Below are 57,671 nucleotides of genomic sequence, written 5' to 3' on the forward strand. Positions count from 1 at the left end.
CGGAGCCACGGCACCTCAGTAGAGGGCCGGCATCCGTAACCCTTCACAATCGCGGAAGTTCAAACAGTACGCGTGGCGTTCGCTCGACAGCCATGGCTCGTGCCACGCTTTTGTGCAGCCAGGCGATGCTCTGAAATGAGCGGTGGCAAATGATGATTGACTCGGAAAAACCGGAGCGCTGAACCGACCACATTGCCGTTGTGCGCATGACCGCTATGTATGAGAGGAAATGAGAACGAGCGGATTCTTCGCTGCAGCGCTGTTCTACTGGCTCTCGTCGAGCGGGTGCTGGGCTCTTGAAGATGTGCCGATCGAAACCCTGGCGGTCGAAGCCGAATTCCCGCTCCTGGCCAGTTACACCGACACCACGGAGTTTGGCTTCGGCTCATTTTGGGCGACCCACGGCGGCAATCTGCTTCGAGTCGACGCAGCTAACAATTCGATCACGGAAATCAGCCTCGATGGCGGGACGGCGAGACAGCGCGGCATTGCCGTGGGCGAAGGTGCCGTTTGGGTTCCAGACGTCGGCAAGGGCGTGATCTTCAAGGCTGATCCTGCGACTAACACCGTAGTCGCGGCATTCTCGGCGCAAATGCTCTCGTCACAGGGCACTATCGGTGTAGGCGAGGGTGCGGTCTGGGTTGTCACGGCGGAGAATCTGGAAAAGACGCTGACGCGACTAAATGCAGGAAATGGTGCCGTCGCAGCGAGAATATCGCTCCCGTCATCTTCGGCTGGTGTGACCGTAGCCTACGGCAGCGTCTGGGTGACGGGCACGGCTAATGGCGAACTCTACCAGATCGATCCTAAGACCAATGCGATCGTCTCGACGACGAAGCTCAACCAGTCTCCAAAAATGTTGACGTCCGGCGCCAATTCGATCTGGGTCGTCAATCTTGGCGACGGCACTGTCCAGCGGATCGATGCACACAATCCCAGGGTTCAGGCGACGATTGACACAGGAGCCGCCAGCAACACCGGCGAAATTGCCTTCGGGGGTGGTTATGTCTGGCTATCCATTCCTCGCAGCATCGCGGCATTGCAGATCGATCCGGCGACCAACGCCATCACACGCCGGTACAAGAGCAAGGCCTCGTACGGCCTTATCCGTTACGGATCAGGGTCGCTATGGGTGTGGACCAAAGCGATCCAGAGGCTGGCGCTAGCGAATTAGTCAATGGCACGAAGAAGACGGTCTCTGACAATGCGGTTCAGAAGCGGCGCCGACGCTCGCTTGTATCTATTCCGACGACGTTCTGCCGACCCATCGAAGCGCAGCGCCAGAACCGGACGATCCAAGTGCCCGGCCAGCGGTTCAGCGTTTGATGGGATCCCTGACCCGCTCTAAGTATTTGTTCTTACGCAAATTCCGGACGGACGGGAACGGGTCGAACTCTGTCGCTCCGAACGATTGAAGTGTTGACCTAGCCCGGCGCGCCAGCAACCGACCCCCTCACCACCAGATCGACCGGCCAGACCTCGCCGCGGGCGCCTTCTTCCAACCCCGATATTCGCGCCGCCAGGCGCTCGGCGATGCGCGCGCCGGCGAGCCGGATCGAGGAACGCGTCGTCGACAGCGGCACCGGGAAATTTTCCGGCCGCAGCCAGGGGAAGACGTCGTCATGGGCGACCAGCGACAGGTCGCTAGGAATGGTCAGGCCGAGGTCGCGTAGGGCGCGAACCACACCCAGCGCCATGATCAGACTGGAGCAGACGATCGCGGTCGGCGGCTCGCTCTCTTCCAGCAGGCGGCGGGCGGCGCGGTAGCCGTTCTCCTCGGTCATGGTCAACGAACAGATGTGGCGCTCGCCAGGCGTCAGGCCGCTCGCGGCAAGCGCCCGGCGCACGCCGCGCTCGCGGTGAATGGCGAAGGTCTCGCGGTCGTCGCCATTGATTAGCGCCAGCCGCTTGTGGCCGAGCTGGACGAGAAGCCTCGCCGCTTCGTGGAAGGCGCCTTCATTGTCGATGTCGAGATAGGGATAATCGAAATCGAAACCCTCGCTGCGGCCATGGACGATGAAAGGGATGCCCAGCGTGTTGACCAGCGCCAGCCGCCGGTCGGCGGGGCGCGGCGAGGAGATGTAGACGGCGTCGACCTGCCGGTTGGCGACGATGCGCCGATAGGTGGTCTCCTGGTCGTCGGCATCGGCCGGCGAGAGCACGAGGTCGAGCTCGTGCGAGCGGGCATAGTCGCCGAGTCCGGACAGGAACTCGACGAAATGCGGGTCGATGTCGACGGCATTGCCGGTCGGCAGCACATAGCCGATCATGCCCGACTTGCCGGTGGCGAGGCGCCGCGCGCTGGGGTTCGGCCGATAGCCATGGCGCTTGGCGGCATCCATCACGCGGCGCCGCGTCTCCTCGCTGACCTCCGGGTAGCCGTTCAGCGCCCGGCTCACCGTGGTTTGCGACAGCGACAGCATATGCGAGAGTTGCTTGAGGTTCATCGGAGGCCTCCAGCCTCAAAGCGCTTTCAATTTGAATCGATCCGACAATTGGGTCAGCCTTGACGACTTTAATGTTGGCGCGGCTGAGTTTGAAGCAAAACAGCTGCGGCAGCGCCAAAAAACTATGCTGCAGCGCACATTTCTGACGCCCATTGCCTGAATTTAAATCGATTAGTACCGCAACCCTCTTGACTTCTGGTAATTTCAATGGCGAGATCAAATCAGCCAAAGCGCTTTGGAAGACTCTCCGAAAGGTTGCGGTTGCCTTCTCGCTGAGTCACTGTTCCGCGGGCGTCGGCGGACGAGATGGAGGTTTCGTCCGAACTGTTTTGACCACTGGGAGGAATTGCGATGAAGAAAATGCTTCTCTTGGGCGCCGCATTCGCCGCGCTCGCTTTCAGCCTGCCGGCACAAGCCGAACTGAAATTCAAGCCGGGCGAGGACCCGCGCTTCCACTGGGCGAACTACGACGAGCTCAAGAAAGTCGACCTCAAGGGCGAGACGCTGACCATCTTCGGGCCGTGGCGCGGCGAGGACGAGGGCCTGGTGCGCACCGTGCTCGAATACTTCCAGGAAGCCACAGGCGCCGAGATCAAATACTCCTCGTCCGAGAACTACGAACAGCAGATCGTCATCGACACCCAGGCCGGCAGCCCGCCCAACATCGCCGTGCTGCCGCAGCCCGGCCTCATCCAGGACCTGGCCTCCAAGGGCCTGCTCACCCCGCTCGGCGACGACACCGCCAAATGGGTGAAGGACAATTACGGCGCCGGCCAGTCGTGGGTCGACCTCGGCACCTTCAAGGACAAGGACGGCAAGCCCGGCTTCTTCGCCTTCCCCTACAAGGCCGACGTGAAATCGCTGGTATGGTACTCGCCGGACAATTTCGAGGAAGCCGGCTACAAGGTGCCGAAGACGCAGGAAGAGCTCGCTGACCTCGAAAAGAAGATCATCGCCGATGGCGGCAAGCCCTGGTGCATCGGGCTGGGCTCCGGCGGCGCCACCGGCTGGCCGGCGACCGACTGGGTCGAGGACATCATGCTGCGCACCCAGACCCCCGACGTCTACGACAAGTGGGTGAAGAACGAGATCCCGTTCAACGACCCGGCGGTGGTCAACGCCATCGACATCTTCGGCAAGATCGCCACCGACGACAAGATGGTCGACGGCGGCGCCAAGGCGGTCGCGGCGACCGACTTCCGCGACAGCCCGAAGGGCCTCTTCTCGGTGCCGCCGAAGTGCTACATGCACAAGCAGGCATCCTTCATCCCGACCTTCTTTCCCGAGGGCAAGAAGCTCGGCCAGGACGCCGACTTCTTCTACTATCCGCCCTATGCCTCCAAACCCGATCTTGGCACGCCGGTGCTCGGCGCCGGCACGCTGGCCATGATCACCAAAGACTCCAAGGCCGCGCGCGCCTTCATCGAATTCCTGAAGATGCCGCTGGCGCATGAGATCTGGATGGCCCAGGGCGGTTTCGTGACGCCGTTCAAGGCGGTCAACAAGGAAGCCTATGCCAGCGAGGCGCTGAAGAAGCAGGGCGACATCCTGGCCAACGCCTCTACCTTCCGCTTCGACGGCTCGGACCTGATGCCCGGCAAGATCGGCGCGGGTTCCTTCTGGACCGGCATGATCGACCTGGTCGGCGGCAAGCCCGCGCAGGACGTCGCCGCCGATATCCAGAAGAGCTGGGATGCAATCAAGTAGGCCGCCTGTGGCGGCTCAAGTCAGACCTTCCTGATCCTCCTACTGGATCCGGGCTAAGGCCCGGATCCGACCGGCGGCGCAGCCGGAAGCTTTCGCGTTCGATTGTTCCGAATAACTGAAAGTCGGCGCATCCGATCGCCAGGCACGCCTGGCCGGTCATGCGCAGGGAGAGGGACCCATGGCGGCTCAGATTTTCTCGGCCATATTCGTCATCATCATCGGCGTCGGCGGCTGTGTCGCCTATTTCTGGGGCGCCAACAAACTGCTTGACGTCATCTTCCCCTCGCGTGGTGTCTCCGGCACGGCTGCCGTCGACAATCTGCGCCGGCAGGGGCTGGTGCGGCCATGGCTGTTCGTCGGCCCGGCGATGATCATCCTGACCATCTACCTGATCTATCCGGTGATCGAGACGCTGAGGCTGTCCTTCCTCGACCGCGGCGGCGTCAACTTTGTCGGCCTTGCCAACTACGAGTGGGCGTTCGGCGACCACGATTTCCGCAACTCGATCCTGAACAATATTCTCTGGCTGGCGGTGGTGCCGGCGGCCTGCACCTTCCTCGGGCTGATCATCGCCGTGCTCACCGACAAGATCTGGTGGGGCACGATCGCCAAGAGCCTGATCTTCCTGCCGCTGGCGATCTCCTTCGTCGGCGCCAGCGTGATCTGGAAGTTCATCTACGAGTATCGCGGCGAAGGCCAGGTCCAGATCGGCCTGCTCAACGCCATCATCCAGTATTTCGGCGGCCAGCCGCAGGTGTGGATCTCGCTGCCGTTCTGGAACAACTTCTTCCTGATGATCATCCTGATCTGGATCCAGACCGGCTTTGCCATGGTGATCCTGTCTTCGGCGCTGCGCGGCATTCCGGAAGAGACGCTGGAAGCCGCGGTCATCGACGGCGCCAACCCGTTCCAGATCTTCTGGAAGATCATGGTGCCGCAGATCTGGGGCACCATCGCGGTCGTCTGGACCACTATCACCATCCTGGTGCTGAAGGTGTTCGACATCGTGCTGACGATGACCAACGGCCAGTGGAACAGCCAGGTGCTCGCCAATCTGATGTTCGACTGGATGTTCCGCGGCGGCGGCGACTTCGGCCGCGGCGCGACGATTGCCATCATCATCATGATCGCGGTCATTCCCATCATGGTCTGGAACATCCGCCAGGCCAACAAAGAGACGGGAGGGCACTGAGATGACCGCCAAGACCGGAAAGTCCTTTGCCAGCCGTTTCGGCGTCCACATCGCGGTGCTCGTTTTCGTGGCGATCTGGACCATCCCCACGCTTGGCATCCTCGTCTCGTCGCTGCGCGACAAGGACCAGATCATCGCCTCGGGCTGGTGGAACTCCTTCGCCAGCTCCAGCCAGACAGAAGCCGGTCGGCTGCCGGCGGCTGCCGCGCAGACGCAGAAGGACGGCAAATACGTCATCGAGGGCAACATCTTCGGCGACGGGGCCAGGCGCGAGATCAGCGCCTTCGGCGTCAAGGCGGCGGCGCCGACGCAATACAAGGCCGGCACGGCGGCCGATCTCGGCGATGGCGTGACCCTGCAGATGAACGCCGACGGCAGCTTCGTGCTTGCCTCGCCGAAGGCTTTCGAGGGCGAGCGCGGCCAACGCGTCTACTACGCCTCCTCGGCGCCGCCGAAATTCACCACCGAGAACTACGATGCCGTGCTGTTCTCCGAAGGCATCGGCCGCTCGTTCATGAACTCGCTGACGGTCACCATCCCCTCGACGGTGATCCCGATCCTGATCGCGGCCTTCGCCGCCTATGCGCTTGCCTGGATGCGCTTTCCAGGTCGGGCGCTGCTGATCGCGGTGATCATCGGCCTGCTGGTGGTGCCGCTGCAGATGTCGCTGATCCCGCTGCTCAAGCTCTACAATGGCGTCGGCACCTTCTTCGGCGTGCCGTCGAAGACCTATCTCGGCATCTGGCTGGCGCATACAGGCTTCGGCCTGCCTTTCGCCATCTACCTGCTCAGGAGCTACATTGCCGGCCTGCCGCGCGAGATCATGGAGTCGGCCCGCATCGACGGCGCCAGCGACTTCGAGATCTTCGTCAAGATCGTGCTGCCGCTGTCCTTCCCGGTGCTTGCCTCCTTCGCCATCTTCCAATTCCTGTGGGTATGGAACGATCTCTTGGTGGCGATGGTTTTCCTGGGCACAGCACCTGACCAGATCGTGCTGACGGCCAAGCTCAACGCGCTGCTCGGCTCGCGCGGCGGCAATTGGGAGATCCTGACGACATCGGCCTTCGTGACCATCGTCGTGCCGCTGATCGTGTTCTTCTCGCTGCAACGCTATTTCGTGCGCGGGCTGCTTGCCGGCTCGGTGAAAGGAGGTTGAGACAATGCAATCGGCTTTGAAGGCGACTTCGAGACCAGACCCCGCCGTCGACCGCGACTGGTGGCGGGGCGCAGTGATCTACCAGATCTATCCGCGCTCCTATCAGGACTCGAACGGCGACGGCATCGGCGACCTGAAAGGCATTGTGCGGCGCCTGCCCTACATCGCCTCGCTCGGCGTCGACGCGATCTGGATCTCGCCTTTCTTCAAATCGCCGATGAAGGATTTCGGCTACGACGTGTCGGACTATTGCGACGTCGATCCGATGTTCGGCACGCTGGCCGATTTCGACGCGCTGGTGGCGGAAGCCCATCGGCTCGGCCTCAAGGTGATGATCGACGAGGTGCTGTCGCATACCGCCGACATCCATCCCTGGTTCAAGGAAAGCCGCTCCAGCCGAACCAACCCAAAAGCGGACTGGTATGTGTGGGCGGACGCCAGGCCCGACGGCACGCCGCCCAACAACTGGCTGTCGATCTTCGGCGGCTCGGCCTGGCAGTGGGATACCAGCCGCCAGCAATATTACATGCACAATTTCCTGGCCGAGCAGCCCGACCTCAACTTCCACAATAGCGAAGTCCAGGACGCGCTGCTCGATATCACCCGCTTCTGGCTGGAGCGCGGCGTCGATGGTTTTCGGCTCGACACCATCAACTTCTACTTCCACAGCCAGGGGCTGGAGGACAATCCGCCGCTGCCGCCGGAAGAGCGCAACGACCAGACGGCGCCGGCAGTCAATCCTTACAACTACCAGGACCATATCTTCGACAAGAGCCGGCCGGAGAATCTCGGCTTCCTCGAGCGCTTCCGCGCGCTCCTCGACGAATATCCGGCGCAGGCCGCCGTCGGCGAGGTCGGCGACTCGCAGCGCGGGCTCGAAGTGGTGGCCGCCTATACCGCCGACGGCAAGCGCGTCCACATGTGCTATTCCTTCGATTTCCTGGCGCCGGAGAAGATCAGCGCCGCCAAGGTGCGCTCGGTGCTGGAAGCCTTCAGCCGGGTCGCCAGCGACGGCTGGTCCTGCTGGGCCTTCTCCAATCATGATGTGATGCGCGTGGCCTCGCGCTGGGCCGCCAACGAGGCCGATCCGGCCGCCTATCTCAAGGTGATCTCGGCGCTGTTGATGTCGCTGCGCGGCTCGGTCTGCATCTATCAGGGCGAGGAGCTGGGCCTCGGCGAGGCCGAACTCAAGTTCGAGGACCTGCAGGACCCCTATGGCATCCGCTTCTGGCCGGAATTCAAGGGCCGCGACGGCTGCCGCACGCCGATGGTGTGGGAAGCGGCGGCCAACAATGGCGGCTTCTCGACCGCCAAGCCCTGGCTGCCAGTGCCGGGCAAGCATCTTTCGCAAGCGGTGAACGTGCAGCAGGGCGATGCGAGTTCGCTGCTCGAACACTACCGGCGCTTCCTCGCCTTCCGGCGTCAGCATCCGGCGCTGGGCAAGGGCGACATCGATTTCATCGAAAGCGGCGGCGACACCGTCGCCTTCACGCGACGCGAAGGCAACGAGCGCATCGCCTGCGTCTTCAACCTCGGCAGCAAGCCTGCCGAGGTCGATCTCGGCAAAGGCTCGCTGCAACCCTTGCCGGGACATGGCTTTTCGGGACAAGGTGGCACCGGGCCCATCCGCCTCGGCGGGTATGGCGCCTGGTTCGGGCGTATCGACTGAGTTTGCAACGGACAATCACTGGGAGGAGGAATTTATGGCCAATGTCACGCTGGACCAGGTGAAGAAATCATACGGCAACCTCAACATTCTCCACGGCATCGACCTCGACATCAAATCGGGCGAGTTCATCGTCTTTGTCGGGCCATCGGGCTGCGGCAAGTCGACTTTGCTGAGGTCGATCGCCGGCCTGGAGGAGATCACGTCCGGCGTGCTCAAGATCGACGGCGAGGTGGTGAACGACGTGCCGCCGTCGAAGCGGGGCATCGCGATGGTGTTCCAGTCCTATGCGCTCTATCCGCATATGACGGTCTACGACAACATGGCCTTCTCGATGAAGATCGGCAAAGAAAGCAAGGCCGAGATCGACAAGCGCGTGCGGCAGGCTGCCGAAATCCTGCAGCTCACCAAATATCTCGACCGGCTGCCCAAGGCGATGTCGGGCGGCCAGCGCCAACGCGTCGCCATCGGCCGAGCCATCGTGCGCAATCCGAAAGTGTTCCTGTTCGACGAGCCGCTGTCGAACCTCGACGCGGCTCTGCGCGTCGCCACCCGCATCGAGATCGCCAAGCTGAAGGAGCAGATGCCGAACACGACGATGATCTACGTCACCCACGATCAGGTCGAGGCGATGACGCTGGCGGACCGCATCGTGGTGCTGAAGGAAGGCGTTGTCGAGCAGGTCGGCACGCCGATGGAGCTCTACAAGCGGCCGGGCAACCTGTTCGTCGCCCAGTTCATCGGCTCGCCCGCCATGAACATTTTGCCGGCGAAGATCGAGAAGGCCGGCAACCCGACCGCGGTGAGCCATGTCGGCGACCGCAAGGCGACGGTGCCGATCGCAACGCCCGCCTCGGCGAACGGCGCGGCGGTGAGCTTCGGCGTGCGGCCGGAGGATCTCGCGATCGCGACCGGCGCGGATTATCTGTTCGAGGGCAAGGTGGATTATATCGAGCAGCTCGGCGAGGTTCAGCTCATCTATGTCGACATCGGTCGCGCCGACCTGCCACTGGTGGCCAAGCTACCCGGAAATGTCGAGGTCAAGCGCGGCGAGACCTTGCGGCTGAACGCCAGCGCCGGCGACCTGCACATCTTCGACGCGGACGGCCATTCCTTCACCCTGCATCGCGAGGCGGCGAAGGCCGCCTGACGCCGGCGTCCTTCTCGCCTCAGCAAATAAAAAGGGCGGCGAGCCAGGCTCGCCGCCCTTTTTTCACTACCTGCGGCGTTAGTGGCCGAACAGGTTGCGGTCGCTGCCCCGCGGAGCCGACTTCTGAACGTCATTCGATGAGTTCAGCAGCTTGTAGACCGGCGAGTCGGTGCCGACCGACGAGGTGCGGGTCGTATCGACGGCAGGGGCCGGCTGATTGACGCCGCTGTTGCCATAGTTGTCACTGCCTGCAAAAGCTGCGCCGGAGAGGGCCAGAACGGCCGCGGCGGCAAGAACGATCTTCTTCATTTCAATTACTCCTGAATTCTTAATCTGATGCATGTCGTTTCCCAAAACCGCTGCACACTTTTGGGCGACATGCATTGGGAGGCGGCGGCTGAAACCGCCGTCCGTCTCCTGTCGGCCACGCCCTCATCTCTGGATCATGGCCGGGCTCGGCTGTTAGTTATTGCCGAAGAGGTTGCGGTCGGCGCCCTGGGTGACGGGCTTCTGAGCGGCCGCTTCCGACTTCTGGGTCGAAGCCGTGTAGGACGTGTCGACCGCGGCAGCCGGCTGATTGGCGCCGGTGGAGCCGTAGTTTTCGCTACCAGCGAAGGCGCTGCCGGAAATGGCCAAAAGGGCGGCGGCAGTAAGAACAATCTTTTTCATTTTTGGTACTCCAGTATCTTTTTTTCCGTCCGTCTAGCGGCGTGTCTTGGGAATGAAATCGCGTCGTTCGGACAGCCCCGATGTGGGTAAGCCGGCTGCCGGATGCCAATCACGAAGTTGTTCCGGCTGGACCATGAATCCACATCTTGAAATTATAATAAGCATGCCTAGCAACTATTTTTTTCGTTGTTAACTCAATATGTTGTCTGATCGTCGCGCTTGGCTCACCAAGTGTATCGGAAGGCCAATGTTCACCCGTCCTGCACGCACCGTCAACAGAAACGAACCGTTCGGTTCGATTTTAGAATCTCCTAATAGTCACTTTTCTATACCGTTAACCATTTTGAGGCCGATCAGGACCCGATTCGGAGGCATTGCCGGCCGAGGCGCACCGCGGACCGACCCGCGTTGAATTCGGGTTGAACCGCTTTCGCGGAATTGCTTCAAACCCCGTAACGCTCGGTACGAATGAGCCCTGCCGGAACGCCCGCTTCGATCAGGGCTTCAGCGGCGGCCGAGACGAACGCGTTCGAGCCGCAGACGAAGGCGAGCCGGGGCGCCTTCGACAGCCGCTCCATCGCTTGCATCATCATCCGGGCATCGACGCGCCGGGAATAATCGGAGGGGCGGCGGGCCTGCTCGCGCGTCAGCGTCAGCACCAGATCGAAGCCGTCGCGGCGGTCGTCGAGGCCGATCAACTCATCGCGGAAGATGACCTCGTCCCAGACCCGTGCCGAAAACACCAGCGCGATCGGGGCGGCCGACTTTTGCAAGGTGCGGTGGCGCACCATCGCCATCAGCGGCACGACGCCGGAGCCGCCGCCAACCAGGAGGATCGGCCCGCCGTCGCTCGCCTCCCAGATGAAATGGCCGCCGAGCGGTCCGCGCAATTCGATCTCGTCGCCAACCTCCGCCACATCGTGGAAGAAAGGCGAAACCTCACCGTCGTCGAGCCGCTCGATCACGAGCTCAATGCCGGCGCCTGCCTCCGGCGCCGAGGCGATGGAATAGGAACGGCGCGCCTGATAGCCGTCCGGCGCCGTCAGCCTGACGTCGACATGCTGCCCGGCCAGATGGGTAAACGGGCGCGACGGCTGGAACCAGAAGCTGGTGACGCGCGGCGTACGCTTTTCGATGCGGGTGATCGTGGCCGCCTGCCAGGGCGACTGCAGCTGCGGTTCGGCGCTCATGGATCGCCCGAATAGCGCTGCTCGCGCCACGGGTCGCCATAGATGTGATAACCGCGCAGTTCCCAGAACCCCGGCTCGTCGCGCTCGGTGAACTGCAGACCGTTCACCCATTTGGCCGACTTCCAGAAATAGAGATGCGGCACCAGAAGCCGCGCCGGTCCGCCGTGGTCGGGGGAGATCGGCTTGCCCTCGTAAAGCAGGGCCACCATCGCCTTGCCGGTGACAAGGTCCTTGGTCGGCACATTGGTCGAATAGCCGTCGAAGGAATGCGCCAGCGTGAAGGCGCTCGGCGGCTCGATGCCAGCGTCCGCCAGGATGTCGTCGATCAGCACGCCCTGCCAGGGCGTGTTGAACTTGGTCCAAGCCGTCACGCAATGGATGTCGCGGGTCATCTTGCTCTGCGGCAGGGCGTTGAACTCGGCCCAGTTCCATTTCTTGATCGGCCGCGGTCCGTGCTTGAGCGTGAAGGACCAGTCCTCGGTGCGCACGCGCGGCGTAGGCCCTGCCGAGAGAACCGGAAAACCCTGTTCCAGATACTGTCCCGGCGGGATGCGTGCGTCTGTATCGGAAGGAGGACGCCGTCCGGAAAAGAAGCCGCGGGTGACCATCGAGACGCCTCCTGTGACCAGGCCACTTGCCGGTTTCGCGGCAGTGTTCTCGAAGATACCCTTGCGGGCAACCGAAATGTTGCGGGCAGAGCCTGCCGGAGGAGATGCCGGCAGGCTCCATGGAAGTTTTTCAGCCGGCAGCGAAAGGCACGGCGACAAATATCTGCGCGTCGCCGCGATCGACCAGCAAAAGCACCGATTTCCTGCCGGACTTGCCGGCCTCGGCGATCGCCTGGTTCGCCTGCCTTGCGCTCTTCACCGGCGTGCGGTCGACGGCGACGATGACATCGCCGGGCTCGATGCCGGAAGCGGAGGCCGCCTTGTCCGGGTTCACACGTTCGACCACGGCGCCGCGCTGGTTATCGGCCAGGTTGAGCTGCTCGCGGATGTCGGGTGTGAGGTCCGTCAAGCCAAGGCCGAGCGACGGCACGCGCAGGCCCTGTTCGGCCGATGGCTTGCCGCCTTCGTCATTCGACGCGGTCTTCTGGTCGTCGGTGTTGCGGCCGACATCGGCCGAAATTTGCATCGCCTTGCCGTTGCGCCAGACATTCAGCGTTTCCTTGTTGCCGGGCGAGACGTCGGCGACGGCGCGCGACAGGTCCTTGGGATCCTTGATCTCCTGGCCAGCGAAACCGGTGATGACATCGCCTGTCTCGATGCCCGCCTTGGCCGCCGGCGACCCATCGGTGACTTGGGCGACCAGCGCGCCGCCCGGATGATCGAGGCCGATGGCGCTCGCGACATCCTGCGTGACAGGCTGGATCTGCACGCCGAGATAGCCGTATTCGATATCGCCGCCCTTCATCAGCTTGGCGACGACCTTTTGGGCCTGGTTCGACGGGATGGCGAAGCCGACACCGACGCTGCCGCCATTGGGCGAAAAGATCGCGGTGTCGATACCGACGACATTGCCCTTCACATCGACCAGAGGCCCGCCGGAATTGCCGTGGTTGATCGGCGCGTCGATCTGGATGAAGTCGTCGAACGGCCCGCTGTGCAAATCACGGCCGCGCGCCGAGACGATGCCGGCGGTGACCGTGGTGCCGATGCCGAAGGGATTGCCGATCGCCAGCACCTGATCGCCGGTCATCAGCTTGTCGGAATCGCCCCATTTGACGGTGGGCAGCGGCTTGCTCGCCTTGACCTTGAGCACCGCCAGATCGTTCTTGGCGTCGTGGCCGACGAGCTTGGCGGGAAGTTCGGTGCCGTCGTCCAGCGTCACCTTGATCGAGGTCGCGCCGTCGACGACGTGATTGTTGGTAACGATGGTGCCATCCGCACCGACGATAAAGCCGGAGCCCAAAGCCTCCTGCCGCGGCGATTGCTGCTGCGGCGGCGTCTTGGGCATCGGCATGCCCTGGTCGCCGAAGAACTGCTGGAAATACTGGTCAAAGGGCGAATTGCCGTCGAAGGGTGAGCCATCGCCCATCGGGCCAGGCTGTGCCTTCATCACGGTCGTCACGGTCACGACAGCCGGCTTGGCGGTGGCGACAACAGGCGCGAACGAGCCGTTCGGGGCGGTAATGCCGGCGACCGGCGTTTGCGTCGTCGCGACGATGTTGCTCAGGCCGGCATTGCCGGTGTTTTGCGCAAAGGAAACCACGACGGGAGAGATGATCAGCGCAGCGCCCAACAGGGCCGCGACGCGATGTCTGCGAAGAATGCTTAATGGTGACATGGTCGTTTCTGTCCGGGCGAGAGTTGATCCGGCGCCGCAGGCTCTCAAAGGGCGCGCCCGTCGGCGTGTCGACGACCGGGATTGCCTGTCTCGCCGTGCATGGCAGCCGGCCGGATCGACAGCCAAGCATCTAGTGCGCCGAATGGCCCGAATTAGGGTTTTTGGACGACCTTACGAAGATTTAATTCAGAGAGCGCTCACGAACCGCTCTCGGCGGCGCAGGTAGGAAGACGCGATTTCGCACATCCTCGCGCGGCCGAAACTCGGGCCATGGCCGCCATGGCCGATGCGTATCGGCAGGTTAAGCAGGCGCTGCATGGTGCGGCAATAGGCAGCACGGTCCGAATCCGGCAGGTCGTCGATCAGCATGCCGTCATAGATGGCGTCGCCGGCGAAGAACAGGCCGTCGGCCTCGTCGAAAAGCGCGATCGAATCCGGCGAATGTCCGGGCAGATGCAGCACGCGGAATTTCCGGTCGCCGAGATCGACGACATCGCCTTCGTCGAGCATTCGCGTCAGCGGCGCCGACGGGATCCGATAGTCGGCCGCGTTCCAGCCGGGCGCCGGCAGCTTTGATACCGCGCCGTCGAGATTGTGGAACATGTAGGCGTAGGTGACGGCATCATCCATGCCGTCGAACTGCGCCGCACTGACCTTCGGCCCCATCCTGAGCGGAAATTCATGCAGCGAGCCGACATGATCGAGATGGATATGGGTGGCGACGACGATGAGCGGCTTGCCGGCCGGCGTGTCGATCTCGGGCGCCAGCGGGCAGATGCCCATGCCGGTGTCGACCAGCAGGTCGGCGTCGCGGCCCTTCAGATGCCAGATGTTGGCGCGCACGAAATCATGCACGAACGGTTCGGTCAGCATCGTCGTCCTGGCATCGACGACAGCCTTGCCGAACCAGTCGCCCACCACGAGGTCACCCATCAGACGAAGGGCTTCCCGACCTTGTATTTTTCCGGCACCAGGCGCTTCAGATAGGCCATGCCGGCCTCGGAGAGCTGATTGACATCCGGCTTCATGAAATCGTCCGGCATGTGGCGTGTCTTGCCTGCCACAGCCTTCAGCGGCACCTTCTTCAGCACGGTCCTTGCGCCGTCATATTGCAGCGCCACCGAGCCGCCGCCCTCCTCGGCGACGGCAACCGCGAAGGCGCCGGCATCGAAGGCCTCCTTGGCGTCGACAGCGCTGATCGCGCCGACATAGCCGCGCGGCATGTAGCCCAGCGCGTCGACGCGCGCGCGCTTGCCCGGCAGGCCCTCGGCCAGCGCGCGTTCGAGCGCGGCCGGCAGGTCGCTGCCCGACAATTTGACATTGCCGTGCTGGTCGCGCTCGAGCTTTTCCGGCGGCACCAGGCTTTCGACCAGCGCCTTGCCGTCGGCGGTGCTGACGCCTTCCGAGACGGCGACGATGCAGCGCTTGTGGCGGTCGAGCGTCTTGCGGACATCGTCGATGAAACGTTCGGCGGAGAAGGCGCGCTCCGGCACATAGATGAGATGCGGACCGCTGTCCGCATCGAGCTGCCAGGCGGCCGCGGCGGCGGTCAGGAAGCCGGCATGCCGGCCCATGACGATGCCGACATAGATGCCGGGCAGCGCGCGGAAATCGAGATCGACGGAGAGGAAGGCGCCGGCGACGAATTCGGCCGCCGAGATGAAGCCCGGCGTGTGGTCATTCTCCTCGAGGTCGTTGTCGATGGTCTTCGGCGCGTGCACGAAGGCCATCGTGCCGGCGGCGGCGTCGGTCAGGATCTGCTGGGTGCCCGAGGTGTCATTGCCGCCGATATAGATGAAGGCGTCGGCGCCGGCCTTCTTCAGGCCATTGAGGATGACCTCGCAATAGGCCGCGTCAGGCTTGTCGCGGGTCGAGCCAAGGGCGGCGCTCGGCGTGCCGGCGATCAGCCGCAGCCGGTCTTCCGGGATGGCGGAGAGGTCGACATAATTGCCGTCGCGGATGCCGCGCACGCCATGGATCGAGCCCAGCACCTTAGCGCCGGGATGGCGTTTGCGGATCTCCAGCGTGGCGCCGACGACCGTCTGGTTGATGACGGCGGTCGGGCCGCCGCCCTGCGCGATGACGAAAGTTCCGGCCATGCTCTTCTTCTCCCAAGGCGAAGGTTTTCAGGGCACCTTCGCCTGTCTTGCGGCATCGCGCAACGGAAGAAACGGGAGCATGATCCCGAAAAAGTGGCGGCCGCATAGGCCGCCCGAAAAGATCAGACGACGACAACCGGGTTCTTCTTCGACACGCGGTTGTAGAGGTCGATGATGTCCTGGTTGATCAGGCGCACGCAGCCCGACGACATCGCCTGGCCGATGCTCCACCATTCCGGCGAGCCGTGGATGCGGTAACCGGTGTCCTTGCCGTTCTGGTAGATGTAGAGCGCCCGCGCTCCCAGCGGATTGGTGAGGCCGCCGGGCTGGCCACCCTGCCATTTCACCAGCTCCGGCTTGCGCTGGACCATTTCCGGCGGCGGCGTCCAGACCGGCCATTCGCGGCCATACTGGATGTTGGCGCGGCCCGACCAGCGGAAGCCGTCCTTGCCTATGCCGACGCCGTAGCGGATGGCGTCGCCGCCCGGCTGGACCAGATAGAGCATGCGCTCCTGCAGATGGACGACGATGGTGCCAGGCGCCTCGCCGGTCTTGTCGACGACGATCTGGCGGCGGAATTCCGGCTTGACCTTCTGCCAGGGCACGGCAGGCACCTGGAAGCCACCATCGGCCAGCGAAGCATACATCACGTCCGGGCCGGTGATGTTCTTATCAACGCTAATCGCCGGGCGGATCGGGTGCACCGAGCCGGTCGTGGTATCGTCGAGCTGCAATTGCGGCAGATCGAGCGTCTCGGTGGTGCTGCAGCCGGCCATGCCGAGCAGCGCCATGGCGCCCATGCCGGAAAGCACGGCGCGGCGCGAGAGTGGAATTTCGGTTTCGACGGTTTCGCCGTTCGAAGGCGGCGTCAGACTTTGCGGCAACTCGCGCATACACCAAACCCTACGCTGTCGGCGGGAAGCACGGTCCGGCCGAATGGCAGGCATTTTCGCCATTCATGGTTGAAAAAGCGTGAAAGACCCCAAACCGAGCTTAACCCTAACAGGCCGTTACTTCGCCGGAGGAGCCTGGCCAGTCGGCGCTGAGGATTTTCTCCATGACCTCTTTACAATCGCGACGGCCCCGGGATTTATCCTGTTCTTTGCGCTCAAGGAGTAAGGAAATGTCCTTCGAAAACTGGGCTGCCTTTGCCGCCGCCTCCACCATCCTTCTCGTCATTCCAGGCCCGACGATCCTCTTGGTCGTCTCCTATGCGCTGGGCCAGGGCTGGCGCACGGCGCTGCCGATGGCGGTCGGCGTCGCGCTCGGCGACTTCACCGCCATGACGCTGTCGATGCTCGGCATCGGCGCGCTGCTCGCGGCTTCGGCCACGGTGTTCACGGTGCTCAAGGTGATCGGCGCCGGCTATCTGATCTATCTCGGCATCAAACTGTTCCGCGCCGGCGGCGCGCTGAAGGCCGAGCCGCGCACCGACGCGGTGTCGGCGGCAAGAATGATGGCGCATGCCTGGCTGGTCACCGCGCTCAACCCGAAGAGCATCACCTTCTTCGTCGCCTTCCTTCCGCAGTTCCTCGACCGGCACGCCGATTTCTGGACGCAGATGCTGATCTTTGAAGCGACCTTCCTGGCGCTCGCCTTCAGCAACGCCTTCGGCTATGCGCTGATCGCGTCCAGGGCACGCGCCATCGTGCGCAACCCGAAGGCGATCCGCATCTTCAACCGCACCGGCGGGACATTGCTGGTCGGCGCCGGCATCGCCACGGTGGCGATGCGCTCGGGGAATTGAGGCGGTGCGCATAGCGCGGTAGGCAAGAAGGCCTGTCGCTACGGTTGGCGGGTTGGTTGGCGATGATCTAGGATTGGGCTCCGAACAGCAAATTCGCGACCCATCGAAGGACCCTCAATGGCGCTGAAGGACGCATTCGGCCTGACTTACTCGGGCGCGACCGAAGCCGGGTTTTCGTCCTACGCCAGAGCCGTCCGTGAGCTGCAGTGCTTCATCGGCGACCCGGTCGCTGCAATCGACCGCGCCATCGCCGACGATCCCGGCTTCGTGATGGCGCATGTGTTCAAGGGCTATCTGTTCGGCCTGGCCACCGAGCGGGAGGCCATGGCTGTCGCGCAATCATGCCATGCGGCGGCGCTGCCGCTTGCCGGCACCACGCGCGAACGGGCGCATGTCGCGACGCTTGGCCATCTCGCCAATGGGCGCTGGCATGAGGCCGCCCGCATCCTCGAGGATATCGCGATCGACGACCCGCTCGACGCGCTGGCGCTGCAGGTAGGACACCAGATCGACTTCTTCACCGGCAATGCCCGCATGCTGCGCGACCGCATCGGCCGGGCACTGCCGGCCTGGCAAAAGGATATGCCTGGCTATCACGCCGTTCTCGGCATGCAGGCCTTCGGACTGGAAGAGATGGGCGACTATGCGCGCGCCGAAAGCTTCGGCCGGCGAGCGATCGCGATCGAGCCGCGCGACGGCTGGGCGCAGCACGCGGTCGCGCATGTCATGGAGATGCAGAGCCGGCAAAGAGACGGCATCGCCTGGATGCGCGCCAACCCGGAGGCATGGACCAGGGACAGCTTCCTCAAGATCCACAATTGGTGGCATCTGGCGCTGTTCCACTACGACCTCGGCGAAACGGACGAGGTGCTGGCGCTCTATGACGGGCCGATCTACGGCGACCGCTCGACGCTGGCGCTCAACATGGTCGATGCCTCGGCGATCCTGTGGCGTCTCCATCTCGGCGGCATCGATGTCGGCGACCGCTGGCAGGCGCTGGCCGCGAACTGGATGCCGAAGGCCGCCGCCGGCAATTATGCCTTCAACGACGCGCATGCGATGATGGCCTTTGTCGGCGCCGGGCTGGAAGGGCCGGCGCAGACCTTGATCGAAGCGCAGCGCGAAGCGATGCATGGCGACGACGACAACGCCGCCTTCACGCGTGACGTCGGCCATCCCTTGACCCTGGCCGTCAAGGCATTCGGCGAGGGCAACTACACCGAAACCGTGCGCCTGATCAGGCCGATCCGCTCGATCGCGCACCGCTTCGGCGGCAGCCACGCGCAGCGCGACGTGATCGACCTGACGCTGATCGAGGCTGCACTGCGCGCCGGTGATGGCGCGCTGGCGCGGGCGTTGACCGCCGAGCGCCGGCTGGCGCGGCCGGAGGGCCCGCTGTCGGCGCTGCTCTCGCGACGCGCGGCCGATTTGTCGGAGAATTGACCCGAGGCGGATCTTGGCATAAGAACTGGCCAAGCCAGATTTTTTCGAGATCCGAAAAAATTAATGGCAGTGGGAGGAAATCATGTATCTCGGCCTCGACCTGGGCACATCAGGCGTCAAGGCGCTGCTGATCGATGATCGCCAGAACGTCGTCGGCTCCGGCCATGGCTCACTCGATGTGTCGCGGCCGCATCCCGGCTGGTCCGAGCAGGATCCCGCGCATTGGATCGAAGCCTGCGAGGCAGCGATCGCCGACCTCAGGGCTTCCCATCCGAAGGAACTCGCGGCCGTCAAAGGCATCGGCCTTTCCGGCCAGATGCATGGCGCGACCCTGCTCGACGCTTCCGACAAGGTGCTGCGCCCGTGCATCCTGTGGAACGACACGCGCAGCCATGTCGAGGCGGCCGCGCTCGACGCCGACCCGCGCTTCCGCAAGTTCACCGGCAACATCGTCTTCCCCGGTTTCACGGCGCCGAAGCTTGCGTGGGTGAAGAACAACGAGCCGGCAATCTTCGCCAAGGTCGCCAAGGTGCTTCTGCCCAAGGACTATCTGCGGCTTTGGCTGACCGGCGAGCATATTTCCGAAATGTCGGACTCCGCCGGCACCTCCTGGCTCGATGTCGGGAAGCGGCGCTGGGCGCCCGAATTGCTGGCGGCGACATCGCTCGATGAGAAGCACATGCCCTCGCTCGTCGAAGGCACGGCGAAGGCCGGCGCCCTGCGCGGCGAGCTCGCCTCGAAATGGGGAATTGGGGCCGGCATTCCGGTTGCCGGCGGCGCCGGCGACAATGCGGCCTCGGCCTGCGGCATGGGCACGGTCGGCGCCGGCAACGCTTTCGTGTCGCTCGGCACGTCGGGCGTGCTCTTCGCGGCTAACGCGTCCTATCTGCCCAATCCGGAAAGCGCGGTGCATACGTTCTGCCACGCGCTGCCCAACACCTGGCACCAGATGGGCGTCATCCTGTCGGCCACCGATTCGCTCAACTGGCTGTCGGAGATCACCGGCAAAGGCGCCGGCGAGCTGACCGGCGAGCTCGGTGAGACACTCAAGGCGCCGACAGGCGTCACCTTCCTGCCTTATCTGTCCGGCGAGCGCACGCCGCACAATGATTCCGCCATTCGTGGCTCCTTCACCGGCCTCGCGCATGAGTCGAGCCGGGCCGTATTGACCCAGGCCGTGCTCGAAGGCGTCGCCTTCGCCTTCCGCGACAGCCTCGAAGCGCTGAAGAAGGCCGGCACGACGCTGACCCGAGTGACCGCAATCGGCGGCGGCTCGCGCTCGCGCTACTGGCTGAAGGCGATCGCCACCGCATTGCAGGTGCCGGTCGACATTCCGGCCGACGGCGATTTCGGCGCCGCTTTCGGCGCCGCGCGACTCGGCCTGATCGCCGCGTTGGGCGCCGATCCGCACGCCGTCTGCACCGCGCCGGCGACCGATGCGACGATCGAGCCGGATGCCGGGCTCGGCGGTGCCTTCGCCGATGCCTATCAGCGCTACCGCGCGCTCTATCCGGCGATCAGGGGCGTAACCGCGTGAGGCAAGGATTAACCCATCACCCTTTTCCGGGCGTTGGCGCTGCCCCTCACCTGCCTGCCGGCATCCTCTCCCCGTATAGGAACGGGGAGAGGGGCGCGGTCATCGCCGATTTCGCCAATCGCCAGCGTTGCAGGAAGGGCGCCGAGGCTGCGGCCAACTCCCTTCTCCCCGTCACTATAGGGGGAGAGGATGCCGGCAGGCGGATGAGGGGCGGCGCCGACCTTAGCAATTGGCGTTCTCCACCGCACTTTGACGAAGCTATCTCACTGCGCCGGCACCTTGTCGAGGAAGCCGGTGACGCTCTTCAGGCGGCCGTTCTCGATGACGCCGATATCGGTGCCCTCGATGAGGGATTCTGCGCCTTCGGGCCCCAGATTCCACGAGAAGCGGATGCGGTCGGCGAAACCGTCCGGCTCACCCTTCAGCGAGAAACGGAAGCCGGCGAAACGCTGCTGGACGCTATCGATCAGCGCAGCGACGCCTTCGTGGCCATCGCCCTGCATGACCGGATCGCGATAGCTGACGTCGCTGGTGAAAGCAGCCACGAGCAAGGCCTTGCGGCGCACCGCATCGCTCTCGTTCCAGGCGGTGATGTAGTTCCGGGCGATCGTGTTGAGGTCGGTCATTGTCTTCATCCTTGGTTGGATCGTTTCGACATGACCCTTTTCGCCCCACAGACGAGCGAAACCAATTACGCCTGAGGTAATCGGGCGGAAGCATTCGGAGAGAAAGGAAGCCATGAGCAGCGGATTTTTCGGCGACATCAAGAAGATCAAATATGAGGGGCCGGATTCGACCAATCCGCTGGCTTACCGTTACTACAATCCGGACGAGATCGTCGGCGGCAAGCGGCTGGAAGACCATCTGCGCTTCGCCGTCGCCTATTGGCATTCCTTCGCCTGGCAAGGCGGCGATCCGTTCGGCGGCCAGACCTTCGACCGCCCCTGGTTCGCCAAGCCCGGCGGTGTCGACTCGATGGAGCTGGCCAAGCTCAAGGCCGACGTCGCCTTCGAGATGTTTTCGCTGCTCGGCGTCCCCTATTTCTGCTTCCATGACGCCGACGTGCGCCCGGAAGGCAAGGACTTTTCCGAGAGTGCCGCGCGCATCGACGAGATCGCCGATTATTTTTCGGCCAAGATGAAACAGACCGGGGTCAAGCTGCTCTGGGGCACGGCGAACATGTTCTCGCACCGCCGGTTCATGGCGGGCGCGGCCACCAATCCCGATCCGGACGTGTTCGCCTATGCGGCGGCTACGGTGAAGAGCTGCATCGACGTCACCAAGCGGCTGAAGGGCGAGAACTACGTGCTGTGGGGCGGGCGCGAAGGTTATGAGACGTTGCTCAACACCGACCTTGCGCGCGAGCAGGAGCAGGCCGGCCGCTTCCTCAACCTCGTCGTCGATTACAAGCACAAAATAGGCTTCAAGGGCACGATCCTGATCGAGCCGAAGCCGCAGGAGCCGACCAAGCACCAGTACGACTACGATGTCGCCACCGTTTACGGCTTCCTCAAGCGCTTCGGGCTGGAGAAGGAGGTCAAGCTCAACATCGAGCAGGGTCACGCTATCCTTGCCGGCCATTCCTTCGAGCACGAGCTGGCTTTGGCCAATGCGCTCGGCATCTTCGGCTCGATCGACATGAACCGCAACGACTACCAGTCCGGCTGGGACACCGACCAGTTCCCCAACAACGTGCCGGAAATGGCCTTGGCCTACTACCAGATCCTGCTGGGCGGCGGCTTCAAGACCGGCGGCACCAATTTCGACGCCAAGCTCAGGCGCCAGTCGCTCGACCCGGAGGATCTCTTGATCGGCCATATCGGCGGCATGGATGCCTGCGCGCGCGGCCTCAAGGCGGCGGCGAAGATGATCGAGGACAAGGCGCTGTCGGCTCCGCTCGCCGAGCGCTATGCCGGCTGGAACACGGCCGAAGGCAAGGCGATGCTTTCCGGCAAGCGCACGCTGGAAGAGATCGCCGAGCGCGTGGTGAAGAAGAAGATCGAACCACAGCCGCGTTCCGGCCGCCAGGAATTGCTGGAAAACATCGTCAACCGTTATGTGTGATACCGGCGGGGGTGCTTTCGCATCGGCTGAAAGCTCAGGGTAGGGACTTAAGCGCGGCGGCGATTGTGGCCAGATTGCCGTCGGTCTCGGTTGTGTCGGCCCCGGCGCCTTTCCTTGCGTTGACTGAGTCCTCACAAAGTTGTCTGGCCTCCAGCAGGATGGAGCGGTCCTTGCTCCGATCACCTATGTCCAGCAACGCACGGCACAGGCTGTCAGACGTGGCCGCGACACTCACGGTTACGTGCTGCTTCTGTTGCACTGCGAGTGCCTGACGCAGGATCGGGACCGCTTCCGCAAATCGGGAAACATCGTTTTCCCATTCGCCGGTTATGACCAGCCCGTACCCGATCGAATTTTGGATATTCGCCCATCGCTCCGGTTGTTGCTCGCGCGTGAACACCAGTTGACTATACCGCCAAGCGGCGAGCGCTGCTTTTCCGCGCTCGAGGCTTTTCGGTCCCTTCGTCCGCTTTGCATACATCCACAGTGCTTCGCCAAGAGCCGCCTGTGTCGTCGCCCAAACGAATGGCGCCCGTTCGCGAGTCGCTTCCTCTAACGCCGAGCGGTAGGCTGCGACCGCCTCCTGCAGCAAGGCTGTGTCATTTCCGTGCGCATCGAGGATGGCGAGCGCTCCACCGAGACCAGTTTGGGCCTGAGCCCAGTCGAGCGGCACGCGTTCTCGCGTCCACTCCTCCAGAACCTCACGGTATATCGGGATGGCGTTCTCAACTTGCGCCATGTCTTGTTGGCGCCGGCCCAGAGCCACCAGCGCGTTTGCGGTATTGAACCGAGCCATTGCCCATCGCAGGGGTTCTCGCTCCCGGGTCCATTCTTGTAGCGATGCGTTAAAGGCGGTGATCGCCTCGTCGAGCCGAGATGTGCCGGCTTCGTGATTGCTGAGGGACACAAGCGCGCTGCCAAGGTTGTTCTGTGTAGTCGCCCAGTCGAACGGCGCCCGTTCGCGAGTCAACTCCTGCAGCGCCGCGCGGTAGGCAGTGACCGCTGCCTCGAGGCTTGCTGCGTTATCGCCGTGCTCGCCAAGTGCCCGAAGCGCATTGCCGAGACTGCTCTGCGCCGCGCCCCAGCGCATGGGTACGCGTTCACGTGTCCATTCCCCTAACACTTGAGTGAAGGCCGCGACCGCTTCTTTCAGACGAACCGCGTCGTTCTCGCGTTCGCCGAGCACCCAGTACGTCAGCCCGAGATTGTCCTCGGCCCTCGCCCAATCTAGAGGCGTCCGCTCACGAGTCCATTCCTGGAGCGCCGCGCGGGAAGCAGCAACTGCCTGTTCCAAGTTCGCCGTCCCGCCTGCGCGCGCACCAAGGCTCCTAAGTACAACGCCGAGATTGTTCTGTGTCTGCGCCCAGGCAAATGGCGCCCGCTCCCGCGTTTCCACCTCCAGCGCCGCCCGGAATGCAACGACTGCTTCTTCCAAGCGGTCTGTCCCGCCGCTATGCTCGCCGATGGCCCAGGATGCGATGCCGAGATTGCTCTGTGTCTGCGCCCAGTCGAGCGGAACCCGTTCGCGGGTCCTTTCTTCCAGCGCCGCCCGGTAGGCAACCACGGCCTCCTCCAAATGCGCCGTGCCGCTCTCGCGCTCGCCGAGAGCGAAAAGCGACACCCCAAGATCGTTCTGCGTTGTTGCCCAGTCGAGCGGCAATTCCGACCTTGGGGTGAAATCTAGCAGACGCCGTTCTCGTGCAACCGCTGTCTCACCCGCCGAGTTGTCTCCATACTCCTCTCCTTGATGGTACCACGCCGAAGCTTCCCGCCGAAGATAATCACGACGCTGCTCTGAATAGGCTTGCCCCTCTGGAATCGCGCTCGCCGCATTCGCGAAGTGTTTCGCTGCCTCCGGATAGCGCAGGCGTCCGAGCGCCAGGTCGCCTCGGTTGGCAAGCGTGGTTGCACGGTTTGCCGCAAGCTTGTCTTGGGCCTCGGCCTGTTTGTCATCGATATCGGCAAGCAGTGCGTCTGCCTTGTCAAGTTCGCCGGCTTTGGTCGCCGCCTCGGCCTGGCGCTTAAGCGAAATCACTTCCAGCGTGTCGCCTGGCTGCGCCGCAGCTATCGACTGCAGGTCTTTGAACTTTGTCGCAATCTCGGCCAATTTTCTCGCAAGCTGCTCGGAGGGGACGTTCGTCTCCCCCAGGATTTCGAAAGCGGCCCGTATCTGGCCGTTTGTCAGATCGAGCGCTTGCCGGACATTGTCGACAGTTTGCCTGCGTTCGTCGGCCAACTCCTGAAGCGTTTTGTTCGTATCCTGATAGGCCTTCCTGGCTTCCGAGAACTCCTTGACGATCGCCGCCAAGACTTCCGGCGGGACACCGCAGACGTTGGAGATCTGGCTGGCGTTGACCGAGCCGGCAATCGCGACCGCGCAGTTCTGGGCCTCTGTGTCGCCGAGCGCCTCCGCTGGGGTAGGCGACCAACCCTCGAGGAAGAACGTCAACGCGACTGCTGTAGCGGTAATCCGCATGGCGATGCCCTACTTCGTCGTGTCACCGCCACCCTTGTTTTCGACCGTAGATCCCCCAGAAATATCGCCGCCTACGGCAATGCTGCCGTGATCAGCAGACGCAGCTTTTGCCAAACCTTGGCCGGAGTAGACCCAAGCAGCGATGCCCACAACAGCCACCGACCACACCGCGATGACAATCAGTCTCAGAAGCCTATAGGCCTCGGCCGGCGGCAGTTTGGGGAAGATTTTTTTACGGATAATCTCGCGGAAAAGGAGGAGGAATACCCCCAACGCAAGACCACCGATTCCGGCTACTTGCCCAACAGCCTTCAGCACTGCGGCATCCATAGTCCGCTCCGATGCTAACCCCAACAGCTTTCGCTACGCGAAGAATACACTGCAGTCTGTGAAGCAGACCACAAAACATCAAACAATTGTCGCAATCAAGCCAGGATGCCATGGCGCGAAGTTTCACCCACGATCTGGCCGGATATCTGCTGCTGAAAGCTGCCGCTACTCTGCCTTCCGCGGAGGGGGCAGGATCAACCCGAGACAGGCGACGCTTTCACCACCGTCCTATCAAAAGGCGACTGGAGACACCTCCAACCTTGACTGAACCGGTGCGCGAACCAGCTTTGCGCCGGAGTGACGCCGACAAGGTTCTGCCCCGCGCTGCCCCTCAATCGCCCCGCTCTTGCCTTCAAACAGCCGTCACGGACTTCCTATAGTGTGGACATGCGGCGGGAAGGAAAGAAGGAGGCGAAACGTATGCAGCACGAGCGCGAAATCGACGCCATGCTCTCTCCCAGCGAGGCTGGTTCGATCATCGATCGGCTGATGGCGCTGCCGTATTCGAAAGACGGCGCCCGCAAGACAAATGAATGGGATCGCGCGGTCGCCGCGCGGCTCGAAACGGCGCTTGTCAGGAGCATGCGCTCGCGCATCGTCGGCGAAGGCCGAGACGCAGCCTGATTCTTCCGTCACTGATTCTTCCGTGGCCTGATTCTTCCTTGGCCCGATTTTTCCTTGGTTTGACGAACGGAGACCGTTTCTCCATCCTGCATCGATGATACGCACGGTGCTGCTCGATCTTCTGGGTGTCGTCTATGATGGCGACACCCCGATAACAGGCGCGGTCGCGGCCATCGAGCGTCTGCGCGACGCAGACTTGCCGCTTCGTTTTGTCAGCAACACGACACGCGCGCCCCGCAGCGCAATCATCGCCCAGCTTGCCGGGATGGGTATCAAGGTAGAGGACGAGGAATTGCTGACGCCGGCGCGTGCCGCGGTCGAATGGCTGCGCAAGCATGGCCGCCGGCCGCATCTGCTCGTCCATCCCGACCTCGAGGTCGAGTTCTCCGGGCTGCAAGGTGGAAGCGGACGCGCCGTCGTCGTCGGCGATGCCGGCGAGGCCTTCGACCACGCCAGTCTCAACCGCGCTTTCCGCGAACTCGTCGTCGGCGCCGATTTCGTGGCGCTCGCCATCAACCGCACCTTCAAAGATGCCGACGGCTTGCTCAGCCTCGACACCGGCGCCTTCGTCGCGGCGCTGGAATTCGCCAGTGGCCGAAGCCCTGTCGTGCTCGGCAAGCCATCGCCGGATTTCTTCCTTTCGGCGCTTTCCGGTTTGAACTGCCCGGCGGCGGATGCGGTCATGGTCGGCGACGATGCGGAGAGCGATATTGCCGGCGCGCTCAGCGCCGGGCTCGGCGCGGCGCTGCTCGTGCGGACGGGCAAGTACCGCGCGGGCGATGAAACACGCTTCGAGCCGCCTCCGACTGCGATCGTCGACGATCTCGCGGCGGCGACCGACTGGATAGTCAGCCGCGCCTCAGCCTGACCGGCGCTTCGCCGAAAGCCCGGGAAAAAGCTCTGGAGAATGCCGGGGCGGAGGAAAAGCCGGTTCGCCCCGCAATGTCGGCCATGGCAATACGCGTGTCGACCACCAGCCGGCGGGCGGCGCTGAGCCGCAGCCTCAGATAGTAAGCGCCAGGCGTCTCGCCGATCGACTTGCGAAAAATGCTTTCCAGTGTCCGCGCCGTCACGCCGGCGCGCTTGGCCACCGCGTCGATGGTCAGCGGCTGGTCGACATGCGCTTCCATCAGCCGGATCGCCTGCGCCAACCTTGGATCATAGCCGTCGAGCCTGCCGAGCGAGACCAGCGGCTGCGCGTCGGTCGCGGCGCGCGCCTGGTCGTAGATGAAGACGCTCGCCACGTCGAGCGCTGTGGCCATGCCGAGCCGGGTGCGGACCAGATGCAGCATCAGGTCGAAGGTCGGCGAAGCGCCGCCGGAGGTGAAGACCGGCCCGTCGATGACATAGCGGTCCGGCCGCACGTCGACGCCGGGAAAAGCAGCGGAGAAATCCTCCATATCTTCCCAATGGGTTGTGGCGCTGCGGCCTTCGAGCAGGCCGGCGCGGGCCACCAGCCAGGTGCCGGCCTCGACGCCGCCGCACGCGCGGGCCGCACGCGCCGCCCTCCGCAAACCCGCAAGCAATGCCGAAGTGGCATAGTTCTGCGTGCCGAAGCCGGCGACGACGACCAACATGTCGGTGGGCTCGGCCGCGTCGAAGCGGCCGCTGACCGCGACCGGCAGGCCGCAAGTCGTCACCGGCGCCTCTCCGGTGACCGAGACCAGCTTGAAGTCGAACAATGTCTCGCCGGAGATGCGGTTGGCGGCGCGCAGCGGGTCGACCGCCGAGGCCACGCACATGATCGACGAGCCCGAGAACACCAGGAACGTCACCTTGAGCGTTTCGCGTTCGGCGCGAAAGATCGTCGGCTTTTCGCTTTTAGTCATGAGGCCTTCGTAAAACGCAAAACAGTTTCCGGCAAGTCGGGCATTGTTGGTCAGCTTCGGCGCATGTCGTCATACCAAAGCCGGTTTCCGACTTTTTGGTCGACATGGATGGCTGATTTAATTTGGGAGGAAAGACGATGCCGCTCGCGATGAACCGTGAGGTCTTCATTACCTGTGCCGTGACCGGATCCGGCGGCACGCAGGACCGCAGCCCGAATGTGCCGCGCTCCCCCAAGCAGATCGCCGATTCGGCGATCGAGGCCGCCAAGGCGGGTGCCGCAATCGTCCATTGCCATGTGCGCGACCCCGAGACCGGCAAGCCCAGGCGCGACGTGCATCTCTACCGCGAAGTGACCGAGCGCATCCGCGAGGCAAATGTCGACGTGGTGCTCAACCTCACCGCCGGCATGGGCGGCGACATGGTGTTCGGCTCGCCCGAGGCGCCGCTGCCGTTGAATGAAAAAGGCACCGACATGGGCGGCGCCACCAACCGCATGGAGCATGTGCGCCAGTGCCTGCCGGAGATCTGCACGCTGGATTGCGGCACGATGAATTTTGCCGAGGCCGACTATGTGATGACCAACACGCCCGGCATGCTGCGCGCCATGGGCGGCATGATGACGGCGTTGGGCGTAAAGCCCGAGATCGAGGCCTTCGATACGGGACATCTGTGGTTCGCCAAGCAGCTGGTCGAGGAGAAGGTGCTGAACCCCGATGCGCTGGTGCAGCTCTGCATGGGCGTGCCGTGGGGCGCGCCGGACGACCTCAACACCTTCATGGCAATGGTCAACAACGTGCCGTCAACCTGGAACTGGTCGGCCTTCTCGATCGGCCGCAACCAGATGGCCTATGTCGCGGCCGCAGTGCTCGCCGGCGGCAATGTCCGCGTCGGCCTGGAGGACAATCTCTGGCTGGACAAAGGCGTTTTGGCCACCAATGCGCAGCTCGTCGAGCGCGCCGCCAGCATCGTGACCAATCTCGGCGCGCGCGTGCTTGGGCCCGAGGAAGTGCGTAAGAAGCTCAACCTTACCAAGCGGGCGCCGATCGCCGCGTGATTCGGGGGGTCGGATATGACAACCGTCAAATTCACGGCGATGAAGGACGGCGACAGGCAAGACTATGAATTCCTGACCGCGCACGAGATCGACTATGCCGCCAGGACCGGCGACCGGCTGCTCGATGCACTCGTGCAGCTCGACGAGGGCCTTTCCGGCTACAAGATCACCCGGCTCGGCCACTCGCTGCAGGCCGCGACGCGTGCCTGGCACGACGGCGCCGACAGCGACTGGCTGGTCTCCGCGCTGCTGCACGACATCGGCGATATCTACGCGCCCTACAACCATGACGAATATGCCGCGACGATCCTGAAGCCGTTCGTGCGCGAGCAATGCACCTGGGTGGTGGAGAAGCACGGCGATTTCCAGCGCCTCTATTACGCGCATCATCTCGGCGGCAACCGCCATGCCCGCGACCGCTTCGCAGGCCACCTTTATTTCGACGACTGCGACCAGTTCTGCGAGCGCTGGGACCAGTCGAGCTTCGATCCCGACTACGACACGCTGCCGATCGAATTCTTCCGGCCTTTCGTGCTCGACGTCTTCGCGCGCAAGGCCTACGACCCGGCGGTGATCCGCGCCGGCGAGCGCGTGCCGCTTACCGATCCCGAAACAGCCAGGACAAGAACCGGAGCCTGATCATGAGCATCATCAACAAGGCGGCCGCCATCGGCGGCGGTGTCATCGGCGCCGGCTGGGTGGCGCGGCTGCTCTTGAACGGCATCGACGTGTCGATCTTCGATCCCGATCCCGAAGCATCACGCAAGGTGGGCGAAGTGATGAAGGGCGCGCGCCGCGCCTACAAGCAGATGCTGCCCGGCGGCCTGCCCAAGGAAGGCAAGCTCACCTTCGCCAAGACGATCGCCGAGGCGGTCGCCGATGCCGACTTCATCCAGGAAAGCGTGCCGGAGCGGCTCGACCTCAAGCACAAAGTGCTGGCCGAGATCGACCTGCACGCACCGGCCAACGCCATCGTCGGCTCCTCGACCTCCGGCATCAAGCCGACCGACATGCAGGTGGCGATGAAGAAGCATCCGGAGCGGCTGGTCGTCGGCCACCCGTTCAACCCGGTCTACCTTTTGCCGCTGGTCGAGATCGTTGGCGGCCTGCAGACCTTCCCGGAGGCGATCGAAGTCGCCAAGGAACTTTACGCCTCGATCGGCATGAAGCCGGTGGTGGTGCGCAAGGAGATCGAGGCCTTCGTCGGCGATCGCCTCTTGGAAGCGGCCTGGCGCGAGGCGCTGTGGCTGGTCAAGGACGGCATCTGCACCGTCGAGGAACTCGACGACATCATGCGCTATTCCTTCGGCCTGCGCTGGGCGCAGATGGGCATGTTCCAGGTCTACCGCGTCGCCGGCGGCGAGGCCGGCATGCGCCACTTCATGGCGCAGTTCGGGCCCTGCCTGAAATGGCCGTGGACCAAACTGATGGATGTGCCCGAATTCAACGACGAGCTGGTCGATCTGATCGCCACGCAGTCGGACGAGCAAGCGAACGGCCTGTCGATCCGCGAGCTGGAAAAGATCCGCGACGACAATCTGGTCGCGATCATGGAGGCGCTGTCGAAGCAGAACAAGGGCAAGGGCTGGGGCGCCGGCGCGCTGCACAAGGACTATACCAAGCAGCTCGCCAAACTGGCGGCGAAGAAGCCGACCCCAGCCAAGGCTACCGCAACGGCCAAGGCGGCCAAGCCGGCGAAGAAGGCCGCGAAGCCGGCAAAGGCTGAGAAGGCGAAGAAGAGCAAGAAGAAGGGCTGAGGCGATGCATTTCGGTCTTTCCGAGGAACAAAAGCTCATCGTCGAGACGACGCGCGCCTTCGTCGAGAACGAGCTTTACCCGCATGAGCGCGAGGTGGAGCGCACCGGCGTGCTGCGCCGCGAGCTGATCGATGAGATCAAGGCCAAGGCGATCGCGGCCGGGCTCTACGCCGCTAACATGCCGGCCGATGTCGGCGGCGCCGGCCTCGATACGGTAAGTTGGCTGCTCTACGAGAAGGAGCTTGGCCGCGCCAATTACGCGCTGCACTGGACTTGTGTCGCGCGTCCATCCAACATCCTGCTCGCCGGCACGCCGGAGCAACGCGAAAAGTACCTCTTCCCATGCATCCGCGGCGAGAAGTGGGACTGCCTGGCGATGACGGAGCCGGGCGCCGGTTCCGACCTGCGCGGCATGAAGGCGACCGCCGTTCAGGACGGCTCGGACTGGGTGCTCAATGGCACCAAGCATTTCATCAGCCATGCCGATATTGCCGATTTCGCGATTTGTTTCATGGCCTCGGGCGAAGAGGATTCGCCGCGCGGCAAGCGCAAGAAGATCACCGCCTTCTTCGTCGACAAGGGCACCAAGGGTTTTTCGGTGCGCGACGGCTACCGCAATGTCTCGCATCGCGGCTACACCAACTCGATCCTTGAATTCGACGATTGCCGGCTGCCGGCGAGCCAGATCCTGGGAGAGGTGCACAAGGGCTTCGAGGTCGCGAATTCCTGGCTTGGCGCCACGCGCCTGCAAGTCGGCGCCACCTGCCTCGGCCGTGCCGAGCGCGCGCTTTCGCATGCCATCGAATTTGCCGCGCAGCGCCAGCAATTCGGCCAGCAGATCGGCAAGTTCCAGGGCGTGTCCTTCAAGCTCGCCGACATGGCGACGGAGCTGAAGGCCGCCGACCTGATGGTGTTCGAAGCCGGCTGGAAGTACGATCAGGGCACCGTCACAGATCAGGACATGGCGATGGCCAAGCTGAAGGCCACCGAGATGCTCGCCTTCGTGGCAGACGAAGCCATCCAGATCCATGGCGGCATGGGGCTGATGGACGACCTGCCGCTGGAGCGCATCTGGCGCGACGCGCGCGTCGAGCGCATCTGGGAAGGCACTTCAGAGATTCAGCGACATATTATTTCGCGGGCGTTGCTGCGCCCGTTCGGCGCTTAGAGCATGATCGCCACAAGCCGGGATCCGGTTTTTGGAAGAGATCGCGCTCAAACGAAAAGATGACCATGCATAAACTCGAACGTCTCCTGCGCCCGAAATCGATCGCCGTGTTCGGCGGGGCGCAGGCCGCCGCCGTCGTGGCGCAATCGATCAAGATGGGCTTTGCCGGCGAGATCTGGCCGGTGCACCCCAGCAAGGACGAGGTCGCCGGCCGCAAGGCCTATCGCTCCGTCGCCGATCTGCCCGGAGCGCCCGATGCTGCCTTCGTCGGCGTCAACCGTCACCTCACCATCGAGGTCGTCAAGGCGCTGGCCGAACGTGGCGCCGGCGGCGCCGTCTGCTTCGCGGCGGGCTTCCTCGAGACCGAGGCCTATGACGAGGACGGCGAGCGGCTGCAGGCGGAGCTCGTCGCCGCCGCGGGCCAGATGCCGATCATCGGTCCGAACTGCTACGGCCTGATCAACTATGCCGACGGCGCGCTGCTCTGGCCCGACCAGCACGGCGGCATAAGATTGGCTGAAGGCGGCAGGGGCGTCGCCATCATCACGCAGTCGTCCAACATCGCCATCAACATGACGATGCAGAAGCGCGGCCTGCCGATCGCCTTCCTGATGACGGCCGGCAACCAGGCGCAGACCGGCCTTTCCGAAATGGCGCTCGGGCTGATCGAGGACGAGCGCGTCACCTCGCTTGGCCTGCATATCGAGGCTTTCGACTCCGTGGCCGGCTTCGAGCGACTGGCTGCCAGGGCGCGTGAGCTGAAGAAGCCGATCATCGCCATGAAGGTCGGCCGTTCGGAGCAGGCGCGGCAGGCGACGGTGTCGCACACCGCCTCGCTGGCCGGTTCCGATGCCGCCTCGGGCGCCTTCCTGAAGCGGCTGGGCATTGCGCGCGTCGATTCCATCCCGGCCTTCATCGAGGCGCTGAAGCTCTTGCACATCACCGGGCCGCTGCCGGGCTACAAGCTGTCGTCGATGAGCTGCTCGGGCGGCGAGGCTTCAGTGATGGCCGACAGCGCCGAAGGGCGCTGGGTGCATTTCCCGACGCTGAGCGCCGAGCATCGCGCGCATGTGAAATCGACGCTCGGGCCACTGGTCGCGGTCGCCAATCCACTCGACTACCACACCTTCATCTGGAACAACGAGCCGGCGATGACGGCCACCTTCACCGCCATGGTGTCGGGCGGCTTCGACCTCAACATGCTGGTGCTCGACTTCCCGCGCCCCGACCGCTGCTCCGACACCGACTGGTGGGCGACGCTGCGCGCCTTCGAGGCGGCGCTGAAGACCAACAGGGCGCAGGGCGCGATCGTCTCCTCGCTCCCTGAGAACCTGCCTGAGGAATACACGGCCGGGCTGATGGCGCGTGGCATGGTGCCGTTGTTCGGTATTTCCGAGGCCCTGGATGCCGCGCAGGCGGCGGCCTTCATCGGCTGGGCCTGGCGCGAGCCGCAGGCGCAGCCGGTCGACACCACGGCCGCCGGCGCGACCGATGGCGGCCACGTCACTCCCGACGAGGCCGAGGCCAAGGACAGGCTGATCAAGGCGGGCCTGCCGGTGCCGAAAGGCGAACGCGCTTCCAACGCGGTCGAGGCGGTGATCTCATCGATGGCGCTCGGCTTCCCGGTGGCGCTGAAAGCGCTGGGCGTGACCCACAAGTCGGAAGTCGGCGCGGTGCGGCTGAACCTCAAGGACGCCGAATCCGTCAGCAACGCGGCGCATGACCTTTTGCCGCTCGGCACCGGCCTCTATGCCGAGCGCATGGTGCGCGACGGCGTCGCCGAGCTGATCGTCGGCTTCACCCGCGACCCGATGTTCGGCGCGGTGATGACGCTCGGCACCGGCGGCGTGCTGGTCGAGCTGTTGCGCGACAGCGTGACCCTGATGCTGCCGGCGACGCGCGACGACATCGAAGCTGCTCTGCGTGGACTGAAGCTTTATCCGCTCTTGGAAGGCTATCGCGGCCGGCCGAAGGCCGACGCCCAGGCCGCCATCGTTGCGATTTCGGGCATTGCCGACTTCGTGCAGAAGAATGAAGGCGAGATCGAGGAACTCGACATCAACCCGCTGATCGTCTGCGCCGAAGGCAAGGGCGCCTGGATCGCCGACGCCCTGCTGGTGCTTGGAGAAAAGAAGAATGGCTGACGTCATCACCACCCGCCGCGAAGGCACCATCCTCGAAGTCACGCTCGACCGGCCGAAGGCCAACGCCATCGACCTCAAGACCTCGCGGCTGATGGGCGAGACTTTCAAGGCGTTCCGCGACGATCCGGACCTGCGCGTCGCCATCGTCAAGACCGCCGGCGACAAGTTCTTCAGCGCCGGCTGGGACCTGAAGGCGGCGGCCTCGGGCGACGCGGTCGACGGCGACTATGGCATCGGCGGCTTTGCCGGGCTGCAGGAGTTGCGCGACCTCAACAAGCCGGTGATCGCCTGCGTCAACGGCATGGCGGTGGGCGGCGGCTTCGAGCTGGCGCTGTCCTGCGACCTCATCTATGCCTCGGACCACTCCTCCTTCGCGCTGCCCGAGATCCGCGCCGGCACGCTTGCCGACGCCGCGACCATCAAGCTGCCGAAGCGCATCCCCTATCACGTCGCGATGGACCTGCTTCTCACCGGCCGCTGGATGGATGTGGCGGAGGCGCATCGCTGGGGCCTGGTCAACGAGGTGCTGCCCACGGAGAAGCTCGAGGATCGCGTCTGGGAGATCGCACGCCTGCTCGCCAGCGGCCCGCCGCTAGTCTTCGCCGCGATCAAGGAGACGGCGCGCGTCGCCGAAGCGCTGACCTTCCAGGAGGCGATGAACAAGGTGACGCGCCGGCAGCTGCCGACGGTCGATATCCTCTACGGTTCGGAGGACAATATGGAAGGGTTCCGGGCATTCGCCGAAAAGCGCGACCCTGTGTGGAAAGGGAAGTGACACTGCGAAGATGACGGCGCGTCCCACCCCCCTCTGCCCTGCCGGGCATCTCCCCCTCGAGGGGGGAGATTGGCGGATGCTTCGCCGGCGCCTCCTTAGCAACGTCGAAAATTGGCGAAAGCCGAAAAGACATCCAATCTCCCCCCTTGAGGGGGAGAAGGCCGGTCCACCCTCCGTAGCTGCAGCGCAGCTGCTGCGGAGGACGGGCAGGCCAGAGGGGGGCGCCCAGGCTCAACCTTTGCAGCCAGTCCACGCGCCATGACCGACTACAAGACCCCCATCGACGCCGAGACCTGGGCCTTCATCGAGAAGACCAATTCCTATTGCCCGCCGGATACGATCGACCACACGATTGCCCAGCAGCGTGAAATCTACGACCGGATGTGCCGCGAGTTCTTCGCCGGCTACCCACAGGGCGTGACGGCGGAAACGATGGCAATAGCCGCGCCGTGGAATAGTATCCCGATCCGCATCTATCGCAGCGCGGCGCCGGACAAGGCTGCCATGGTGCTCTATGTCCATGGCGGCGGCTTCATTCTCGGCGGGCTGGACAGCCATGACGATGTCTGCGCCGAGCTTTGCGCCCGCACAGGCTACGAAGTGGTCTCCGTCGACTACCGGCTCGCGCCGGAGCATTTGCATCCGGCCGCTTTCGACGATGTCATGAACGCCTTCGAGTGGGCGACCTCGACCTATGATTGCCCGGTCCTGCTCTGCGGCGACAGCGCCGGCGGCAATCTCTGCGCCGCCGTTGCCCATGCGACGCGCGGCCATGTGAAGAAGCCGGTCGGCCAGGTGCTGATCTATCCCAGCCTTGGCGGCGACCGCTCGCGCGGCTCCTATGTCACGCATGCCGAGGCGCCGATGCTGACGGTGCGTGATCTCGAGTTCTACAAGCATATCCGCACCGGCGGCGTGGACCGAACCGGCGACATCACCTTGTATCCGCTCGCCGATGCCGATTTCGCCTACCTGCCGCCGACCGTGCTGATCACCGCGCAATGCGACCCGCTGTCGTCCGACGGCGAGGCCTATCGCGACCGCGTCGTCGCGGCCGGCGGGCATGCATACTGGTTCGAGGAACCGGGGCTCGTGCACGGCTATTTGAGAGCCCGGCACACGGTCGGCCGGGCACGGTCGAGCTTCACCCGCATCGTCGAGGCGGTGTCGGCGCTCGGCGGGGGCGAGTGGACCTGGTGATCCTCCCTGGCGGCAAAGGCATGTGTTCCGCCCCCGCGCCTCTCATGCATTGAACCTTTCCGCGTCAGCCTGCGACTGACGGCCAGGCGCCGTTTGGCATGCGCCGGAAAGGAGCCACAATGACCAGAAACCCAGAGACTCGGGGGCCTCCGGGAGCAACAGGAGTCCGGCGCGACCATCGCCTTCGGGATGGGATCGATGTGCTGGGCTTTCGGCTGATTCCGTTGACCCTGCCAGGCAGCCGTCGTATCGTGACCAGGCGGAAAAAAGACAATTCGATCAGGGACGAACGAGCCGGAACGCCGCGCCTTGCCCTGATTTGCGCGGCGAAAACGGATGGTTCTTCCGAAGACTTCGGGGGGAGTTCAATGTTTTGCGACCGCGGCTCGTTCGTGGCTTCTCGCGCCTGCGGTGTGCGCCGCGCGATAACGACAGCCGGCGGAATACTCGCCCTGGCGTTGTCCGCCGGCCTCTGGCTTGGCGGCCTTGCGAAAGCCCAGGAAACCCGGATCATCTATCCCGGCTCGATGGCGGTGACCGGCTTCCCGGGCACAATCATTCCCGATTTCGATCAGGGTTTGCCGCCCGGCGTCGACCCGGTCGAAGAAACCTTCATCGACACCTCGCAGGCCTCATTGCGCATTTTCGACGTCTCGCGGCTCGGCGGCCCGGCCTCGGGCCAGCTCGTCTACACGCCGCCGCCTTTCGAGGTGACGGCCGGCCAGATCGGCGAGGTGTTCGGCCTCACCTATGACGACGGCGTGCGCGACGGCATGCCTTCGGGCATCCCCAACCTCTATGCGGCAGCGACCTCGCTACACGGCGTCGAGATCGTCACGCCGGATGCCGACGATGACGGGCGCCCCGAGCGGCAGCGCCGCGGTAGCGCGGGCGCTACCTTCATGGACGGCCAGTTCGGCATCGAAAACGGCGGCGGCCCGGGCACGATCTGGAAGATCGACGGCATCACCGGCGCCGTATCGAAATTCGCCGATATCGACACCAACAGCGGTCCCGGCATCGGCAACCTCGCCTTCGATCCAACCCATCGTGAGTTCTTCGCGTCGGACCTCGACACCGGCCTGATCCACCGCATCGACGTCGAGGGCAATCTGATCGACAGCTTCGATCATGGCGTTGCCGGGCGTCCCGCGCATGGGCTCGCCCCGGTCGCCGACGACGGCGCCGTCATGAACATCCAGGCCGCCGCTTTCGATAGCGAAGACCCCGCGACATGGGGCTATACGCAGGTTGCGCGTCGCGTCTGGGCTGTCGCCTATCATGGCGGCCGGCTCTACTATTCCGTCGGCGAGAAGGCCGAAATCTGGTCGGTCGGCATTGCGAGCGACGGAAGCTTTGCCGGCGATCCGCGCTGGGAGCTGACGGTCAAGGCCGACAAGGACTATGCCGTCACCGACATCGCCTTCGACAATAAGGGCTTCATGTACCTCGCCCAGCGCGGCGCGGTCGAGAACCGCTACGACTACGGCCGCTTCGCCGATTCCGGCAACGGCGAGGTCATTCGCTACCAGCGCGAGGATCCGGACAATCCGGCGACGGAATCGGTCTGGATCGAGGTGCCGCAGGAATATGCGATCGGCTTCCCGCAGGGCAATCGCCAGTCGGCCGGCGGCGTCGATCTGCAATACCGCTACGATGCCGAGGGCAACCTCGACAACTCGGTGTGCACCGACACGGTGCTCAACACCGGCGATAAATTGCGCGACAATCCCGAGCTTGCCGAGCGGCTAGCCGCGGGCGGACCGCTCGCCGTGCATGGCGTGCAGGTGACGCCGAGCGCGCTGGTCAAGCCGGCCAACGTGCCGCCTTTCGGCTCATGGTTCGTCGACTTCGACGGCTATTTCGAAGACCCGGACGTCCAGGGCCATGTCGGCGACGTCAGGGTCTGGCGGCCGTGCGAGGGCCGTGCCGGCCATTATGAGGAAATTCCCGGCGGCTATCTGGCTCCCTTCTACCCGCCTGACTTCCCGCCGCCCGGCAATTTGCCTCCCTGCCTCGATGTCGAGGACGTCCAGTATTTCTGCACGCCCCGCGGGCTCCAGGCCGATCTCTATCTCCATGACCATGCCGGCTTCGGCGGCGATTCGATCAAGGCTTTGTCCAAAACACCTGGCGTCGGGGTGACCTCCCCCGTGTCGCATGCGCCGGGCAAGCCGTACACGATCGACATCACCGGCCATAATCCGGGCGACACCGTCAATGTCGGGCTCTGCTTCTACAGGAAGTCCGACCAGGACAAGGGTGGCTACTATCCTTGCTGCAAGATGACGCTGCCGCTCAGAACGCCGGCCGTCAGTTGCGAAGCGCCGAGGAGGGACAGATGAGCGATCTCGCCCTTTCCCGCCTCGCCTCGCGCAAAACCGTCATGGAGACGATCATGAAACCCCTGTCATACGCCAGGCGCGGGGCGCGCTGGCTGATGGCGGCCGGTGTCGCGGTCGCCATGATGCCGGCATTGCCGGCGCTTGCCCAAGACAAGGCTCCGGCCGCGACCGGCCAGACCGCCAATCCGGAACCGCACGGCATCAATCCGGAGCTCGGGCGGATCATACCCTTCTTCACCAAGAAGGGCGGCCAGCGAAGCTGCGATTCCGTCGAGTATGTCCTGAGCTTCGGCATCCGTGGCGACCCGCAGGACTTCGACCGGCCAAGCGTGGCGGCCCTGCTGAAAGCGACAAGGCTCGAGTTCAAGGACCAGCTGCCGCACGGCTTGCAGATCGTCAGCGTCGATGTCGTCGGCGACGGCACCAGCGCTTCAGGCGGGCCGCTGCCCGCTGCTTCGATCAGCACATCGGCCAGCCGGAACGATACGGCGAGCGTTTCCAACTTCCGGATCAGCGCTTCCAACCTTGACGGCGTCGGCACCGCGAACGAACGCGTGATCACTTTCCGCATCACGGCCAAGATAGACCATGCCGCCTTTCCCGCACCAGCGACGGTCGACAATCAGGGTCTGATGGAAGTGGCCTTCAGGGGCGGTCCGGCGACCACCATTCCCTCGCAGGATCCGGGCAAGCCCGACGACGGCGATTTCCTCACCGGCGTGAAGACCTCGATCACGATCGACCTGACCAAGTGCAACCCGCCGCCTCCGCCTCCCGGCAAAGAATGCTTCAAGGTCGAGCGCGGCACCGTCGACTGCGTGCCTGGCGGCGGCGCCTTCATTTACCACATGCCGGTCGGCCCGGAGATGGGCGGCAAGTGGGTGCAGGTGTCGACGACGACGCCCGGCATCACCATTGTCCCCGACACGCAGCAGGTGCCTGCCGGCGGTGGCGTGCTGAACTGGAAGATTGTCGGCGCTTCGCCCGGCGAGGCCATCCATCTCGTCGTCACCGGCATCGAGACCTATGCCGGGCCGAAGGAAGGCTGGAGCCTTTGCTGCACGCAGACGATCGACATCGTCATCCCACGCGACCTCAGGTGCCCGCCCGAGAAGCAGCCCGACCTCAAGGTGGAGAAGTGGGCCGGGGTGCCGCGTTGCACGATGGCCGGCGGCTGCGACTTCACGATCACCGTCACCAATGTCGGCGACGCGCCCTATAACGGCAAGATCGTGCTCGACGAGGTGACATTGCCGGCCGGCTCGGTGCTGTCCGCAGGACCAAACCCGCCGTGGGTCTGCGTGCCCGGGACGACGCCGATGACCTGCACCTATCCGGTGACGACACTCAATCCCGGCGCATCCGTCGTCCTCAAGCTCGGCTTCAAGCCGGCCGGCGGCTGGCAGGGCAGCGCGCTGCGCAACTGCGCGGCCTATGACTACCAGGCCAGCGGCAAGCCGCTGTTCGGCAGCCAGCAGAACGACCGCGGCTGCGCCTCGATCCCGATCTGCCGCCGTGGCGATCGCGACCCGCAATGCCAGCCTCCGGTCGAGAAGAAGGTCGACCTTATCCTGAAGAAGCGCGCCCGCGTCCCGGTCTGCACGCCGGACGGCGCCTGTACCTTCGTGATCGACATCATCAATAACGGCACCAATACCTATCACGGGCCGTTGACGGTGATCGACAGCTATCCCGGCGGCGCACCGGCCTCGTCTACCTTCGGGCCGAGCCCACCCTGGACCTGCGGACCGAACGGCCCCGGCCAGTTCCGCTGCGACAATGCCGGCATCTCGCTGCCTCCGGGCGCCTCGACGCCGATCGTCGTCAACGCGGTGATGCCGGCAAACTACCGGCCGGACACGGTGGAGAACTGCGCCGAGGTGAAGGCCATTCCCGGCGAGGTCGACCTCGCCAACAACAAGGCCTGCGCGAGCGAACGCATCCGCCATCCGAACGGCGGCCAGCCCGGCCTGCGCATCACCAAGACGTGCGAGGGCTCGCTTGCCGGCGCGGCTTTCGTGTCCTGCCGCATCACCGTCAGCAACGCCGGCACTGCCGCCCCCGCCGGTCCGGTGCGGGTCAACGATGCCGCGACGCTTATAGCGGGCGGAGCGCCGGTCGCTATCCAGAGCCTGACCCCTGACGGCGCGGACTGGAACTGCGGTGCGGTGCCCGCCAACACGCTGTCGTGCCAGATTCCCGGCGCCGCGATGACGCCCGGAACGAGCCGGCACTTCGACGTGACGGTGAGCGGCAATGGCGCGTTCGAGAACTGCGCGCGCGGCTCCTATGGGCCGGCGCCGGGAGACGACATCGTCTATCCGATCGGCCAGGCTTGCGCGAAGGGCGGCGGCGGCTCGACCATCCGTGTCGAGAAGACCGGCGATGCCAAGTGCCGGCCAGGAGAACCCTGCTCGTTCGAGATCACCATCACGAATGATGGTCCGGACGCCCTCTCCGGTCCGGTCCGCATCGGTGATGCGGTCGGCATCGACGGCATTGGCCGCCTGGAAGGCGTTCGGATCACCGCGATCGACCCGCCCTTCGGCTGTTCGCCGGAGCCGACGACGCTGCCTGCATCCTGCATCGCCAAGCTGACGCTGGGTGCCGGCGAAAGCCACAGGCATCACGTCACGGTGATCCTCCCCGACGATGGCCGGCTTGCTGACCTGCAGGGCACGGTCAGCGGCCAGAACTGCGTCGGCGTGCTTTCGCCGAACACACCGGTGCAGGGCGGCGGCGACGTGCTGTCGCGCGCCCCGACCAACGCCCAGGGCGATCGCGGCAAGGCCTATGCCTGCCACCCCTTCACCATCAAACGTGAGGTGAAGAACCAGTGCTCGAACGGCATGGTGCTGAACTCGGCCGGACGCTGCGCCTGCCCGGAGGGCACGACCTTCCGCAATGGCCAATGCAGTTCCGGCGGCGGTAAACTGCAGCCGCTGCCCGTGCCGCCGCGCTGCGTCCTGCTCAAGGGCCAGATCCGCACCGAGGACGGGCGCTGCGTCTGCCCGCGCGGCACGGAGCTGGAGAACGGCAGGTGCGTGCAGAGCGAGCAGCCCGAACCGCAATGCACGCTGCGCCCTGGCCAGTACCGCGACCAGGACGGCAATTGCGTGTGCCGGCGCGGTGAGCTGGTGAACGGCGTTTGCCAGGTCATTCCGCCGAAATGCACGATCCGCGGCGCCGTGCCGACACAGGACGGATGCGTCTGCCCCCAGGGCACGCATCTCGACCGCGCCGCCAAGGCCTGCGTGCCCGACAGGCAGCCGCCGAGCCAGTGCCGCATCCGCGGCCAGGTGCGCAATGCCGATGGCGATTGCGTCTGCCCGAAGGGGACGGAGGTGAGGGGCAAGGTTTGCGCGCCGGTCAGGAAGCCGCAGGCATGCTCCATCCGCGGCCAGATCCTCAACAAGCGCGGCGCCTGTGTGTGTCCGCGCGGGACGGAAGTGATCGACGGCGCATGCCGCAGGGTTGACGCCGAGTGCGCCCCGGGCTCGCAGATGATCGACGGCATTTGCCAGCCGATCATCAGGCGGCGCTGCCCGGTCGGGACGACCGGACGGTATCCGGATTGCTTCCCGATCCGCCAGCGACCGGGTTTGGAGATCAATCCGAACCTGTTGCTCAATCCGAACATCCTGCAGCAGTTGGTCCCGCAGCGCCAGCCGAGGCGGATGCTGCAGGACCCGGCAGGCGCAAACATCCAGAACTTCAAGCCGTAACTTCCGATGGCTCAGGACGAAGACACCCGCCGGAACAATCCGGCGGGTTTTTCTTGTCCGCTGCTTCCCCTTTCCAGCATCTTCCTCTAGTCAGTCCTGACATTTGCGTCTGGAACAAAAGGGCAAGGCCGTGAGCAAAAAGACCCTGATCGCGCCGTCGGTGCTGGCGTCGGATTTCTCGAAGCTCGGCGACGAGGTCGAGGCGGTCGCGGCCGCCGGCGCCGACTGGATCCATCTCGACGTGATGGACGGTCATTTCGTGCCCAACATCACTTTCGGCCCGCCGGTGATCAAGGCGATCCGCAACCGGACAAAAACCTTCTTCGACTGCCATCTGATGATCGCGCCGGCCGACCCCTATCTGGCGGCTTTCGCCGAGGCCGGCTGCGACGGCATGACGGTGCATGCCGAGGCCGGCCCGCATCTCGACCGCTCGCTGCAGACGATCAAGGGCCTCGGCAAGAAGGCAGGTGTCTCGCTCAACCCGGCGACCCCGGAAACGGCGATCGAATATGTGCTCGACCGGCTCGACCTTATCCTGATCATGACCGTCAATCCCGGCTTCGGCGGCCAGGCGTTCATCCCGGCGATCGTCGACAAGGTGCGAAGGGTGAAGGCGCTGATCGGCAACCGCCCGATCCGCATCGAGATCGACGGCGGCGTCTCCCCGGAAACGGCGCCGCTGGTGACGGCCGCCGGCGCCGATGTGCTGGTGGCTGGCGCGGCCATCTTCAAGGGCGGCACAGTCGAAGCCTATCGGGAAAATATCGAGGCAATCCGCTCAGCAGCCGACAAGGCCGCCAATTAAAGATGACGTCCTGCAATTCCAGCCGAAGTTGCATGATCGTACGGGTGTCGAACCGTCAGTCAATTCATCAAGTTGGTTCTAAACCTCAGCTTTTTCTGCGTAGACTTACTTAATCGATAAATAGCCCGCCCCTGTCTTAAAGTCGAATATCGTCATCTTCCGCTTGAGACGACGGTGCCCGGATGTATGATACATGTACGGTATTTGCTTCGCCGAGGGGCCCTGGCAAACAGGGGCAAGCAACAGGTGTTAAGTTGACAGACGGGCACGCCGATACGGGCGAAGGCAAGGGTGCCAAGAGCACGCTGGCCAGTTCGGTCTACCACCAGCTCCGCGAGGATTTGCTGCGCGGAGCTTTGGAAGCCGAGGGCAAGCTGCGCGTCGAATGGGTCGTTTCCCGCTATGGCGCCGGGGCCTCGCCGGTGCGCGAGGCGCTGAACCGCCTTGCCGCCGAGGGCCTGATCGGCCGCCATGACCAGCGCGGCTTCTTCCTGATGCCGGTGAGCGCGGCGGAGCTGGAGGAGCTGACCCGCACGCGCTGCTGGCTGGAAGAACGCGCATTGCGCGAATCCATCGCCCATCGCACGGCGGAATGGGAAGAGCAGCTGGTGCTCGCCCTGCATCGCCTGGCGCGCGCCGAGCGGCGCCAGCCCAACGACCCGGCAACCAACAATCCGGAATGGGAGACGCTGCACCGCGCCTTCCATCGCGCGCTGATCTCGGCCTGCCGGTCGCATTGGCTGATCGGCTTTTGCGACCAGCTTTCCGACCAGGCCTCCCGCTACCGGCTGATCTCGCAGCGCGGCCCGGGCTCCGAACGCGACGACCTCGGCGAGCACCGGACGATTGCCGAGCGGACGCTGGACGGCGACGCCGACGGCGCGGTCGAAGCCCTGCTCAGTCACTACCGGCTGACGGCAGAGATGTGCATGGCGCGGCTCAACCAGGACTACGATCCGAGGGCTCGGGCAGGCAAGGCCGCGCGCGGCCGCAAATAGCTGCCTAACTCCTTGTTTTTACGCAATTCCGGACGGAAAACCGTTACGCACTTTTCCTGGAATTGCTCTGGCTGGCAAATCTGATATTCGCTCTGGCCGAACCGGCGAAATTCCGTCAGCGATGAGGCCATAGGACGATCATGACCAACCACCTGTTCGACGCCTTTCGGGCCGGCATGCCGGCGCCCGGTCGGCTGCTGATGGAAACGGATGACGGGCGTTCAATCTCCTATGGCGACATGCTGGAACGGTCCGGGCAATATGCGCACGCGCTGACGCAAACGGGCGTCCAGCCCGGCGATCGCGTCGCCGTGCAGGTGGAGAAGACCCCGGAAGCTTTGCTCCTCTATCTCGCGTCCTTACGCGCCGGCGCCGTCTTCCTGCCGCTCAACACCGCCTATACGCTGCCGGAACTCGACTATTTCTTTCGCGACGCGGAACCGCGGCTTGTCGTCTGCGATCCGGAAAAGGTAGTGGACATTCAACCGCTCGCCGCATCGGCGGGGGCCGTGACGCTGACGCTTGGCCGCGACGGGCGGGGCACGCTTGCGGATCGCGCCGCGCTGCAGCCGACGGATTTCGTGGATGTGGCGCGCAGGCCCGACGATCTCGCCGCCATCCTCTACACGTCAGGCACGACCGGCCGCTCCAAGGGCGCCATGCTCAGCCACGAGAACCTGGCCTCCAACGCGCGCGTGCTAGTCGAGCGTTGGCGCTTCGGCGCCAACGACGTGCTGATCCACGCGCTGCCGATCTTCCACACGCACGGGCTGTTCGTCGCCACCAATGTCATCCTGATGGCCGGCGCCAGGATGCTGTTCGAGCAAAAATTCGACCCAGGCCGTGTCATTTCGCTTTTCCCCCGCGCGACCGCGCTGATGGGCGTGCCGACCTTCTATGTGCGGCTCCTGCAGCAGGATGGCCTGACGAAGGACGCGGCCAGCCACATGCGGCTGTTCATCTCTGGCTCGGCGCCGCTGCTTGCCGAGACGCACAATGCCTGGCGCGAGCGCACCGGCCACGCCATCCTCGAACGCTACGGCATGACCGAAACCAACATGAACACGTCCAACCCCTATGACGGCGAGCGGCGCGCCGGCACGGTCGGCTTTCCGTTGCCTGGTGTCACGCTGCGCATCACCGATCCCGAAGGCGGCAAACCGCTTGCCCAGGGCGAGATCGGCATGATCGAGGTGAAGGGGCCGAACGTCTTTGCCGGCTATTGGCGGATGCCCGAAAAGACCAAAGCCGAGTTCCGCGGCGACGGTTTCTTCATCACCGGCGATCTCGGGCTGATCGACGCCGACGGCTATGTCCATATCGTCGGTCGCGGCAAGGACCTGATCATCTCGGGTGGCTACAACGTCTATCCGAAGGAGATCGAAAGCGAGATCGACGCGCTGGACGGCGTCAGTGAAAGCGCCGTGATCGGCGTTGCGCATCCCGACTTCGGCGAAGGCGTCACGGCCGTGGTGGTGCGCAAGCCAGGCTCGGCGATAAGCGCCGCCGATATCGCAGGCGCCATCGCCGCGCTGCTGGCGAAATACAAGCATCCGAAGCAGGTTATCTTCGTCGACGAATTGCCGCGCAACACGATGGGCAAGGTGCAGAAGAACGTTTTGCGCGAGGCGTATAAGGATATCTATGCCACGGGCAGAGCCGGCTAATTGCGGCCCGGACCAGCAACTCAGGCGGCAAACACCTTCTCACCGCCGATCCAGACATCCTTCACATCCAGACTCTCCGACAGGCCGACGATGTCGGCGGCGGTGCCGTTGGCGAAGCGGCCGAGGCGGTGCGCCTGGCCGATCGCTTCGGCAGGATAGAGCGAGGCCATGCGCAAGGCTTCGTCGAGATCGAGTCCGACGACGCGGTGGACGAAGCGAATGGCGGAGATCATGTCGAGGTCGGCGCCGGCCAGCGTGCCGTCGGCAAGCCTGAGACTCCCGTCCTTGCGATAGATGGTGCGGCCGTTGAGCGTGAAGGAGGTCATGTCGGTGCCGATCGTCGCCATAGCGTCGGTGACCAAGAGGATTTTGCCCGGCCCCTTCTTGGCGTTGAGCGCAAGCGTCATCGTGCCCGGGTGGACGTGGATGCCGTCGGCGATGATGCCGGCGTAGAACTTGCCGGTGTCAACGGCCGCTCCGGCCAGTCCCGGCTCGCGATTGCCGATCTGGCTCATGGCGTTGAAAAGATGCGTGACGACCGAGGCACCCGCCTCGGCGAAGGCCGTTGCCGTGGCATAGCCGGTGTCGGAATGGCCGAGGCTGACGACGATGCCGGCTTCGGCCAGCGCCGTGACGCGGGCCGGCTCGACGGATTCCGGCGCGATCGTGGTGAGCAGCACCGGGAGATCCCGGCGCGCGGCGATCAGCGCTGCCTGGTCGGCGTCCGTCATCGGCCGGATCAGGGCCGGGTCATGCGCACCCTTGCGCACGACGGATAGATGCGGCCCTTCGAGATGCAGGCCAAGAAAACCCGGCGCTTTCTTCCGGGCGGCCTCGGCCCCGGCCGCGATGGCCGCGGCCGTGATCGCCGGCGTGTCGGTGATCAGCGTCGGCAGCAGCGCGGTGGTGCCGAACGGCGCGTGCGCCCGGCAGATGGTCTCGATCGAGGCGACATCGGGATGGTCGTTGAGCATGACGCCGCCGCCGCCGTTGACCTGGATGTCGACGAAGCCGGGAACCACCAGGCCGCCACCGGTCTCGACACGGGGCACGCCGGATGGAATGGCGCCGGCGGGCAGAATGGCTTCGACGAGGCCATCCTTGACGAGAAGGGCCGCATCGTCATGCCAGTCGGCGCCGTCGAAGATGCGGGCGCCAATGAGGGCGAAACGGTCGCTCATACGGTTTCCGTCACCTTGCGCAAATTGCGCGGCGCATCCGGATCGAGGCCACGATGGCGGGCGAAGGCCTCGACGAAGCCATAGAAGGACACGATCAGCGGCAGCGGATCCGTCAGCGGATGGCCGGTCGCGACATGCGGCAGCAGCCTGGCGCTCTTTGCCTTGTCGGAAGTGACGAAAGCGGCCGCGCCCTTGGCTGCCAAGCTGTCGGCGGCCTCGGCCACCGAAGGTTCCGACGCGTCGCGGGCGGCGAGCGCCAGGACCGGGAAGCCCGGCCCGACCAGCGCCAGCGGCCCGTGCATGACCTCGGCGGAGCTGTAGGCCTCGGCATGCATGGCGCAGGTTTCCTTGAACTTCAGCGCCGCCTCGCTGGCGATCGCGAAGGAAGGACCACGGCCGAGGATGAACAGCGACCGCGGGGTCTCGAGCGCCGCGGCGAGCGCCATCCAGTCGCAGGCTATGGCCTTCTCGAAATGCTCGGGCAGGCGGGCGAGCGCGGCAAGCAGCGCCTGGTCGCCGGTGCTGTGCGCCATCAGCGCCAGGGCGGCGACGGCCGAATTGACGAAGGTCTTGGTGGCCGCGACGCTGCGCTCAGGGCCGGCAAGAATGTCGATGGCGTAATCCGAGGCGCGCGCCAGCGGCGAGTCGGCGGTGTTGGTGATGGCGACGGTCAGCGCGCCGCCGGCCCTCGCCGTTTCGGCCATGGCGACGATGTCGGGGCTCTTGCCCGATTGCGAGATGGCGAGACAAGCCGAGCCTCGCAGCCGGAGCTTCGCGCCATAGATGGAGGCGATCGACGGGCCGACGGAAGCGACCGCGAGGCCGGCGGTCAGTTCGACCGCATATTTCATGAAGGTGGCGGCGTGGTCGGACGAGCCACGCGCCACGGTGACGACGAAATGCGGATCGCGCTCGCGAAGGCCGCGGCCGGCCTCGGCCAGCACCTTGGCGGAGCCGTCGAGCAGGCGGGCGGTGGCCTGCGGGATCTCCTCGATCTCGCGCCGCATATGGGTTGTGGTAGCGCTCATGGCCGGATCTCCTCTCCCGGCCCGGTCAGCCGGAGTTCCGCGACGAAATCATAGGCGTCGCCCCGATAGATCGAACGGGTGAATTCGATCACCTTGCCGCTCGCCAGATAGGAAATACGTTCGATGTGCAGCCCGGCAACCCCAGGCGGCACTTCCAGGAGCCGCGCGTCGGCGTCGCCGAGATTGGCGGCCGAGATGCGTTGCACTGCCCGCACCGGGCGGTTGCCGGTCAGTTCCAGCGCGGCGTAGAGCGAGGAGCCGATCGCCTCGGGATCGGGCAGCACGCTCGCAGAAATCGCGGCGCGCTCGATCGCCAGCGGCGTGTCGTTGGCGATGCGCAGGCGCGCCACGCGCGCCACCAGTTCGCTCGACGACAGGCCGAGCACCATCATCTCGTCCGGCGAGGGCGCATAGAGGCCGCGATCGAGCCAGGCCGAGCGCACGACCATGCCGCGGCGAGCCATATCCTCGGTGAAGGAGGTGAGCCTGGACAACGACTGCTCGACGCGCTCCATGCGCGGCGCGACGAAGGTGCCTGAGCCATGGCGCTGGACAAGGATGCCGCCCTTGACCAGATCCTGCACCGCCTTGCGCACGGTGACGCGCGAGATGTCGGCCTTGCTGGCGATGTCGCGCTCGGACGGCAGCGCGTCGCCCGGGCCGATCAGGCCGCGATTGACCGCTTCCTCGATGCTTTTCCTGAGCTGCAGGTAAAGCGGCGCGCCGCTTTGCGAGGATTCCTTTAGCATGGCGAAGATCTGGTCGGCGGCGCTCATCGGCCAGCCCCCGATTTGCCGGCGAAGATGCGCGCGGCCATCTGCACCGCTCCGCCGAGCGCGTCGTCGAGCGGGGCTTTCAGCAGCGCCTGGTAACGCGCCGACAGGCGCGGCGCATAAAGCGGCGCCAGGCCGCCGAGCAGGCAGAGCGGAGCATCGTGCGCGAGATCGAGCGCGCCGAGCGAGGCCTCGACATCGGCAACCGCCTTGTCGAGGATCCAGTTGGCGACGAGATCGCCCTTGGCGGCATGCTCGAAGACCTTGGGCGCGAAACCGCCGAAGTCGCCGGGCTTGGCATTGGTGGTGAACTCGACCACGTCCTCGGGATTGTTGCGGAAGACGGCAAGCATCGCTTCCGTCAAAGGCGAGCCGGGACGGATGCCGTCATAGGCGAGCAGCGTCTGCTCGAGCAGATCGCGGCCGATGCGGGCGCCGCTGCCCTGATCGCCGACCTGAAACCCCCAGCCGCCGATGGCGCGCGACTTGCCGTCCTTACGCGCCATATAGGCGGTGCCGGTGCCGAGGATGGCCATGGCGCCGTCGCCCGAGCCGACCGCGCCCTCGAGCGCGATCTCGGCATCGGTCTCGACGCGGCTCTTGCTGAAGGGCAGGATCGCCTCGAGCTGCTGCCTGTAGGTGCCGACATTGGCGCCGGCAAGGCCGAGAATGGCCGGCGTCTCAGGGATCAGTTCCGGATCCTGGCCGGCGGCAATGAAAGCCTGCCTGGCCGCCTCGACGATGTTGGCGCGCGCGCCGGTGAGATCGGTGCGGATATTGGCCGCGCCGCTTTTGGCGCGGCCGACGACAGCGCCGTCGACGGTCGCAAGGGCCGCCCTGCAGCTGGTGCCGCCGCCATCGATGCCAAGCACGAATTTCACGCGATTTCTCCTCCGGCAGGATAATACCAATAAAATACCAATAGCCAAGCGTTAATTTCGGTTTCAAAAAAGATTAAGGCGTATTTTATTGAAAAGTCATCGCAATTTGCCGGCAAGACAGTTTCAGAGCGCAAAACTCGTTAATGGATGTGGACAAGTGGTATTTTTTTGGTATTGTTCGTCCAGTTGGAGGAAAGCGGATGGCCGAAACGCGCACGGAAGCGCTTCATCAAAACGCCGAGGGGCTGGATGTCCAGACCCCGGAAGCCATCCTGGCGTTCCTGGCCAACGCCCAGATCGAGGCCGCAAAGGCCGTGCATGGCGCCATACCGGCGATCGCCGAGGCCGCCGAACTTATCGCAAGACAGTTGAAGGCCGGCGGCAGGCTCGCCTATGCCGCGGCCGGCAGCTCCGGCCTGATGGCTGTTGCCGACGCGCTGGAACTTCCCGGCACGTTCGGCATCGCGCGTGACCGTATCGCCATCCTGATCGCCGGCGGCGACGAAGCCTTCCGCACGCTTGCCGGCGGGCCGGAAGACGACACTGAGGAAGCCGCGGCAGCTGTCGCAAAGGCCAATATCGGCAAGGGCGACTGCCTGATCGCGATCTCGGCCAGCGGCTCCACACCCTATGCCGTCCAGGCGATCGGCGATGCGCGGCGCCGGGGTGCCGCGACGATCGCCATCGCCAACAACAAGGATGCGCCGCTGTTCGGCGAGGCCGATGTCGCCATCCTGCTCGAAACGCCGGCGGAGCTGATCGCCGGCTCGACCCGCATGGGCGCGGGAACCACGCAGAAGATCGCGCTCAACATGCTGTCGACGCTCGCGGCCGTCCATCTCGGCCATGTGCATGACGGCTATATGGTCAACCTCACCGCCGACAACATCAAGCTGCGCGACCGCGCGGTGCGCATGGTCGCCGCCATCAGCGGGCGAAGCCGCGAAGACGCGGCGCGCCTGCTCGAAGAGAGCGGCGGCGGCGTCAAGACTGCCATTCTGCTCGCCGCCGGCGTCGCCAACGCCGATGCGGCCGAGAAGATACTGGAAGGAACCGGCCAGAAGCTCAGGCCGGCGCTTTCCGCGATCGAGGGGAGCAAGGGGCGCTAGCCCCTGTTCTCATCAGAACCGAACCTGAAAAAGGTCAACAGGGAGACTGAACATGACGACCAAACTACTGACGGCCCTTCTGCTCGGCACGAGCATCCTCGGCACGACCGGGATGGCGCTGGCCGAGGACGTGACGCTCAACATCGAGAGCTGGCGCGGCGACGACCTGACCATCTGGAAGGACAAGCTGATCCCGGCCTTCGAGGCCAAGAACCCCGGCATCAAGGTGGTGTTCGCGCCGTCGGCGCCGACCGAGTATGACGCAGCCCTCGGCGCCAAGCTCAGCGCCGGCTCGGCGGGCGACCTGATCACCTGCCGCCCGTTCGACAAGTCGCTTGAGCTGTTCAAGAAGGGCAACCTCGCCGACCTCAGCACGCTGCCCGGCATGGAGAACTTCTCGCCCGTCGCCAAGGCCGCCTGGCAGACCGACGACGGCAAGTCGAGCTTCTGCGTGCCGATGGCTTCGGTCATCCACGGCTTCATCTACAACAAGGACGCCTTCGACAAGCTCGGCCTCAAGGTGCCGACCACGAATGAAGAGTTCTACGCCGTGCTTGACAAGATCAAGGCGGACGGCACCTACATCCCGATGGCGATGGGCACGAAGGACCTCTGGGAAGCGGCGACCATGGGCTACCAGAACATCGGCCCGAACTACTGGAAGGGCGAGGAAGGCCGCCAGGCGCTGATCAAGGGCGAGCAGAAGCTGACCGATGCCGACTGGGTCGAGCCTTACAGGGAACTGGCCAAGTGGAAGCCCTATCTCGGCGACGGCTTCGAGGCGCAGACCTATCCGGACAGCCAGAACCTGTTCACGCTTGGCCGCGCCGCCATCTACCCGGCCGGCTCGTGGGAGATCGGCCTGTTCAACACGCAGGCGCAGTTCAAGATGGGCGCCTTCCCGCCGCCGGTGCAGAAGGCCGGCGACACCTGCTACATCTCCGACCATACCGATATCGGCATGGGCCTGAATGCGGCATCGAAGCACCCGGAAGAAGCCAAGAAGTTCCTGGCCTGGGTCGCCTCGCCGGACTTCGCCACCATCTACGCCAACGCGCTGCCGGGCTTCTTCAGCCTGAACAGCACGCCGGTGAAGATGGAAGACCCGCTGGCGCAGGAATTCGTTTCCTGGCGCGGCAAGTGCAAGTCGACGATCCGCTCGACCTACCAGATCCTGTCGCGCGGCACGCCGAACCTCGAGAACGAGACCTGGGTTGAATCGGCCAACGTGATCAACGGCACCGACACGCCGGAAGCCGCGGCCAAGAAGCTGCAGGACGGCCTCGACAGCTGGTACAAGCCGGCGAAGTAAGCTCAAAGTCAATCGAGCCGGCCGGGCGCCCAGCCCGGCCAGTTCCCCGGAATACATCCGTTTTGAGATAGCGATTGTCGGCGCCGCCTCTCGGTCCTACCCTCATCTTGCGGGGAAGACGAAGCCGTACTGTCGCTGGCCTTTGTCCATCCGTGAAGGGGACAGTCAGGCCATGCATCGAGGCATCAGCTAAGCATCATCGACCTGGAACCGAGAGACGGCGGGGACCGAACTCATGGCCGCACAAACACGACCGAAAAGACCGATCCGCTGGCATATCGGCGTCTTCCTGGCGCCGGCCGTGCTGGTCTACACGGCAATCATGATCCTGCCGCTGGCCGGCACGCTGCAGCTCTCGCTGTTCCGCAACATCGAGCAGCACCAGGTGTTCGTCGGGTTCGACAATTTCCGCACGCTGTTCGGCGACCCCAACTGGTCGGTCAACTTCTGGAATGCGCTCAGGAACAATGTCTGGTTCTTCATCATCCACATGCTGGTGCAGAACCCGATCGGCGTGTTGCTGGCCGCACTTCTCTCCAGCCCGAGGCTGAGGTTCGCTGCCTTCTACCGCACGGCGATCTTCGTGCCGACGATCCTGTCCTTCGTCATCGTCGGCTTTGCCTGGAAGCTGATCCTGTCGCCGATCTGGGGCGTGGCGCCGCATCTGCTCGACTTCGTCGGGCTGAAGAGCCTGTTCACGCCGTGGCTCGGCAAGGAGCAATATGCGCTGACTGCTCTCAGTCTGGTTTCGGTCTGGCAGTTCATCGGCATCCCGATGATGCTGATCTATGCAGCACTTCTGTCGATCCCGGATGAAGTGATCGAGGCCGCCGAATGCGATGGCGTCACCGGCATGGCGCAGTTCTGGAAGATCAAGCTGCCGCTGATCCTGCCGTCGATCGGCATCATCTCGATCCTGACCTTCGTCGGCAATTTCAACGCCTTCGACCTGATCTATACCGCGCAAGGGGCGCTTGCCGGTCCGAACTATTCGACCGACATACTCGGCACCTTCCTCTATCGCGCCTTTTTCGGTTTCCAGCTGCAGGTCGGCGACCCGAACATGGGCGCCGCGATCGCCACGATGATGTTCCTGATCATCCTTGCCGGCGTCTGCGTCTACCTGTTCCTCGTCCAGACGCGTCTGCGTCGCTACCAGTTCTGAGGGCGCCATGAGCCTAGCCACCCGTTCGCTTCCCCGCACCATCGGCGCCCATGCCGTCCTTTTGACCTATACGGCGATCGCGCTGTTTCCGGTGATCCTGGTCATCATGAACTCGTTCAAGTCACGCGCGGGCATATTCGGCGCACCCTTGACGCCGCCGACGCCGAAGACCTTCGATCTGATCGGCTACACGACGGTCATCGGCCAGGGCGACTTCCTGCACTATTTCCAGAACAGCCTCGTCGTCACCGTCGCATCGCTGTTCTTCGTGCTGCTGTTCGGCGCGATGGCGGCTTTCGCGCTGTCGGAATACCGCTTCCGCGGCAACACGATGATGGGGCTCTATCTGGCGCTCGGCATCATGATCCCGATCCGCCTCGGCACCGTCGCCATCCTGCAGCTGATGGTGGCGAGCGGGCTGGTCAACACGCTGACGGCGCTGATCCTGGTCTACACCGCGCAGGGCTTGCCGCTCGCCATCTTCATCCTGTCGGAGTTCATGAAGCAGGTGTCGGACGATCTGAAGAATGCAGGCCGCATCGACGGGTTGTCGGAATACACGATCTTCTTCCGGCTGGTGCTGCCGCTGGTCAGGCCATCCATGGCGACCGTCGCCGTCTTCACCATGATCCCGATCTGGAACGATCTTTGGTTCCCGCTGATCCTGGCGCCGTCGGAAGAGACCAAGACGGTGACGCTCGGCGCGCAGCTCTTCCTCGGCCAGTTCGTCACCAACTGGAACGCGATCCTGGCGGCGCTGTCGCTGGCGATCCTGCCGGTGCTGATCCTCTACGTCATCTTCTCGCGGCAGCTGATCCGCGGCATCACTTCCGGAGCCGTCAAGTGAGTTCAGAAAGACCCCTACGCGTCGTCGTCGCGGGCCTCGGCAATATGGGCCGCAGCCATGCGCTGGCCTATCATACCAATCCGGGCTTCGAGATCGCCGCGCTCGTCAACCGTTCCGACGTGCCGCTGCCGGACGGGCTCGCGAGCTACGGCATCAGGCGCTCGTTCGAGGACGCGCTGCGCGACGAGAAGCCGGATGTCGCCGCGATCGCCACCTATTCGGACAGCCACGCCGACTATGCGATCAAGGCATTCGAGGCGGGCTGCCATGTCTTCGTCGAGAAGCCGCTGGCGACGACAGTGGCGGACGCCAAGCGCGTCGTCGATGCCGCCAAGGCCAACAGCCGGAAGCTGGTGATCGGCTATATCCTGCGCCACCATCCGTCCTGGGTGCGGCTGATCGCCGAAGCGCGCAAGCTCGGCGGGCCCTACGTTTTCCGCATGAACCTCAACCAGCAGTCTTCCGGCCATAGCTGGGAGACGCATAAGCAGTTGATGCAGACGACCTCGCCGATCGTCGACTGCGGCGTGCATTATCTCGACGTGATGCTGCAGATCACCGATGCCAAACCGGTCGAGGTGCGCGGCATGGCGGTCAGGCTGACCGACGAGGTGGCGCCCTCGATGTACAATTACGGCCACCTTCAGGTGCTGTTCGAGGACGGCTCGGTCGGCTGGTACGAGGCCGGCTGGGGCCCGATGATTTCGGAGACCGCCTTCTTCGTGAAGGACGTGATGTCGCCCAGAGGCTGCGTGTCGATCGTGATGAAGGAGGGCGTGAAGTCCGACGACATCGACACCCACACAAAAACCTCGACCATCCGCCTGCATAGTGCGGCGACCGGGCCGGACGGCAAGTTCGCCAATGAGGACGAGCTGCTGTCGATGGAAGGCGAGCCGGGACACCAGGAGCTCTGCGACCTCGAACAGGCCTTCCTGCTCAAGGCCATCCGGGAGGACATCGACCTTACCCGCCACATGGATGACGCGGTGAAGTCGCTCGCCGTCTGCCTGGCCGCCGACGAGAGCGTGCGCAGCGGCGCCCCAATCAAACTCTAGAACAAGGACGAAGCCGTGGGCTCGCTGAACATCGAGAATGTGAAGAAGGCATTCGGACCGGTCGAGGTGCTGAAAGGCATCGACCTCGAGGTCACTGACGGCGAGTTCGTCGTCTTCGTCGGCCCGTCCGGCTGCGGGAAGTCGACGCTGCTGCGCGTCATCGCCGGCCTGGAGGATTCGACCTCCGGCCGCGTGCTGATCGACGGTGACGACGTCTCCGTCACGCCACCCGCAAAACGCGGCATCGCCATGGTCTTCCAGACCTATGCGCTCTATCCGCATCTGACGGTGAAGAACAATATGGGCCTCGGCCTGAAGCAGGCCGGCACGCCTTCGGCCGAGATTGACCGCCGCATCAAGATTGCTTCCGCCATGCTGTCGCTCGAGCCCTATCTCGAGCGCCGGCCGGCGGAACTGTCGGGCGGGCAGCGTCAGCGCGTCGCCATCGGCCGCGCCGTGGTGCGCGAGCCGAAACTCTTTCTCTTCGACGAGCCGCTGTCCAACCTCGATGCGGCATTGCGCGTCAACACAAGGCTCGAGATCGCGCAGCTGCACCGGCGGCTGAAGGCGACGATGATCTATGTGACCCACGACCAGGTCGAGGCGATGACGCTGGCCGACAAGATCGTGGTGCTCAACGCCGGGCGGATCGAGCAGATTGGCAGCCCGATGGAGCTTTATAATTCGCCGGCCAACGATTTCGTCGCCGGCTTCATCGGCTCGCCGAAGATGAATTTCATCGACGGCGCCAAGCTGGGCGAGACGGCGAAAACCGTCGGCGTGCGGCCGGAACATCTGACCGTCGACGCGAAATCCGGCGCCTGGAAAGGCACGGTGGTGCACGCCGAGCATCTCGGCGCCGACACCAACCTCTATCTCGACTGCGAGAAGGCCGGGCTGCTCACCGTGCGCATCTTCGGCGTCTACAACGCCGAGCCGGGCGCCACGCTCTACGCGACGCCGGATCCGGCGAAGACGTATCGGTTCGGGGCGGATGGGAAGGTTTTGAAGTAGGATCGCGACGTAGGTCGGCGCTGCCCCTCACCCCGTGAAGGACGGGGAGAGGGAGGTCGCCAGCGCTGGAGCTCGTCCCTTCTCCCCGTCCTTCACGGGGAGAAGGTGCCGGCAGGCGGATGAGGGGCGGCGCAGCCCTGCGATTTGATCCGCCCCTACTCATCCGCCTTGAACGTCTGCTTCTGCTGGCCCATGCCTTCGATGGCGAGCTCGACGACGTCGCCGGGCTTCAGGAACACCGGCGGCTTCATGCCTAGGCCGACGCCGGGCGGCGTGCCGGTGGAGATGATGTCGCCGGGATGCAGCGACATGAACTGGCTGAGATAGGAGACCAGATACTTCACGCCATAGACCATGGTCTTGGTCGAGCCGTTCTGCATGGTCTTGCCATTGACGGTCAGCCACATCTTGAGGTTCTGCGGGTCGGCGATCTCGTCCTTGGTCACCAGCCAGGGACCGATCGGGCCGAAGGTGTCGCAGGATTTGCCCTTGGTCCACTGGCCCTGGCGCTCGGCCTGGAAGGCGCGCTCGGAAACGTCGTGCGCAACGCAATAGCCGGCAACATAATCCAGCGCGTCGTCCTCGCTGACATACTTCGCCGTCTTGCCGATGACGACGCCGAGTTCGACTTCCCAGTCGGTCTTGACCGAGCCGCGCGGGATGAGCACGTCGTCGTCCGGCCCGACGATGGCCGAGCTTGCCTTCATGAAGATGATCGGCTCCGGCGGCACAGTGGCGCCGGTCTCGGCGGCATGGTCGGAATAATTGAGGCCGATGCAGATGAATTTTCCGGTGCCGGCGACGCAAGCGCCCAGGCGCGGCTTGCCGGATACCGCCGGCAGCGATTTCGGATCGAGCTTGGAGAGCATCTCCAGCGAGGCCGGATGAAGCGCCGTCCCGGCGATGTCGGCGACATAGGCCGAAAGGTCGCGGATCATGCCATCCTGATCGAGCAGGCCGGGACGTTCGCTCCCCACCTCGCCATAGCGCAGCAACTTCATCTTTATTCTCCTACTTGCGGCACAAGGCCGTTTTGCAAAATTCTTCGCTCAAGGCGATGCCTGTCGCGAAATCGGGCGGACCGTAGCCAGCGACCTTGCGCCCGGCAAGCGCAGACGCCGCACGAGCGGCCGGGCGGGCAGGATTTTTCAGACTATCGATGCTTCCGACAAACGCGGAGGCCATATCCGATCTTCCTGTTCGCCCGCCATCTATTCCCGAACCGCCACGATTTTTCCGAACGAAAGTCAGATCGACCAGCCGCCGTCGATATTGTAGGCCTGCCCGCTCGTATAGGTCGCTCCCGCCAGATAGACGGCGAGATCGGCGATCTCCTCGGGCGTGCCAAGCCGACCCATGGGCTGGCGGGCGATGAAGGCCGCGCGGGCTGCTTCGTAATCCCCCTGCGCATGCATGCGATCCTGCAGCGACGGGCTCTCGACGGTACCCGGGCAGATGGCGTTGCAGCGTATGCCCTTGGCGACATAGTCGGCGGCGACCGCCTTAGTGAGACCGACGACTGCCGCCTTGGTCAAGCCGTAGACGAAGCGGTTCGGCACGCCCTTCTGCGAGCTCGCCAGCGAGGCCATGTTGATGATCGAACCATCGCCACGCTCCAGCATGCCGGGCAGCACCGCGCGGATGGTGCGGATCATCGAGCGGACGTTGAGGTTCAAGGCGAAGTCGAGATCGGCATCCGTCATTTCGAGGATCGAGCCTGAATGAACGAAGCCGGCGCAGTTGAACAGCACATCGACCGGGCCGATCTCGGCGAAGGCGGCAGCGACGGCCGCATCGTTCAGCACGTCTAGCTTGCGGGTCTTTATGCCGGAAGTCTTGGCGAGCTCGGCCAAAAGCTGCTCGTTGATGTCGGTGGCATGAACGGTGGCGCCTGCCTTGGCGAAAGCCAGCGCGCTCGCCCGCCCAATGCCTTGCGCCGCCGCGGTGACCACAACCACCTTGCCTGCCAGATCCGCCATGCTTCTCTCCTCGCCTGCCTGGTGCGTCCGACTCTATCGATGACCCGGCTGCGGCGTCGTGTACCAGACA

General features: G+C 64.4%; 49 protein-coding genes. 30 read left to right on the plus strand and 19 right to left on the minus strand.

Annotated features, from left to right (window positions below; genetic code table 11):
• Nucleotides 1-229: 229 nt before the first annotated feature.
• Nucleotides 230-1,174 (plus strand): Vgb family protein, encoded by a 945-nt coding sequence (locus AU465_RS23120; RefSeq protein WP_192253530.1) that lies wholly within the window; start codon nt 230-232, stop codon nt 1,172-1,174.
• 250 nt (nt 1,175-1,424) lie between these two features.
• Here the strand turns inward: AU465_RS23120 and AU465_RS23125 are convergent, their stop codons facing one another.
• Nucleotides 1,425-2,447, minus strand: coding sequence for a LacI family DNA-binding transcriptional regulator (locus tag AU465_RS23125; RefSeq protein WP_192253533.1), 1,023 nt, complete (start codon nt 2,445-2,447; stop codon nt 1,425-1,427).
• Between the two features lie 351 nt (nt 2,448-2,798).
• Between AU465_RS23125 and AU465_RS23130 the strand changes: the two genes are divergently transcribed.
• The 5 genes from AU465_RS23130 to AU465_RS23150 all read left to right on the plus strand — a co-directional run bounded on the left by AU465_RS23130 (nt 2,799) and on the right by AU465_RS23150 (nt 9,318).
• Complete coding sequence (locus AU465_RS23130; protein WP_192253535.1) at nt 2,799-4,154, plus strand: ABC transporter substrate-binding protein; 1,356 nt, start codon at nt 2,799-2,801, stop codon at nt 4,152-4,154.
• A 178-nt stretch (nt 4,155-4,332) separates the two neighbouring features.
• Nucleotides 4,333-5,346 (plus strand): carbohydrate ABC transporter permease, encoded by a 1,014-nt coding sequence (locus tag AU465_RS23135; RefSeq protein WP_192253537.1) that lies wholly within the window; start codon nt 4,333-4,335, stop codon nt 5,344-5,346.
• A 1-nt stretch (nt 5,347) separates the two neighbouring features.
• On the plus strand, nt 5,348-6,502 hold the full coding sequence (locus tag AU465_RS23140; RefSeq protein ID WP_192253539.1) for a carbohydrate ABC transporter permease: 1,155 nt from the start codon (nt 5,348-5,350) through the stop codon (nt 6,500-6,502).
• Between the two features lie 4 nt (nt 6,503-6,506).
• Nucleotides 6,507-8,171, plus strand: coding sequence for a beta-galactosidase BglA (bglA, locus tag AU465_RS23145; RefSeq protein WP_192253540.1), 1,665 nt, complete (start codon nt 6,507-6,509; stop codon nt 8,169-8,171).
• A gap of 34 nt (nt 8,172-8,205) precedes the next feature.
• Complete coding sequence (locus tag AU465_RS23150) at nt 8,206-9,318, plus strand: ABC transporter ATP-binding protein (protein ID WP_192253542.1); 1,113 nt, start codon at nt 8,206-8,208, stop codon at nt 9,316-9,318.
• Nucleotides 9,319-9,396: 78 nt separating this feature from the next.
• Here the strand turns inward: AU465_RS23150 and AU465_RS23155 are convergent, their stop codons facing one another.
• From AU465_RS23155 to AU465_RS23190, 8 genes are all read right to left on the minus strand, one after another.
• On the minus strand, nt 9,397-9,627 hold the full coding sequence (locus AU465_RS23155) for a DUF680 domain-containing protein (protein WP_192253544.1): 231 nt from the start codon (nt 9,625-9,627) through the stop codon (nt 9,397-9,399).
• Between the two features lie 153 nt (nt 9,628-9,780).
• Entirely contained in the window at nt 9,781-9,987 is a 207-nt protein-coding gene (locus AU465_RS23160; protein ID WP_192253546.1) for a DUF680 domain-containing protein, read from the minus strand.
• Between the two features lie 443 nt (nt 9,988-10,430).
• A complete protein-coding gene (locus AU465_RS23165; protein WP_192253548.1) occupies nt 10,431-11,177 on the minus strand; it encodes a ferredoxin reductase in 747 nt (248 codons plus the stop codon).
• On the minus strand, nt 11,174-11,785 hold the full coding sequence (locus AU465_RS23170) for a molybdopterin-dependent oxidoreductase (protein WP_192253550.1): 612 nt from the start codon (nt 11,783-11,785) through the stop codon (nt 11,174-11,176). The genes AU465_RS23165 and AU465_RS23170 overlap by 4 nt, the downstream gene beginning before the upstream one ends.
• Before the next feature lie 130 nt (nt 11,786-11,915).
• On the minus strand, nt 11,916-13,463 hold the full coding sequence (locus AU465_RS23175) for a DegQ family serine endoprotease (RefSeq protein ID WP_192253552.1): 1,548 nt from the start codon (nt 13,461-13,463) through the stop codon (nt 11,916-11,918).
• A 186-nt stretch (nt 13,464-13,649) separates the two neighbouring features.
• On the minus strand, nt 13,650-14,396 hold the full coding sequence (locus tag AU465_RS23180) for an MBL fold metallo-hydrolase (protein WP_192253554.1): 747 nt from the start codon (nt 14,394-14,396) through the stop codon (nt 13,650-13,652).
• Nucleotides 14,396-15,562: a diphosphate--fructose-6-phosphate 1-phosphotransferase gene (locus tag AU465_RS23185; protein WP_192253556.1), complete on the minus strand. Its 1,167-nt coding sequence runs from the start codon at nt 15,560-15,562 to the stop codon at nt 14,396-14,398. Before AU465_RS23185 ends, AU465_RS23180 begins: the two co-directional genes overlap by 1 nt.
• Before the next feature lie 122 nt (nt 15,563-15,684).
• Nucleotides 15,685-16,362, minus strand: coding sequence for a L,D-transpeptidase (locus tag AU465_RS23190; RefSeq protein ID WP_246506336.1), 678 nt, complete (start codon nt 16,360-16,362; stop codon nt 15,685-15,687).
• 323 nt (nt 16,363-16,685) lie between these two features.
• On the opposite strand from AU465_RS23190, the gene AU465_RS23195 reads away from it, so the two are divergent.
• The 3 genes from AU465_RS23195 (at nt 16,686) to xylB (ending at nt 20,289) form a co-directional block, all read left to right on the plus strand.
• Entirely contained in the window at nt 16,686-17,309 is a 624-nt protein-coding gene (locus tag AU465_RS23195) for a LysE family translocator (protein ID WP_192253560.1), read from the plus strand.
• 117 nt (nt 17,310-17,426) lie between these two features.
• Entirely contained in the window at nt 17,427-18,752 is a 1,326-nt protein-coding gene (locus AU465_RS23200) for a tetratricopeptide repeat protein (RefSeq protein WP_192253562.1), read from the plus strand.
• A gap of 82 nt (nt 18,753-18,834) precedes the next feature.
• Nucleotides 18,835-20,289 (plus strand): xylulokinase, encoded by a 1,455-nt coding sequence (xylB, locus tag AU465_RS23205; protein ID WP_192253564.1) that lies wholly within the window; start codon nt 18,835-18,837, stop codon nt 20,287-20,289.
• A 263-nt stretch (nt 20,290-20,552) separates the two neighbouring features.
• Here the strand turns inward: xylB and AU465_RS23210 are convergent, their stop codons facing one another.
• The gene (locus tag AU465_RS23210) at nt 20,553-20,915 is read right to left on the minus strand and encodes a nuclear transport factor 2 family protein (RefSeq protein WP_192253566.1); all 363 of its coding nucleotides are present in this window, start codon (nt 20,913-20,915) and stop codon (nt 20,553-20,555) included.
• A gap of 112 nt (nt 20,916-21,027) precedes the next feature.
• Between AU465_RS23210 and xylA the strand changes: the two genes are divergently transcribed.
• The gene (gene xylA, locus AU465_RS23215) at nt 21,028-22,353 is read left to right on the plus strand and encodes a xylose isomerase (protein ID WP_192253568.1); all 1,326 of its coding nucleotides are present in this window, start codon (nt 21,028-21,030) and stop codon (nt 22,351-22,353) included.
• Nucleotides 22,354-22,387: 34 nt separating this feature from the next.
• On the opposite strand, the gene AU465_RS23220 is transcribed toward xylA, so the two are convergent.
• Complete coding sequence (locus AU465_RS23220) at nt 22,388-24,829, minus strand: tetratricopeptide repeat protein (RefSeq protein ID WP_192253570.1); 2,442 nt, start codon at nt 24,827-24,829, stop codon at nt 22,388-22,390.
• 9 nt (nt 24,830-24,838) lie between these two features.
• The gene (locus tag AU465_RS23225; protein ID WP_192253571.1) at nt 24,839-25,159 is read right to left on the minus strand and encodes a hypothetical protein; all 321 of its coding nucleotides are present in this window, start codon (nt 25,157-25,159) and stop codon (nt 24,839-24,841) included.
• Nucleotides 25,160-25,579: 420 nt separating this feature from the next.
• On the opposite strand from AU465_RS23225, the gene AU465_RS23230 reads away from it, so the two are divergent.
• Both AU465_RS23230 and AU465_RS23235 read left to right on the plus strand, forming a co-directional pair.
• Nucleotides 25,580-25,783, plus strand: coding sequence for a hypothetical protein (locus tag AU465_RS23230; RefSeq protein ID WP_192253573.1), 204 nt, complete (start codon nt 25,580-25,582; stop codon nt 25,781-25,783).
• Between the two features lie 106 nt (nt 25,784-25,889).
• The gene (locus AU465_RS23235) at nt 25,890-26,651 is read left to right on the plus strand and encodes a TIGR01458 family HAD-type hydrolase (RefSeq protein ID WP_312891304.1); all 762 of its coding nucleotides are present in this window, start codon (nt 25,890-25,892) and stop codon (nt 26,649-26,651) included.
• Here the strand turns inward: AU465_RS23235 and AU465_RS23240 are convergent.
• A complete protein-coding gene (locus tag AU465_RS23240; RefSeq protein ID WP_192253577.1) occupies nt 26,632-27,612 on the minus strand; it encodes a GlxA family transcriptional regulator in 981 nt (326 codons plus the stop codon). The two genes, AU465_RS23235 and AU465_RS23240, sit on opposite strands and share 20 nt — an antisense overlap.
• 137 nt (nt 27,613-27,749) lie before the next feature.
• Here AU465_RS23240 and bcoG point away from each other — a divergent pair, with 137 nt between their 5' ends.
• The 12 genes from bcoG to AU465_RS23300 all read left to right on the plus strand — a co-directional run bounded on the left by bcoG (nt 27,750) and on the right by AU465_RS23300 (nt 45,254).
• The gene (gene bcoG, locus AU465_RS23245) at nt 27,750-28,667 is read left to right on the plus strand and encodes a 3-dehydrocarnitine:acetyl-CoA trimethylamine transferase BcoG (RefSeq protein ID WP_192253579.1); all 918 of its coding nucleotides are present in this window, start codon (nt 27,750-27,752) and stop codon (nt 28,665-28,667) included.
• 15 nt (nt 28,668-28,682) lie between these two features.
• Entirely contained in the window at nt 28,683-29,306 is a 624-nt protein-coding gene (locus AU465_RS23250) for an HD domain-containing protein (RefSeq protein ID WP_192253581.1), read from the plus strand.
• A 2-nt stretch (nt 29,307-29,308) separates the two neighbouring features.
• The gene (locus AU465_RS23255) at nt 29,309-30,424 is read left to right on the plus strand and encodes a carnitine 3-dehydrogenase (protein WP_192253583.1); all 1,116 of its coding nucleotides are present in this window, start codon (nt 29,309-29,311) and stop codon (nt 30,422-30,424) included.
• A 4-nt stretch (nt 30,425-30,428) separates the two neighbouring features.
• Nucleotides 30,429-31,592, plus strand: a complete 1,164-nt coding sequence (locus tag AU465_RS23260; RefSeq protein WP_192253585.1) for an acyl-CoA dehydrogenase family protein — start codon at nt 30,429-30,431, stop codon at nt 31,590-31,592.
• Nucleotides 31,593-31,657: 65 nt separating this feature from the next.
• Nucleotides 31,658-33,736: an acetate--CoA ligase family protein gene (locus AU465_RS23265; protein WP_192253587.1), complete on the plus strand. Its 2,079-nt coding sequence runs from the start codon at nt 31,658-31,660 to the stop codon at nt 33,734-33,736.
• Nucleotides 33,729-34,511 (plus strand): carnitinyl-CoA dehydratase, encoded by a 783-nt coding sequence (locus AU465_RS23270; RefSeq protein ID WP_192253589.1) that lies wholly within the window; start codon nt 33,729-33,731, stop codon nt 34,509-34,511. The genes AU465_RS23265 and AU465_RS23270 overlap by 8 nt, the downstream gene beginning before the upstream one ends.
• Before the next feature lie 258 nt (nt 34,512-34,769).
• Nucleotides 34,770-35,711 (plus strand): alpha/beta hydrolase, encoded by a 942-nt coding sequence (locus tag AU465_RS23275; protein ID WP_192253591.1) that lies wholly within the window; start codon nt 34,770-34,772, stop codon nt 35,709-35,711.
• Nucleotides 35,712-36,079: 368 nt separating this feature from the next.
• On the plus strand, nt 36,080-38,056 hold the full coding sequence (locus AU465_RS23280) for an NHL repeat-containing protein (RefSeq protein WP_376774888.1): 1,977 nt from the start codon (nt 36,080-36,082) through the stop codon (nt 38,054-38,056).
• Complete coding sequence (locus tag AU465_RS23285) at nt 38,053-41,781, plus strand: DUF7929 domain-containing protein (protein ID WP_192253595.1); 3,729 nt, start codon at nt 38,053-38,055, stop codon at nt 41,779-41,781. Before AU465_RS23280 ends, AU465_RS23285 begins: the two co-directional genes overlap by 4 nt.
• Nucleotides 41,782-41,911: 130 nt before the next feature.
• On the plus strand, nt 41,912-42,589 hold the full coding sequence (gene rpe, locus AU465_RS23290; protein WP_192253597.1) for a ribulose-phosphate 3-epimerase: 678 nt from the start codon (nt 41,912-41,914) through the stop codon (nt 42,587-42,589).
• Nucleotides 42,590-42,843: 254 nt separating this feature from the next.
• Nucleotides 42,844-43,587 carry a GntR family transcriptional regulator gene (locus AU465_RS23295; RefSeq protein ID WP_192253599.1) on the plus strand — a complete coding sequence of 248 codons (744 nt, stop codon included), beginning with the start codon at nt 42,844-42,846 and terminating at the stop codon, nt 43,585-43,587.
• Nucleotides 43,588-43,727: 140 nt separating this feature from the next.
• Complete coding sequence (locus AU465_RS23300; RefSeq protein WP_192253601.1) at nt 43,728-45,254, plus strand: malonate--CoA ligase; 1,527 nt, start codon at nt 43,728-43,730, stop codon at nt 45,252-45,254.
• A 20-nt stretch (nt 45,255-45,274) separates the two neighbouring features.
• On the opposite strand, the gene nagA is transcribed toward AU465_RS23300, so the two are convergent.
• Genes nagA through AU465_RS23320 form a run of 4 tightly spaced genes read right to left on the minus strand, consistent with a single transcriptional unit; the run spans nt 45,275 to nt 49,117 of the window.
• Nucleotides 45,275-46,435, minus strand: a complete 1,161-nt coding sequence (gene nagA / locus AU465_RS23305; protein ID WP_192253603.1) for an N-acetylglucosamine-6-phosphate deacetylase — start codon at nt 46,433-46,435, stop codon at nt 45,275-45,277.
• Entirely contained in the window at nt 46,432-47,463 is a 1,032-nt protein-coding gene (locus tag AU465_RS23310; RefSeq protein WP_192253605.1) for an SIS domain-containing protein, read from the minus strand. The genes nagA and AU465_RS23310 overlap by 4 nt, the downstream gene beginning before the upstream one ends.
• Entirely contained in the window at nt 47,460-48,239 is a 780-nt protein-coding gene (locus AU465_RS23315; RefSeq protein ID WP_127424739.1) for a GntR family transcriptional regulator, read from the minus strand. Before AU465_RS23315 ends, AU465_RS23310 begins: the two co-directional genes overlap by 4 nt.
• A complete protein-coding gene (locus AU465_RS23320) occupies nt 48,236-49,117 on the minus strand; it encodes a glucosamine kinase nucleotide-binding domain-containing protein (protein WP_192253607.1) in 882 nt (293 codons plus the stop codon). Before AU465_RS23320 ends, AU465_RS23315 begins: the two co-directional genes overlap by 4 nt.
• Nucleotides 49,118-49,317: 200 nt before the next feature.
• Between AU465_RS23320 and AU465_RS23325 the strand changes: the two genes are divergently transcribed.
• From AU465_RS23325 to AU465_RS23350, 6 genes are all read left to right on the plus strand, one after another.
• Nucleotides 49,318-50,226: an N-acetylmuramic acid 6-phosphate etherase gene (locus AU465_RS23325; protein ID WP_192253609.1), complete on the plus strand. Its 909-nt coding sequence runs from the start codon at nt 49,318-49,320 to the stop codon at nt 50,224-50,226.
• 52 nt (nt 50,227-50,278) lie between these two features.
• The gene (locus AU465_RS23330) at nt 50,279-51,538 is read left to right on the plus strand and encodes an ABC transporter substrate-binding protein (protein WP_192253611.1); all 1,260 of its coding nucleotides are present in this window, start codon (nt 50,279-50,281) and stop codon (nt 51,536-51,538) included.
• 235 nt (nt 51,539-51,773) lie between these two features.
• Nucleotides 51,774-52,703 carry a carbohydrate ABC transporter permease gene (locus AU465_RS23335; protein WP_192253613.1) on the plus strand — a complete coding sequence of 310 codons (930 nt, stop codon included), beginning with the start codon at nt 51,774-51,776 and terminating at the stop codon, nt 52,701-52,703.
• A 7-nt stretch (nt 52,704-52,710) separates the two neighbouring features.
• On the plus strand, nt 52,711-53,550 hold the full coding sequence (locus AU465_RS23340) for a carbohydrate ABC transporter permease (protein ID WP_192253615.1): 840 nt from the start codon (nt 52,711-52,713) through the stop codon (nt 53,548-53,550).
• The gene (locus AU465_RS23345) at nt 53,547-54,608 is read left to right on the plus strand and encodes a Gfo/Idh/MocA family protein (protein ID WP_192253617.1); all 1,062 of its coding nucleotides are present in this window, start codon (nt 53,547-53,549) and stop codon (nt 54,606-54,608) included. Before AU465_RS23340 ends, AU465_RS23345 begins: the two co-directional genes overlap by 4 nt.
• A gap of 15 nt (nt 54,609-54,623) precedes the next feature.
• Nucleotides 54,624-55,622, plus strand: coding sequence for an ABC transporter ATP-binding protein (locus tag AU465_RS23350; protein ID WP_192253619.1), 999 nt, complete (start codon nt 54,624-54,626; stop codon nt 55,620-55,622).
• Between the two features lie 155 nt (nt 55,623-55,777).
• Here AU465_RS23350 and AU465_RS23355 read toward each other — a convergent pair whose 3' ends face one another.
• A complete protein-coding gene (locus AU465_RS23355) occupies nt 55,778-56,623 on the minus strand; it encodes a fumarylacetoacetate hydrolase family protein (RefSeq protein WP_192253621.1) in 846 nt (281 codons plus the stop codon).
• 246 nt (nt 56,624-56,869) lie between these two features.
• Complete coding sequence (locus AU465_RS23360) at nt 56,870-57,601, minus strand: SDR family oxidoreductase (RefSeq protein ID WP_192253622.1); 732 nt, start codon at nt 57,599-57,601, stop codon at nt 56,870-56,872.
• Between the last annotated feature and the right edge of the window lie 70 nt (nt 57,602-57,671).

The sequence above is a fragment of the Mesorhizobium silamurunense genome (assembly GCF_014843905.1).
Classification (GTDB): Bacteria; Pseudomonadota; Alphaproteobacteria; order Rhizobiales; family Rhizobiaceae; genus Mesorhizobium; species Mesorhizobium silamurunense.

Coding starts and splice junctions, on each gene's coding strand:
- AU465_RS23120 (WP_192253530.1), top strand. CDS start 230: ATGAGAACGAGCGGATTCTTCGCTGCAGCGCTGTTCTACTGGCTCTCG.
- AU465_RS23125 (WP_192253533.1), bottom strand. CDS start 2,447: ATGAACCTCAAGCAACTCTCGCATATGCTGTCGCTGTCGCAAACCACG.
- AU465_RS23130 (WP_192253535.1), top strand. CDS start 2,799: ATGAAGAAAATGCTTCTCTTGGGCGCCGCATTCGCCGCGCTCGCTTTC.
- AU465_RS23135 (WP_192253537.1), top strand. CDS start 4,333: ATGGCGGCTCAGATTTTCTCGGCCATATTCGTCATCATCATCGGCGTC.
- AU465_RS23140 (WP_192253539.1), top strand. CDS start 5,348: ATGACCGCCAAGACCGGAAAGTCCTTTGCCAGCCGTTTCGGCGTCCAC.
- bglA (WP_192253540.1), top strand. CDS start 6,507: ATGCAATCGGCTTTGAAGGCGACTTCGAGACCAGACCCCGCCGTCGAC.
- AU465_RS23150 (WP_192253542.1), top strand. CDS start 8,206: ATGGCCAATGTCACGCTGGACCAGGTGAAGAAATCATACGGCAACCTC.
- AU465_RS23155 (WP_192253544.1), bottom strand. CDS start 9,627: ATGAAGAAGATCGTTCTTGCCGCCGCGGCCGTTCTGGCCCTCTCCGGC.
- AU465_RS23160 (WP_192253546.1), bottom strand. CDS start 9,987: ATGAAAAAGATTGTTCTTACTGCCGCCGCCCTTTTGGCCATTTCCGGC.
- AU465_RS23165 (WP_192253548.1), bottom strand. CDS start 11,177: ATGAGCGCCGAACCGCAGCTGCAGTCGCCCTGGCAGGCGGCCACGATC.
- AU465_RS23170 (WP_192253550.1), bottom strand. CDS start 11,785: ATGGTCACCCGCGGCTTCTTTTCCGGACGGCGTCCTCCTTCCGATACA.
- AU465_RS23175 (WP_192253552.1), bottom strand. CDS start 13,463: ATGTCACCATTAAGCATTCTTCGCAGACATCGCGTCGCGGCCCTGTTG.
- AU465_RS23180 (WP_192253554.1), bottom strand. CDS start 14,396: ATGGGTGACCTCGTGGTGGGCGACTGGTTCGGCAAGGCTGTCGTCGAT.
- AU465_RS23185 (WP_192253556.1), bottom strand. CDS start 15,562: ATGGCCGGAACTTTCGTCATCGCGCAGGGCGGCGGCCCGACCGCCGTC.
- AU465_RS23190 (WP_246506336.1), bottom strand. CDS start 16,362: ATGGGCGCCATGGCGCTGCTCGGCATGGCCGGCTGCAGCACCACCGAG.
- AU465_RS23195 (WP_192253560.1), top strand. CDS start 16,686: ATGTCCTTCGAAAACTGGGCTGCCTTTGCCGCCGCCTCCACCATCCTT.
- AU465_RS23200 (WP_192253562.1), top strand. CDS start 17,427: ATGGCGCTGAAGGACGCATTCGGCCTGACTTACTCGGGCGCGACCGAA.
- xylB (WP_192253564.1), top strand. CDS start 18,835: ATGTATCTCGGCCTCGACCTGGGCACATCAGGCGTCAAGGCGCTGCTG.
- AU465_RS23210 (WP_192253566.1), bottom strand. CDS start 20,915: ATGACCGACCTCAACACGATCGCCCGGAACTACATCACCGCCTGGAAC.
- xylA (WP_192253568.1), top strand. CDS start 21,028: ATGAGCAGCGGATTTTTCGGCGACATCAAGAAGATCAAATATGAGGGG.
- AU465_RS23220 (WP_192253570.1), bottom strand. CDS start 24,829: ATGCGGATTACCGCTACAGCAGTCGCGTTGACGTTCTTCCTCGAGGGT.
- AU465_RS23225 (WP_192253571.1), bottom strand. CDS start 25,159: ATGGATGCCGCAGTGCTGAAGGCTGTTGGGCAAGTAGCCGGAATCGGT.
- AU465_RS23230 (WP_192253573.1), top strand. CDS start 25,580: ATGCAGCACGAGCGCGAAATCGACGCCATGCTCTCTCCCAGCGAGGCT.
- AU465_RS23240 (WP_192253577.1), bottom strand. CDS start 27,612: ATGACTAAAAGCGAAAAGCCGACGATCTTTCGCGCCGAACGCGAAACG.
- bcoG (WP_192253579.1), top strand. CDS start 27,750: ATGCCGCTCGCGATGAACCGTGAGGTCTTCATTACCTGTGCCGTGACC.
- AU465_RS23250 (WP_192253581.1), top strand. CDS start 28,683: ATGACAACCGTCAAATTCACGGCGATGAAGGACGGCGACAGGCAAGAC.
- AU465_RS23255 (WP_192253583.1), top strand. CDS start 29,309: ATGAGCATCATCAACAAGGCGGCCGCCATCGGCGGCGGTGTCATCGGC.
- AU465_RS23260 (WP_192253585.1), top strand. CDS start 30,429: ATGCATTTCGGTCTTTCCGAGGAACAAAAGCTCATCGTCGAGACGACG.
- AU465_RS23265 (WP_192253587.1), top strand. CDS start 31,658: ATGCATAAACTCGAACGTCTCCTGCGCCCGAAATCGATCGCCGTGTTC.
- AU465_RS23270 (WP_192253589.1), top strand. CDS start 33,729: ATGGCTGACGTCATCACCACCCGCCGCGAAGGCACCATCCTCGAAGTC.
- AU465_RS23275 (WP_192253591.1), top strand. CDS start 34,770: ATGACCGACTACAAGACCCCCATCGACGCCGAGACCTGGGCCTTCATC.
- AU465_RS23280 (WP_376774888.1), top strand. CDS start 36,080: ATGTTTTGCGACCGCGGCTCGTTCGTGGCTTCTCGCGCCTGCGGTGTG.
- AU465_RS23285 (WP_192253595.1), top strand. CDS start 38,053: ATGAGCGATCTCGCCCTTTCCCGCCTCGCCTCGCGCAAAACCGTCATG.
- AU465_RS23300 (WP_192253601.1), top strand. CDS start 43,728: ATGACCAACCACCTGTTCGACGCCTTTCGGGCCGGCATGCCGGCGCCC.
- nagA (WP_192253603.1), bottom strand. CDS start 46,435: ATGAGCGACCGTTTCGCCCTCATTGGCGCCCGCATCTTCGACGGCGCC.
- AU465_RS23310 (WP_192253605.1), bottom strand. CDS start 47,463: ATGAGCGCTACCACAACCCATATGCGGCGCGAGATCGAGGAGATCCCG.
- AU465_RS23315 (WP_127424739.1), bottom strand. CDS start 48,239: ATGAGCGCCGCCGACCAGATCTTCGCCATGCTAAAGGAATCCTCGCAA.
- AU465_RS23325 (WP_192253609.1), top strand. CDS start 49,318: ATGGCCGAAACGCGCACGGAAGCGCTTCATCAAAACGCCGAGGGGCTG.
- AU465_RS23330 (WP_192253611.1), top strand. CDS start 50,279: ATGACGACCAAACTACTGACGGCCCTTCTGCTCGGCACGAGCATCCTC.
- AU465_RS23335 (WP_192253613.1), top strand. CDS start 51,774: ATGGCCGCACAAACACGACCGAAAAGACCGATCCGCTGGCATATCGGC.
- AU465_RS23340 (WP_192253615.1), top strand. CDS start 52,711: ATGAGCCTAGCCACCCGTTCGCTTCCCCGCACCATCGGCGCCCATGCC.
- AU465_RS23355 (WP_192253621.1), bottom strand. CDS start 56,623: ATGAAGTTGCTGCGCTATGGCGAGGTGGGGAGCGAACGTCCCGGCCTG.
- AU465_RS23360 (WP_192253622.1), bottom strand. CDS start 57,601: ATGGCGGATCTGGCAGGCAAGGTGGTTGTGGTCACCGCGGCGGCGCAA.